Source organism: Weissella bombi, assembly GCF_900094835.1.
GTDB classification, from domain to species: Bacteria; Bacillota; Bacilli; order Lactobacillales; family Lactobacillaceae; genus Weissella; species Weissella bombi.
Map to the genome: position 1 here is coordinate 1 of NZ_FMAO01000009.1, position 57,671 is coordinate 57,671.

Annotated in this window: 56 protein-coding genes, 1 rRNA gene and 1 pseudogene (1 of these 58 running past the window's edge); 48 read left to right on the top strand and 10 right to left on the bottom strand. The window is 35.1% G+C overall.

Translation table 11 applies throughout. From position 1 onward, the window contains the following. The 9 genes from rrf to GA0061074_RS06545 all read left to right on the top strand — a co-directional run. Window positions 1-81, top strand: a 5S ribosomal RNA gene (gene rrf, locus GA0061074_RS09365); the annotation flags it as partial. A 299-nt stretch (window positions 82-380) separates the two neighbouring features. Continuing rightward, window positions 381-893, top strand: a complete 513-nt coding sequence (locus tag GA0061074_RS06510; RefSeq protein WP_092463021.1) for a DoxX family membrane protein — start codon at window positions 381-383, stop codon at window positions 891-893. A 224-nt stretch (window positions 894-1,117) separates the two neighbouring features. Next, on the top strand, window positions 1,118-3,121 hold the full coding sequence (gene metG / locus GA0061074_RS06515; protein WP_092463023.1) for a methionine--tRNA ligase: 2,004 nt from the start codon (window positions 1,118-1,120) through the stop codon (window positions 3,119-3,121). Window positions 3,122-3,206: 85 nt separating this feature from the next. Beyond that, window positions 3,207-5,153, top strand: a complete 1,947-nt coding sequence (locus tag GA0061074_RS06520; protein ID WP_092463026.1) for a cation:proton antiporter — start codon at window positions 3,207-3,209, stop codon at window positions 5,151-5,153. A 160-nt stretch (window positions 5,154-5,313) separates the two neighbouring features. Continuing rightward, the gene (locus GA0061074_RS06525) at window positions 5,314-6,135 is read left to right on the top strand and encodes a TatD family hydrolase (protein WP_092463028.1); all 822 of its coding nucleotides are present in this window, start codon (window positions 5,314-5,316) and stop codon (window positions 6,133-6,135) included. Beyond that, complete coding sequence (gene rnmV / locus GA0061074_RS06530; RefSeq protein WP_092463031.1) at window positions 6,125-6,685, top strand: ribonuclease M5; 561 nt, start codon at window positions 6,125-6,127, stop codon at window positions 6,683-6,685. The genes GA0061074_RS06525 and rnmV overlap by 11 nt, the downstream gene beginning before the upstream one ends. Further along, complete coding sequence (rsmA, locus tag GA0061074_RS06535) at window positions 6,682-7,578, top strand: 16S rRNA (adenine(1518)-N(6)/adenine(1519)-N(6))-dimethyltransferase RsmA (RefSeq protein WP_092463034.1); 897 nt, start codon at window positions 6,682-6,684, stop codon at window positions 7,576-7,578. Before rnmV ends, rsmA begins: the two co-directional genes overlap by 4 nt. A gap of 50 nt (window positions 7,579-7,628) precedes the next feature. Beyond that, entirely contained in the window at window positions 7,629-8,999 is a 1,371-nt protein-coding gene (locus tag GA0061074_RS06540) for a hemolysin family protein (RefSeq protein WP_092463037.1), read from the top strand. A gap of 183 nt (window positions 9,000-9,182) precedes the next feature. Next, window positions 9,183-10,547 carry a hemolysin family protein gene (locus tag GA0061074_RS06545; protein WP_092463040.1) on the top strand — a complete coding sequence of 455 codons (1,365 nt, stop codon included), beginning with the start codon at window positions 9,183-9,185 and terminating at the stop codon, window positions 10,545-10,547. A gap of 66 nt (window positions 10,548-10,613) precedes the next feature. Here GA0061074_RS06545 and GA0061074_RS06550 read toward each other — a convergent pair whose 3' ends face one another. Then, window positions 10,614-10,862: a Veg family protein gene (locus GA0061074_RS06550; protein ID WP_240005871.1), complete on the bottom strand. Its 249-nt coding sequence runs from the start codon at window positions 10,860-10,862 to the stop codon at window positions 10,614-10,616. A gap of 226 nt (window positions 10,863-11,088) precedes the next feature. On the opposite strand from GA0061074_RS06550, the gene GA0061074_RS06555 reads away from it, so the two are divergent. The 8 genes from GA0061074_RS06555 to GA0061074_RS06590 all read left to right on the top strand — a co-directional run bounded on the left by GA0061074_RS06555 (window position 11,089) and on the right by GA0061074_RS06590 (window position 19,379). Continuing rightward, window positions 11,089-11,562, top strand: coding sequence for a deaminase (locus tag GA0061074_RS06555; RefSeq protein ID WP_092463045.1), 474 nt, complete (start codon window positions 11,089-11,091; stop codon window positions 11,560-11,562). Window positions 11,563-11,584: 22 nt separating this feature from the next. Further along, entirely contained in the window at window positions 11,585-12,541 is a 957-nt protein-coding gene (locus GA0061074_RS06560; protein WP_092463047.1) for a thymidylate synthase, read from the top strand. 177 nt (window positions 12,542-12,718) lie between these two features. Further along, window positions 12,719-14,014 carry an LCP family protein gene (locus GA0061074_RS06565; protein ID WP_092463050.1) on the top strand — a complete coding sequence of 432 codons (1,296 nt, stop codon included), beginning with the start codon at window positions 12,719-12,721 and terminating at the stop codon, window positions 14,012-14,014. A gap of 292 nt (window positions 14,015-14,306) precedes the next feature. Beyond that, a complete protein-coding gene (locus GA0061074_RS06570) occupies window positions 14,307-15,239 on the top strand; it encodes a phosphate/phosphite/phosphonate ABC transporter substrate-binding protein (protein WP_092463052.1) in 933 nt (310 codons plus the stop codon). 117 nt (window positions 15,240-15,356) lie between these two features. After that, window positions 15,357-16,121 carry a phosphonate ABC transporter ATP-binding protein gene (gene phnC, locus GA0061074_RS06575; protein ID WP_092463053.1) on the top strand — a complete coding sequence of 255 codons (765 nt, stop codon included), beginning with the start codon at window positions 15,357-15,359 and terminating at the stop codon, window positions 16,119-16,121. Window positions 16,122-16,124: 3 nt separating this feature from the next. Further along, window positions 16,125-16,907: a phosphonate ABC transporter, permease protein PhnE gene (gene phnE, locus GA0061074_RS06580; RefSeq protein WP_092463055.1), complete on the top strand. Its 783-nt coding sequence runs from the start codon at window positions 16,125-16,127 to the stop codon at window positions 16,905-16,907. Then, complete coding sequence (gene phnE, locus GA0061074_RS06585) at window positions 16,907-17,701, top strand: phosphonate ABC transporter, permease protein PhnE (RefSeq protein ID WP_174855288.1); 795 nt, start codon at window positions 16,907-16,909, stop codon at window positions 17,699-17,701. Before phnE (GA0061074_RS06580) ends, phnE (GA0061074_RS06585) begins: the two co-directional genes overlap by 1 nt. A gap of 124 nt (window positions 17,702-17,825) precedes the next feature. Further along, entirely contained in the window at window positions 17,826-19,379 is a 1,554-nt protein-coding gene (locus GA0061074_RS06590; RefSeq protein ID WP_092463058.1) for a bifunctional metallophosphatase/5'-nucleotidase, read from the top strand. A 95-nt stretch (window positions 19,380-19,474) separates the two neighbouring features. On the opposite strand, the gene GA0061074_RS06595 is transcribed toward GA0061074_RS06590, so the two are convergent. Continuing rightward, on the bottom strand, window positions 19,475-19,768 hold the full coding sequence (locus GA0061074_RS06595) for a PspC domain-containing protein (protein ID WP_092463060.1): 294 nt from the start codon (window positions 19,766-19,768) through the stop codon (window positions 19,475-19,477). 116 nt (window positions 19,769-19,884) lie between these two features. On the opposite strand from GA0061074_RS06595, the gene GA0061074_RS06600 reads away from it, so the two are divergent. From GA0061074_RS06600 to GA0061074_RS06610, 3 genes are read left to right on the top strand one after another with little or no spacing between them, the layout of a single operon-like run. Next, complete coding sequence (locus GA0061074_RS06600) at window positions 19,885-20,208, top strand: PadR family transcriptional regulator (RefSeq protein WP_092463062.1); 324 nt, start codon at window positions 19,885-19,887, stop codon at window positions 20,206-20,208. Then, window positions 20,198-20,824: a DUF1700 domain-containing protein gene (locus GA0061074_RS06605; RefSeq protein ID WP_240005872.1), complete on the top strand. Its 627-nt coding sequence runs from the start codon at window positions 20,198-20,200 to the stop codon at window positions 20,822-20,824. Before GA0061074_RS06600 ends, GA0061074_RS06605 begins: the two co-directional genes overlap by 11 nt. Continuing rightward, window positions 20,817-21,755 (top strand): DUF4097 family beta strand repeat-containing protein, encoded by a 939-nt coding sequence (locus GA0061074_RS06610; RefSeq protein WP_092463066.1) that lies wholly within the window; start codon window positions 20,817-20,819, stop codon window positions 21,753-21,755. Before GA0061074_RS06605 ends, GA0061074_RS06610 begins: the two co-directional genes overlap by 8 nt. Before the next feature lie 263 nt (window positions 21,756-22,018). On the opposite strand, the gene GA0061074_RS06615 is transcribed toward GA0061074_RS06610, so the two are convergent. Beyond that, window positions 22,019-22,918: a YihY/virulence factor BrkB family protein gene (locus tag GA0061074_RS06615; RefSeq protein WP_092463068.1), complete on the bottom strand. Its 900-nt coding sequence runs from the start codon at window positions 22,916-22,918 to the stop codon at window positions 22,019-22,021. A 117-nt stretch (window positions 22,919-23,035) separates the two neighbouring features. On the opposite strand from GA0061074_RS06615, the gene GA0061074_RS06620 reads away from it, so the two are divergent. The 14 genes from GA0061074_RS06620 (at window position 23,036) to GA0061074_RS06680 (ending at window position 35,208) form a co-directional block, all read left to right on the top strand. After that, the gene (locus tag GA0061074_RS06620) at window positions 23,036-23,425 is read left to right on the top strand and encodes a LysM peptidoglycan-binding domain-containing protein (protein WP_092463070.1); all 390 of its coding nucleotides are present in this window, start codon (window positions 23,036-23,038) and stop codon (window positions 23,423-23,425) included. A 310-nt stretch (window positions 23,426-23,735) separates the two neighbouring features. Then, window positions 23,736-25,121: an MFS transporter gene (locus GA0061074_RS06625; protein ID WP_092463072.1), complete on the top strand. Its 1,386-nt coding sequence runs from the start codon at window positions 23,736-23,738 to the stop codon at window positions 25,119-25,121. 270 nt (window positions 25,122-25,391) lie between these two features. Further along, entirely contained in the window at window positions 25,392-26,408 is a 1,017-nt protein-coding gene (locus tag GA0061074_RS06630) for an ABC transporter ATP-binding protein (RefSeq protein WP_092463074.1), read from the top strand. After that, on the top strand, window positions 26,405-27,358 hold the full coding sequence (locus tag GA0061074_RS06635) for an ATP-binding cassette domain-containing protein (RefSeq protein WP_092463076.1): 954 nt from the start codon (window positions 26,405-26,407) through the stop codon (window positions 27,356-27,358). Before GA0061074_RS06630 ends, GA0061074_RS06635 begins: the two co-directional genes overlap by 4 nt. A gap of 16 nt (window positions 27,359-27,374) precedes the next feature. Then, window positions 27,375-28,331, top strand: a complete 957-nt coding sequence (locus GA0061074_RS06640) for an ABC transporter permease (protein WP_092463078.1) — start codon at window positions 27,375-27,377, stop codon at window positions 28,329-28,331. A gap of 15 nt (window positions 28,332-28,346) precedes the next feature. Next, the gene (locus tag GA0061074_RS06645) at window positions 28,347-29,291 is read left to right on the top strand and encodes an ABC transporter permease (protein ID WP_092463080.1); all 945 of its coding nucleotides are present in this window, start codon (window positions 28,347-28,349) and stop codon (window positions 29,289-29,291) included. Window positions 29,292-29,395: 104 nt separating this feature from the next. Beyond that, a complete protein-coding gene (locus tag GA0061074_RS06650; RefSeq protein WP_092463082.1) occupies window positions 29,396-31,204 on the top strand; it encodes an oligopeptide ABC transporter substrate-binding protein in 1,809 nt (602 codons plus the stop codon). A 216-nt stretch (window positions 31,205-31,420) separates the two neighbouring features. Continuing rightward, window positions 31,421-31,930, top strand: a complete 510-nt coding sequence (locus GA0061074_RS06655; RefSeq protein ID WP_092463084.1) for a hypothetical protein — start codon at window positions 31,421-31,423, stop codon at window positions 31,928-31,930. Between the two features lie 87 nt (window positions 31,931-32,017). Next, the gene (locus tag GA0061074_RS06660) at window positions 32,018-32,398 is read left to right on the top strand and encodes a hypothetical protein (RefSeq protein ID WP_137604568.1); all 381 of its coding nucleotides are present in this window, start codon (window positions 32,018-32,020) and stop codon (window positions 32,396-32,398) included. A 241-nt stretch (window positions 32,399-32,639) separates the two neighbouring features. Beyond that, the gene (locus GA0061074_RS06665; protein ID WP_092463088.1) at window positions 32,640-33,095 is read left to right on the top strand and encodes a LytTR family DNA-binding domain-containing protein; all 456 of its coding nucleotides are present in this window, start codon (window positions 32,640-32,642) and stop codon (window positions 33,093-33,095) included. Window positions 33,096-33,333: 238 nt separating this feature from the next. Beyond that, window positions 33,334-33,732: a DUF3021 family protein gene (locus GA0061074_RS06670; RefSeq protein WP_092463090.1), complete on the top strand. Its 399-nt coding sequence runs from the start codon at window positions 33,334-33,336 to the stop codon at window positions 33,730-33,732. Window positions 33,733-33,764: 32 nt separating this feature from the next. Beyond that, window positions 33,765-34,238, top strand: coding sequence for an HXXEE domain-containing protein (locus tag GA0061074_RS06675; RefSeq protein ID WP_092463092.1), 474 nt, complete (start codon window positions 33,765-33,767; stop codon window positions 34,236-34,238). A gap of 262 nt (window positions 34,239-34,500) precedes the next feature. Continuing rightward, window positions 34,501-34,677, top strand: coding sequence for a hypothetical protein (locus GA0061074_RS09110; RefSeq protein ID WP_159426660.1), 177 nt, complete (start codon window positions 34,501-34,503; stop codon window positions 34,675-34,677). A gap of 165 nt (window positions 34,678-34,842) precedes the next feature. Continuing rightward, complete coding sequence (locus GA0061074_RS06680; RefSeq protein WP_092463093.1) at window positions 34,843-35,208, top strand: hypothetical protein; 366 nt, start codon at window positions 34,843-34,845, stop codon at window positions 35,206-35,208. A 187-nt stretch (window positions 35,209-35,395) separates the two neighbouring features. Here the strand turns inward: GA0061074_RS06680 and GA0061074_RS06685 are convergent, their stop codons facing one another. After that, on the bottom strand, window positions 35,396-35,794 hold the full coding sequence (locus GA0061074_RS06685) for a VOC family protein (protein WP_092463095.1): 399 nt from the start codon (window positions 35,792-35,794) through the stop codon (window positions 35,396-35,398). A 249-nt stretch (window positions 35,795-36,043) separates the two neighbouring features. On the opposite strand from GA0061074_RS06685, the gene GA0061074_RS09115 reads away from it, so the two are divergent. The 4 genes from GA0061074_RS09115 (at window position 36,044) to GA0061074_RS06700 (ending at window position 38,746) form a co-directional block, all read left to right on the top strand. Then, window positions 36,044-36,199, top strand: a complete 156-nt coding sequence (locus tag GA0061074_RS09115; RefSeq protein ID WP_159426661.1) for a hypothetical protein — start codon at window positions 36,044-36,046, stop codon at window positions 36,197-36,199. 39 nt (window positions 36,200-36,238) lie between these two features. Then, window positions 36,239-36,679: a CPBP family intramembrane glutamic endopeptidase gene (locus GA0061074_RS06690; protein ID WP_092463097.1), complete on the top strand. Its 441-nt coding sequence runs from the start codon at window positions 36,239-36,241 to the stop codon at window positions 36,677-36,679. 240 nt (window positions 36,680-36,919) lie between these two features. Beyond that, complete coding sequence (gene rbsK, locus GA0061074_RS06695; RefSeq protein ID WP_092463099.1) at window positions 36,920-37,864, top strand: ribokinase; 945 nt, start codon at window positions 36,920-36,922, stop codon at window positions 37,862-37,864. Window positions 37,865-37,924: 60 nt separating this feature from the next. Continuing rightward, the gene (locus GA0061074_RS06700) at window positions 37,925-38,746 is read left to right on the top strand and encodes an HAD family hydrolase (protein ID WP_092463101.1); all 822 of its coding nucleotides are present in this window, start codon (window positions 37,925-37,927) and stop codon (window positions 38,744-38,746) included. Between the two features lie 69 nt (window positions 38,747-38,815). On the opposite strand, the gene GA0061074_RS06705 is transcribed toward GA0061074_RS06700, so the two are convergent. After that, window positions 38,816-39,733 carry a hypothetical protein gene (locus tag GA0061074_RS06705; protein ID WP_092463104.1) on the bottom strand — a complete coding sequence of 306 codons (918 nt, stop codon included), beginning with the start codon at window positions 39,731-39,733 and terminating at the stop codon, window positions 38,816-38,818. Window positions 39,734-40,190: 457 nt separating this feature from the next. On the opposite strand from GA0061074_RS06705, the gene GA0061074_RS06710 reads away from it, so the two are divergent. Together GA0061074_RS06710 and GA0061074_RS06715 are read left to right on the top strand one after the other, a co-directional pair. Further along, entirely contained in the window at window positions 40,191-40,640 is a 450-nt protein-coding gene (locus tag GA0061074_RS06710) for a DUF3290 family protein (protein WP_092463106.1), read from the top strand. 3 nt (window positions 40,641-40,643) lie between these two features. Then, complete coding sequence (locus tag GA0061074_RS06715) at window positions 40,644-41,282, top strand: DUF421 domain-containing protein (RefSeq protein WP_092463109.1); 639 nt, start codon at window positions 40,644-40,646, stop codon at window positions 41,280-41,282. A 54-nt stretch (window positions 41,283-41,336) separates the two neighbouring features. On the opposite strand, the gene GA0061074_RS06720 is transcribed toward GA0061074_RS06715, so the two are convergent. Next, window positions 41,337-42,308: an AEC family transporter gene (locus tag GA0061074_RS06720; protein ID WP_092463111.1), complete on the bottom strand. Its 972-nt coding sequence runs from the start codon at window positions 42,306-42,308 to the stop codon at window positions 41,337-41,339. A 186-nt stretch (window positions 42,309-42,494) separates the two neighbouring features. Here GA0061074_RS06720 and GA0061074_RS06725 point away from each other — a divergent pair, with 186 nt between their 5' ends. Beyond that, a complete protein-coding gene (locus GA0061074_RS06725) occupies window positions 42,495-42,917 on the top strand; it encodes a cytidine deaminase family protein (RefSeq protein ID WP_092463114.1) in 423 nt (140 codons plus the stop codon). Window positions 42,918-43,097: 180 nt separating this feature from the next. Here GA0061074_RS06725 and GA0061074_RS09370 read toward each other — a convergent pair. The 3 genes and pseudogenes from GA0061074_RS09370 to GA0061074_RS06740 form a co-directional block, all read right to left on the bottom strand. Further along, window positions 43,098-43,307 (bottom strand): annotated as a pseudogene (locus GA0061074_RS09370) (hypothetical protein); the annotation flags it as partial. A 53-nt stretch (window positions 43,308-43,360) separates the two neighbouring features. Continuing rightward, entirely contained in the window at window positions 43,361-45,157 is a 1,797-nt protein-coding gene (locus tag GA0061074_RS06735; protein WP_092463116.1) for a cysteine peptidase family C39 domain-containing protein, read from the bottom strand. Between the two features lie 143 nt (window positions 45,158-45,300). Next, entirely contained in the window at window positions 45,301-46,728 is a 1,428-nt protein-coding gene (locus GA0061074_RS06740) for an oligosaccharide flippase family protein (RefSeq protein ID WP_092463118.1), read from the bottom strand. Window positions 46,729-47,004: 276 nt separating this feature from the next. Here GA0061074_RS06740 and cbpA point away from each other — a divergent pair, with 276 nt between their 5' ends. Both cbpA and GA0061074_RS06750 read left to right on the top strand, forming a co-directional pair. Next, window positions 47,005-47,649, top strand: a complete 645-nt coding sequence (gene cbpA / locus GA0061074_RS06745) for a cyclic di-AMP binding protein CbpA (RefSeq protein ID WP_092463120.1) — start codon at window positions 47,005-47,007, stop codon at window positions 47,647-47,649. 51 nt (window positions 47,650-47,700) lie between these two features. Continuing rightward, on the top strand, window positions 47,701-48,426 hold the full coding sequence (locus tag GA0061074_RS06750) for a TatD family hydrolase (protein ID WP_092463122.1): 726 nt from the start codon (window positions 47,701-47,703) through the stop codon (window positions 48,424-48,426). Window positions 48,427-48,754: 328 nt separating this feature from the next. Here the strand turns inward: GA0061074_RS06750 and GA0061074_RS06755 are convergent, their stop codons facing one another. Further along, a complete protein-coding gene (locus tag GA0061074_RS06755; RefSeq protein ID WP_092463125.1) occupies window positions 48,755-49,357 on the bottom strand; it encodes a TetR/AcrR family transcriptional regulator in 603 nt (200 codons plus the stop codon). A gap of 136 nt (window positions 49,358-49,493) precedes the next feature. Between GA0061074_RS06755 and GA0061074_RS06760 the strand changes: the two genes are divergently transcribed. The 5 genes from GA0061074_RS06760 to mfd all read left to right on the top strand — a co-directional run. Next, a complete protein-coding gene (locus GA0061074_RS06760) occupies window positions 49,494-52,016 on the top strand; it encodes a YhgE/Pip domain-containing protein (RefSeq protein WP_092463127.1) in 2,523 nt (840 codons plus the stop codon). Window positions 52,017-52,139: 123 nt separating this feature from the next. After that, window positions 52,140-53,096 carry a TerC family protein gene (locus tag GA0061074_RS06765; protein ID WP_092463130.1) on the top strand — a complete coding sequence of 319 codons (957 nt, stop codon included), beginning with the start codon at window positions 52,140-52,142 and terminating at the stop codon, window positions 53,094-53,096. 222 nt (window positions 53,097-53,318) lie between these two features. Continuing rightward, on the top strand, window positions 53,319-54,899 hold the full coding sequence (locus tag GA0061074_RS06770; RefSeq protein ID WP_240005873.1) for an amidase family protein: 1,581 nt from the start codon (window positions 53,319-53,321) through the stop codon (window positions 54,897-54,899). A gap of 142 nt (window positions 54,900-55,041) precedes the next feature. Further along, complete coding sequence (gene pth / locus GA0061074_RS06775; RefSeq protein ID WP_092463132.1) at window positions 55,042-55,608, top strand: aminoacyl-tRNA hydrolase; 567 nt, start codon at window positions 55,042-55,044, stop codon at window positions 55,606-55,608. A gap of 17 nt (window positions 55,609-55,625) precedes the next feature. Next, on the top strand, window positions 55,626-57,671 hold the 5' portion of the coding sequence (mfd, locus tag GA0061074_RS06780) for a transcription-repair coupling factor (RefSeq protein ID WP_092463134.1). 1,455 nt of this gene lie beyond the right edge of the window; 2,046 of the gene's 3,501 nt are visible here — the first part of the coding sequence; its start codon is at window positions 55,626-55,628; its stop codon lies off the right edge, out of view.

Here is a 57,671-nt window from a genome sequence, read left to right on the forward strand (position 1 = left end):
ATACCGAACACAGTAGTTAAGCTCAGTAGCGCCAAAAGTAGTTGGAGGATCGCCTCCTGCGAGGATAGGACGTCGCGATGCAAATTTAGAAGACTCACAGTAAAATGTGAGTCTTTTTTTGTGTCCATTATAAATAAATTATTATGGCATGATAATGTTTATGACAGTAATAATACGTGTAGAAAAACGATCAATTGACACATAAAAAATTTTTGCTTAAATAAAAAATAAGCATAACGTAAATAAAACAAATTAAATAACATGTAAAAATATTTAAAAATGTAGATATTTCAATATTTATTCATCCTAAACATATAAGGTTATTTTAAGTAAGTTAATTTAGACTAAGCTCTATTCAATAAGAGATAGGAGAGGTTTATATGGTTAAATGGTTGAGAAATAGTCAAAGTAGTATGGTTGTATTAACATTGATTAGACTTTATGTGGGATATGTATGGTTAACAAGTGGATGGGGTAAGATTGCTTCTGGTAATTTTACCGCAGAAGGTATGATACAACAGGCAATCAAGTCACCTGTAACAGGCGCAACAGGTTCACCGGCTTATGGTTGGTTTACTAAGTTCTTGGAAAATATTGTACAACCTAACATGGGATTATTTGATTTTATGGTGCAATACGGTGAATTATTGATCGGTTTAGGATTAATCTTTGGAACGCTAACAACGTTAGCATCATTTTTTGGTTTAGGATTGAATTTTACATACTTATTAGCAGGAATGATTTCAACAAACCCTGTCCTAATTATTTTACAAATTTTGTTGCTAGTAGCAGGACTTAATGCTGGTAAAATTGGTGGTGACCGTTGGGTTATACCATTTATTCGTGAAAAAGTACCTTTTATGGGAAAAAGTAAAACTGCCGTTGAAAAATAAAAAAATATTATATAACAATTGATTTGTTATCTGATGACTGAAGAACCGTCAATCTACACCTTAAAATGGTTAGATTGACGGTTTTTAAACGTTTTCTCTTTAATTAATTTTAAGATTATCTGACAGTAGCCATTAAATCTTTGATATAATTGATTAACAGGCGTTAAATTAATGTAGCTAAAAATAACATCTTACTCATTCGTAAGGTGGGAGGTAGAATAAGAATGGCAGAAGAAAAGAAAAGTTTCTATATTACAACACCAATTTATTATCCATCTGGTAAGTTGCACATCGGTAATACGTATACAACTGTATTGGCTGATGCAGCAGCTCGTTACCACCGACTATTAAATGAAGATGTATATTTCTTAACGGGAACTGACGAGCACGGATTAAAAATTGAACAAAAAGCTGAAAAATTAAACATCTCACCAAAAGAATATGTTGATAAGATGGCTGCGGAGATTCAAACGCTATGGGCTGAATTGGATATCAGTAATGATGGTTTTGTTCGTACAACGGATGATTATCATGAAAAGGCAGTTCAAAAGATTTTCCAAAAGTTTTTGGACCAAGGTGATATCTACAAGGGACAATATGAAGGTTGGTATTCAGTTGATGACGAAGAATACTTCACTGAATCTCAATTGGCAGAAGTTTACCGTGATGAAGATGGTAACGTTACTGGTGGTAAGGCACCTTCAGGCCACGAAGTAGAGCTTGTTCAAGAGGAATCATATTTCTTTAAGATGAGTAAGTATGCTGACTGGTTGTTGGACTACTACAAGTCACATCCTAAGTTTATCCAACCATCAACTCGTATGAACGAGATGATTAAGAACTTTATTGAACCAGGACTTGAAGATTTGGCTGTAACACGTACTGCCTTTAACTGGGGTGTACCAGTAGCATCAGATCCAGATCACGTTGTTTATGTATGGATTGATGCGCTATCAAACTATATTACAAAGCTAGGTTATATGTCAGATGATACAACTTTGTTTGACAAGTTCTGGCCAGCTAACGTGCACTTGGTGGGTAAGGAAATTGTCCGTTTCCACACAATTTATTGGCCAATCATGTTGCATGCTTTGGGATTGCCAATGCCTGAGACAATTGTTGGTCACGGTTGGTTAACAATGCGTGATGGTAAGATGTCTAAGTCAAAGGGTAACGTTGTGTATCCAGATACTTTGGCTGAGCGTTACGGTATTGATGCCGTTCGTTACTACTTGTTACGTGCAATGCCATTTGGAAATGATGGTATTTTCACACCTGAAGACTTTGTTTCAAAACTAAATTATGATTTGGCAAACGACTTGGGTAACTTGTTAAACCGTACAGTTGCCATGATTAATAAGTATGAAGCTGGTGTTATTCCAGAATTGCATACTGGTCTGACTGAATTTGATCAAGATCTTGTTGAAACAGCAAAAGAAGTTATTGCTGATTACAACGATAATATGCAAGCATTGCGCACTGCAGATGCCTTGGCTAATGTATGGCAATTGATTTCACGTGCTAACAAGTATATTGATGAAACAACACCATGGACACTTGCTAAGGATGATAGCAAAGCTGAAGTATTGTCATCAGTAATGGCTCACTTAGCAGCTGCTTTGCGTGTTGTTGCAATCTTGCTACAACCAATTTTGACAAAAGCACCACAAAAGATTTTCAACCAATTAGGTTTGGATGATGCAAATGTTGATATCTTAGGATTAAGTTTTGAAGATATGCCAACTGGTGGTCACGTTGTGCCTAAGGGACAACCAATCTTCCCACGTGTTGATGTTGAGGCCGAAGTTGCTTATATTCGTGACAACATGACTGGTCAAGGTGGTAAGCAAACACGTTCAATGACGAAGCCAAAAGCACCAAAGACAATTACAACTAAGGATGAAATTGTTTTTGATGATTTTGAAAAGGTTGAATTACGTGTTGCTGAAATTAAAGAAGTTTCTGAAGTAGAAAAGTCTAATAAACTATTACGTTTTAAGTTAGATGACGGTTCTGCGGATGGACGTACAATTTTGTCAGGTATTAAGAAGTTCTATCCAGAATATACAGAATTAGTAGGTAAGAAAGTTGCTTATGTAGCTAACTTGAAGCCTCGTAAGATGATGGGTGAACTTTCTGAAGGAATGCTACTTTCAGCTGAAAAAGATGGTAAAGTGACTTTGTCAATTTTGCCAGATGAAATTGAAGCAGGTTCAGAATTAGGCTAAGTAGTTACTAATAAAATGACTAGAGGATTGAGGCAAACGTCTCAATCCTTTATTTGTAACAGAACGTACGAGAGGAGATTAAAGTTTGACAATTTTTTATGCACTAGCATTAGTGTGCATCACAATTATTATTGCTAATTTTTTGACACAGGCTTTTCCAAAAATACCACAAGCACTATGGCAAATCGTCGGTGGAATTCTTTTAGCTAGTTTACCGATTGTTAATCATTACGTGATTATGTTAGATCCGGAATGGTTTATGATGTTAGTTATTGCGCCATTGCTATTTTATGAAGGACAGCATACACAAGCTAAGTTAATTTCAAAGCATTTTAGGTCAATTATTGAGCTTGCTGGTATTTTAGCAGTGTTAACGGTTGTTATTTTAATGGTATTTGGTCACGTTGCAATTGGCTGGACATTACCATTTGCGTTGGCATTGGCGGCAATTGTTACGCCGACTGATGCAACAGCGTTAGAATCAGTAACTAACGGCTTAGATATGCCTAGGGATATCAAGCGTTCATTGAGTTTGGAATCATTATTCAATGATGCGACTGGATTAGTTATCTTAGAGTTAGCTGTTCTGTGGATGAATACAGGAACTTTTTCTTTTGTTCATGGATTTAGTGAATTTTTGGTGGTAGCACTAGGCGGTGTGTTAGCCGGTTTAATTGCTGGATTTTTGTTTATTTACATTCGGCAGCATTTATTAAAATCTGAATTTGATGATACCATCGCACATCTTTTAATGTACTTTTTAGCCCCAATTGCTGTATATGGATTGGCTGAAGATATTTTTGGCGTTTCTGGTATTATTGCCGTTGTTGTGATGGGTGTTATGTCAAACGTTGAACAACAACATACACAATTTATGGATCCAAAGCTAAATCGATTAACGTCACAATTAACAGAAATTGTGTCTCAAATATTAAATGGATTAGTGTTTGTTTTGTTAGGAACGTCACTCGTTCGTGTTGCCAAAGTTTATGTCTTACAGCCCGTTAGAGTTTGGGCAGCATTAGTTGGTATTGGTGTTGTATTATATATCGTAATGACATTCTTTAGGTATTTAGCCATGCGTTATAGTGACCGTTTTGGCAATAAGTCATATTCTAAACGTGATAGTTTTGTGTTCGCAATTGGTGGCGTTCATGGTGCGGTTACAATGTCGATGGCTTTTTCATTACCATTTACTTTAAGTAGTGGATCAGCGTTTACTGAACGTAACGATTTATTATTATTGGCATCTACTGTTATTATTATGAGTTTGTTAGTACCAGTTATCTTATTGCCTAATATTCTAAATCGATTGGCACCTTCTTATGATGAAGAAACGTATCAACAGGAACATACACGTATGGTAAATGCTGCGATAACCTATGTTAGTCATACAGATGTATCGCAACGAACAAAAACAACAGTTATGCGACAATTACAGGACCAATTAGGCTATGGTAATGAGCAGTTAAATGAAGGAAATCGTAAACGTGCTTATCGTATATTGTTTAAAATAACTGATCAGGCAATAACGGCTGCAATCGATGAAAATCGTATTAGTGATGATGCCTTGAAACTTTATAATCGTATGCAATCTTTGCAAAATGGGTTTGGTAAAATTGGTAGACAACGGATGAGAATTTGGCGTCGTTTAACGACTCATATATTTAGACGACGGGTCGCCAATTATAAAGAAAATCACCATAATAAGCCTCAGGCAGTCGAAGAAGTTATTACAATTATTAGTGATGCTGTTACAGTATATATGGAAAAATTGCCTAAAGGAAAAATTGCACCAAAAGATATGATTGCATTAAGACAGGCATATTATCGTCAACAAGCGATGTTGCGGAATCAAAAGTCTAATTCCGTTGCTGAGCAACAAACGTTGTTAGATGGTTTAAAGATAGAATTAGATTATATTGAAGATCAGCGTACAACAGGTGATATTGATGCTGGACTTTTAAAGGCTCTGTACGATGAAGTTATCAATGCACAGGCGGTTCTATTGGCAAATAGTAGTGATGATTAAGACTCATAAAAGGAAATATTAATGTTTTACACTAACGAGCATGTTATGCTTAATTAGTGATTGTATAAGCAATTTTTGGCTTTTTTTCAATCATTTGCTAGAATGATATAGACTAAAATTAAAAATAATTTAACCATACAAAAATAACTAAGGAGTAAACATGGCAATTTATAAATCTGGGCAACGTCGTGCTGACGGATATGATACCCACACACATTTGAATGATGATACATTTTGGCATGACGTGCCAGCTTATTTTGGTAGGGCAACCGAATTTGGCATTGTAGAAATGAACATTGTTGGGTATGACAGTCAATCAAACGAACGTGCCATTCAATTAGCCCATGAATTTGAAGGAATGCATGCTATTATTGGTTGGCAACCAGAAGATATTGCGGAAATGGATGATAACAAATTAGCAATTTTCCGTGAACAATTACAAGATGATGCAGTTATTGGTGTTGGTGAAACTGGTTTAGATTATTATTGGGATGATAATCCTGCTGCTGAAGTGCAGAAAAAAGCTTTTACACAACAATTAGAATTGGCTCATGAATTTAAATTACCAGTTACGGTTCACACACGTAGTGCAATGGCAGACACGTACGAAGCCTTAAAGAATGCGCATGTTGAAGACTTTGGTGGTGTGATGCACTCATTTACGGGAACACCTGAAGAAGCTAAGCAATTCCTTGATATGGGGATGTATATTTCATTTTCAGGAATCGCAACATTTAAGAATGCCAAGGATGTGCAGGAAACGGTGAAGTCAGTACCACTAGATCGTTTACTTGTTGAAACTGATGCACCTTATTTGGCACCAACACCAATGCGCGGTAAGCCAAATGAGCCAATGTATGTACATTACATTATTGAATATATTGCTGAATTATTGGGCAAATCATATGATGAAATGGCGGAAATCACGACGAATAATGCACGTAGATTATGGCATTTAGATCAAGCGACTGATGAAAATTAAAGAAGTAATTGTTGTAGAAGGACGTGCAGATACAGAAGCGTTACGGCATGCGGTTAATGCAGATACAATTGAAACAAATGGTTCCGCGCTTAGCGAGCAAACAATTGCAGCGATTAAACAAGCGGCAGCTACTCGTGGCGTAATCGTGTTTACAGATCCGGATTTTAATGGTGAGCGGTTACGGAAAATCATCAGTAACGTTGTGCCAAATGCTAAGCATGCTTTTTTAACGAAAGACGAAGCTGGGCGATTGATTAAACATCATAGTCTAGGAATTGAGTATGCAACACCTGCAGTGTTACGAACTGCTTTGCAAGATGTGTATACTGCTGAAACGACGGCAATCAGTTCTGATGTTACGATGGCAGATTTACGTCGCTTTGGGTTAGTTGCTGGACCGGATGCGGCTAAACGTCGGGAACATGTATCTGAAGCTATGAATTTAGGTTATGTAAATGGTAAACAATTAATGAATCGTTTAATAATGTTTGGCATTAAAAAACAGGATTTATTAGCGGTTTTAGATGAATTAAATGAGGAAAAAGAATGACAGATGTGCCAGATATTGCGACGCCAATGCGCACGCAAGCCATTATGAATAGTTTTGGCATTAATACAAAAAAGTCTTTAGGTCAAAATTTTTTGACGGATATTAATATATTGAAAAATATTGTTGCCGCTGGGGATGTGAAAGATACTGATAATGTTATCGAAATCGGACCAGGTATTGGAGCATTAACAGAACAATTGGCACGCTCAGCTAAAGAAGTTTTGGCATTTGAAATTGATGACCGTTTGATTCCAGTGTTGGATCATACAATGGCACCATATGACAATGTTACGATTGTTAATCAAGATATTTTGAAAGTTGATTTAGAATCTGAAATTAAAACGCATTTTAGTAACCCAGATGCACCATTAAAACTGGTTGCAAACTTACCATATTACATTACAACACCAATTCTTATGCAAGTTCTTCAATCAGATGTAAAGTTTGATAATATTGTTGTGATGATGCAAAAAGAAGTGGCAAGCCGTTTATCAGCTGAGGTTGGCACAAAAGATTATGGTTCACTAACATTGGCGGTGCAATATCGTATGAATGCTACGTTAGCATTTACGGTATCAAGAACAGCATTTGTACCAAATCCTAATGTAGATTCGGCAATTATTTCATTAACACCACGTGAACCATTGGCAGTATTACCACACAATGAGCAACAATTGTTTAACTTATTTAAAGTTGGTTTTACAATGCGTCGTAAAACGTTGTGGAATAATTTAATTACGGCATTTGGTAAAGATGATGATATGAAAGAAAAGTTAACTGCTGCTTTAGAAGATGCTGCAATTGAACCACGTATTCGAGCTGAAAAATTGTCACTTGAAGACTTTATTACGTTGCATAATGCATTAGTAAAATCCGGTGTGTACAGTAAGTAGCGCTATTTGCTATAATTATAATTAGAACTAATTTTGAAAGAAGGTATGTCATGGATTCCGGTCCGTCTATTATCACTAATTTGGTGATTATTATTGTTATTTTGTTGTTAGCTATTTTGTTTACTTTAACAGAGTATTCATTGGTTAAGGTGCGTCCAAGTTCATTGCGTGCGATGCAAGAGGCTCGTGAAAAGCCTTCTGCTAAAATCGGACACGCTCTGAACATGTTGGATCACTTATCAGAATATCTATCAACCGCACAAGTTGGTATTACATTAACATCATTGATCTTAGGTTGGTTAGGTGAAGATTTTATTGCAACAATGATTGTTAATGCTGAAATCTTACCACCTGCAATTGCACACAGTGTGGCATCAATTGCAGCCATTTTGATCTTTACGTTTATTCACGCGGTCTTTACTGATTTGGTGCCAAAGAATATTGCGATTGATCAACCGGTTAAAATGTTGTTGGCCATTGTTAGACCTGTAATGTTTTTCCACGTTATTTTATTCCCATTAATTTGGTTATTTGATCGTGCAGCTGCAATGTTTACAAAGTTGCTAGGATTTAATGCACATCCAGATGAAGATATTTATTCAGAAGCTGAAATTTTGTCTTTGTCAAAGGATGCTGCTGATGCAGGTGAATTGGATGAAGAAGACTTAACATTCATGAAACGTGCTTTTGCAATGAACGACAAAGAAGCTTTGGATATTATGATTGATCGTACACAATTAACGGTTGTGGATGTGACAGAAACAATTTCTGATGCTTTAAATGTATATTTGGAAGAAAAGTTTTCACGAATTCCAGTTGTTGCAGATAATGATAAGGATAAGATTTTAGGATATGTCTTTTCATATGACTTGGTCCGCCAGGGACGTATTAGTCCAGACGCATCAGTTAGAACTGTCTTGCGTAACTTGCCAGTTGTTTCTGAAACACAACCAATTACAGAAGTGTTGCAAGAAATGATTGAGCATCGTGCACCAATCGTTGTTGTTAAGGACGAATTTGGTGGTACGTCAGGTATTGTTACGGACAAGGACATTTACGAAGAACTATTCGGTTCTGTTCGTGATGAGATTGATGATGTTGCTGATGATTTGGTTGAAAAGATGGGCTCAGATGATGCAGGAAATATGCATTATCGTGTTTCTGGAAAAATGACGTTGTACGATTTTGAACGTTTCTTCAAGACAGAGCTTAGATCATTTGAACAATCAGAAAAGGTAACGTTGACGGGTTATGTGTTGGATGAGCATCCAGATTTCCATGTCGGTCAAGCTATCCGCATTGCTAACTTTGAAATTACGGCGCTTGATTTTAAGGACGCATATATCGAGAAGTTTGAAGTTGTTGCATTACCTGCATCAGAAATTGATCCAGCAGATGATGATAATAACGAAAAAGACTAATTATGCACTGTTGATGTAAGTTAACAATGCATAAAAGCTACTAAATTCGACATGAATTTGGTAGCTTTTTTATCAAGTACCTGACGACAATTGTCGAGGGGATGGATAAAGTATTTTATGCGAGATAAAGTTTAATATAATATGAATAATCGATGCCATTATATTTGAAAGTAGGAAATTAATTTGAGTGAAGGAAGATTAATCATATCAATTATTGTGATAATCTTGGTGCTAATGTTTGCAGCGTTATGTGTTTCTGCTGAATTTGCCTTAGTTAAGGTTAGAAGAAGTGCACTAGTAGAATTACAAGAAGCACGTGAACGACCATCACGCAAGATTGCAACAACGATCCACATGATTGATAATCTAAATGAGTATTTATCAACGACACAAGTTGGTATTACGGTTACTGGTTTGCTATTAGGTTGGATGGGTGAAGAAACAATTGCTCATTTGTTGTTAGCGGGTGGTATTTTAAAGGAAATGACAGGCCCTAGTTCAGCAGCAATTGCATCAGTGGTTGCGTTGATTCTATTGACTTATATTGAAGTTGTTTTAACAGAGTTGGTACCTAAAAATGTATCTATTGAATTCCCCGTTAAAGTCGCTTTGTTTGTTTCAGGACCACTACGTTTGTTCCACGTGTTGTTCTATCCATTCGTTTGGTTGCTAAATAAGTCTGCAACAGGATTTACTCACTTGTTAGGACTTCGTACTGCTTCTGAAGATAATGAAGTTTATTCAGAAGCTGAAATTTTAAGTTTGTCACGTAATGCAGCAAAATCTGGTCAATTGCAGGATGAAGATTATGTCTTTATGGAACGTGCATTTGAGATGAATGATAAAGTCGCTAATGACATTATGATTGATCGTACCCAGTTATTTGTGGTCGATGTTAGAAGCGATGTGAATGATGCATTGCACGCATATTTTGAAACAAAGCATTCACGTTTCCCGGTTGTTGCCGATGGTGATAAAGATAAAATCCTGGGTTACGTGTTTAATTACGATATTATGCGTCAGGCAGAAGTTGACCGTACAGTTCCTGTACGAAAGATTATTCGTAATATGCCAACGGTGCCTGAAAATATGCCTATCCAGGACGTTTTGAAGTTGATGATTTCAAAGCGTACACCAATGATTGTTGTTAAGGATGAATATGGTGGTACATCTGGTATCGTTACGGATAAAGATATTTATGAGGAACTATTCGGATCGGTTCGTGATGAGGTTGATTGGGTAGTTGATGATTTGGTTGAAAAACTGGGAACAGATGATCAACAACAGATGCATTATAAAATTTCTGGAAAAATGACGGTTTATGACTTTGAACGTTATTTCAAGACAGATATTAAAGCGTTTGATAAGTCAGATATGGTTACCTTGACCGGATTTATCTTGGAACAATTCCCAGATATTAAGGGTGGTGAAACAGTTGAATTAGACAACTTCGCTATTAAGCCACTTGATTTTAAAGATGCATATATTAACGAGTTTGAAGTTGTTCGTTTAAATAAATCATCAGAACAAGATAAAACAGAAGAATAAAAAAATAAAGCGTTCGTTATAATGAATTAATCATTATAGCGAACGCTTTATTTTTATGTTAACGAATTAATTGAAATCAAGTTCAATATTTTCTGTTAAAACATCAGTGTAACTAAATGAGGCACGATCAAATTCGTGTCCATCTTGTTCTAGGTCAAGGACGAAAACTGAACGGAAGGTGTTTCGTACAACGGCTTGGTGTTCAATGGTGCGGTGACGACTTTCATGGGTAGTCAAAGTAACTGGTTCACCGATGTGTTCATCTAATTGTTGCTTAATTTCTGCTAATGCTGCAGGCATAAGAACTCCTCTCATGGGGCACCCCCATAGCCAACGACAAATGGAATCGTTGCATAAATACATTATCTATATAAAGATAAACTTAGTTATCTTTAATTATAACATAATTGTTTTTTTAAATCAAACTCATTTATGAGTGCAACAAAATATTTGATGAGTTATAAAATATCAGGTCTTTTATTTAATACTTATCCTTGTTAATATTAGGGACAACAAAAAGATATAAAAGAGGGACAAGATAATGGATGATGAACGCATTACTTGGGATAAATACTTTATGTTACAGGCAATTATGTTAGCGGCACGTAGTACTTGTACACGGCTCCACGTTGGTGCTGTCGTGGTAAAAGACGGGCGCATTATTGCCAGTGGATATAACGGTTCTGTATCCGGAACCCCACATTGTACAGAAGTTGGCGATTTAATTGTTGATGGACATTGTATTCGTGCCGTGCATGCGGAGCAGAATGCTTTAATGCAACTAGCAAAAATGGGAATAAGTGCTGACGGTGCGCAGGTTTTCGTAACAGATTTTCCTTGTGTGCATTGTACAAAATTATTGTTGCAAGCAGGCGTTACAAAAATAAATTATTTACGTAATTATCATAATAATGATTTTGTATCGGAATTATTACATGCAAAAAATGTCGTAATTGAACAGGTAAAAGTTGACCGTACAGATTTAGATAAAATTGATTTTCAAGCTTATTTATAGAAAGGTTAGTAAGGTACTCAGTATGAGTAAAAATGAACAAGGATACTTAGATTTAGCGCAAGATATATTAGACAATGGTGCTGTAAAAAATGATCGCACGGGAACCGGAACAAAATCTGTTTTTGGCCGCCAATTGCGGTTTGATATGAGTGAAGGTTTTCCACTACTAACGACTAAGCGTGTACCATTTGGCTTAATTAAAAGTGAGCTATTGTGGTTTCTTAAAGGAGATACCAACATTCGATTTTTACTAGAACATAAAAATCATATTTGGGATGAGTGGGCATTTAAAAATTGGGTGTCATCACCTGATTATGATGGACCAGATATGACTGACTTTGGTCGTCGATCATTAATTGATGAAAATTTTAAAAAACAATATGATGAACAACATGCTTTATTTGTTGATCGTATTTTAAATGATGATACGTTTGCAGCAAAATATGGTGAATTAGGGGATGTTTATGGTGCACAGTGGCGCCATTGGCGTCGTGTGCAAGGCGGCTTTATTGATCAGATTCATGATGTGATTGAACAGATTAAGTCTAATCCTGATTCACGTCGTTTAATTGTCACAGCTTGGAATCCTGAAGATGTTCCAACGCAAGCATTACCACCGTGCCATACACTATTTCAATTTTATGTTGCGGATGGTAAATTGAGCTTACAGCTTTACCAACGTTCAGCAGATGTATTTTTAGGAGTGCCATTTAATATTGCCTCATATGCTTTGTTATTACATATGGTAGCAGCTCAAACTGGCTTGGAACCAGGTGAATTTGTGCATACTTTTGGTGATACCCATATTTACTCAAATCATATTGAGCAAGTTCAAACACAATTACAACGTGATATGAAAGAATTACCAACAATTACGTTAAATCCTGCAGTCGAAGATATTGCATCATACACGATGTCAGATATTAAATTAAATGGGTATGAACCTCACCCAAGTATCAAGGCACCAGTGGCTGTTTAATAATTAAAATGGCGTCAAATAATGGTTAACTATATATTGTCTGACTGAAAAATATGGTAACATAATAAGGTTACTATAAGTTTATTCAAAGAAACTTTTTATAGACTTGCTAAGTAAATTTTCGTAAAAGAAAATACAATATATTATTAATCTTTATAGTTCAGAGAGGAGATGCTCATGGATAATGAGCCACAAACTCGATCAGGTCGACGACGTCAGGCTGAAAAGGAATTGAAAATACGCAAAAGACGTGAAGGCGGTCCACGTGATAAGAATTCTCAATCAAACGGGAAACGTCCACGTAAGCGTAGGATTCGCGGGGCAATCCTATTTGTTATTGCCATTATTGTCTTAATTGTAGGAATGCTATTTGGTGTTGCCTATAATAAAACTAAAAATGCAATTGATGGTTCTTTTCAAGAGACCGGCTTAACTAAAGAACGTAACGTTTCTAAAGTTATTAAGCAAGGTAAGCCATTCTCAATTTTGTTATTGGGAACGGATACGGGTGAATTAGACCGAAAGTATAAAGGTCGTACTGATTCTTTGATGTTGGTTACAGTAAATCCAAAGAAAGAAAAAGTAACGATTATGTCCTTGCCGCGTGATTCGGTAATTGCGCCAGTTGGTTATGAAGAAGAATTCCCACAGAAATTGAATTCAGCCTATGAGTATGGATCGGCTAAAACAACGATTCAAACGATTCAAAAATGGTTAAATGTGCCAATTGACTATTATGCATTGGTCAACATGGGTGGATTAGAAAAGGTGATTGATCAAATAGGTGGTGTTAAAATTAAGTCACCACTAACGTTCGGTTATAATCCTTATACTGCGCATAATAATGGTGAATTTATTTATAACTTTACCAAAGGTTCATCAACGTACACCTTTAATCAAAGGGGACAAGTAAAGACGTATAAAAAGATGGATGGTCAAGCAGCTTTGGCATTTTCTCGTATGCGTTATGATGATCCACAAGGAGACTATGGTCGTCAACAACGTCAACGTTTAGTGCTACAAGCCATTGTTGATCAAGCAAAGAGTAATCCAAGTAAGTTAATTAATCAAAAGTTTTTGAATACTTTGTCTGATTCAACGCAAACAGACTTAACGTTTGGTGATATGTTAACCGTTGCGTCGCATTATCTAAGTGCTGCTAAAACAATTAAACAAGATCATGCCCAAGGAAATGAAGTTAATCTAACATCAGGTTCTTCTGAGCTTATTTCACAATCTGAAAAGCAACGTGTTACGAACGTTTTGCGTAAATCACTTGGATTGAAGCATAAGAAGACCGGTACACTTTATGGTGGTAAGGTTTCTAACGCAACGTTATCAATGAACGGATTACCAACACAAAATAGTGTGGAATCTGCAGATGGCGAGGAAACTAGTACGTATGATGATACGTACGGTACCCAAACCACAGATGACACGTATGGCACTACTGATACGTACGGTGGTTACTAAAAATAGAAAACGTTAACCAGTATGATTAATAAAAATATCTGAATAACTACGTTAATGAAGTCGCTAAATTCTAATTGAATTTAGCGACTTTTTTGTACCGTTTGAATGAAAAAATACAGTATACTAAATAAAATACGAACTTTTGTATAAAATATGTCTTTTTTTAAAACGTTTAACTATATTATGTGAACATTTTATTTTATTGACGTTTCGATTGTTCGCTGTTATCATTTTAAGTGACCTTTAAGAGTTCGTAAGTGTATATGACTAAATTTTAAGGAGTACAAGGGTAATGTTTAAAAAAGTTGTAGCGGGAGCCACTGTAGCAATGTTGGCCACAACGATTGTTTCAGCTGTGCCAGCAGTAACTGCGGATGCAGCATCAAAGAAAGTTGATTTGAAAGAATTAAACGTACAATTCGTACCATCATCTCAAGCAGATACCATTCAAGCGAAGGCTAAGCCATTGGAAAAGTTGTTGAAGAAGCAACTAGGAATTCCAGTACACGTTACAATTTCAACTGATTACAATACAGTTGTTGAAGCAATGGGATCAGGTAAGGTTGATATGGGATTCTTACCACCTGACCCTTACGTACAAGCACATAAGCAATACGGTGCAAAAGTTATCTTACAATCACAACGTTATGGTATTAACGATAAGAAGAACGATGGTTCTGATACTGATAAGTTAGTTGATTACTACCGTGCTTTGGTATTAGTTAAGAAGGATTCAGGGATTAAGAACGCTAAGGATTTGAAGGGTAAGAAGATTGCCGTTCAAAACCCAACTTCTGATGCTGGATACATTTTCCCGGTTGTTGACTTAAACAAGAAGGGCATGAACGTTGTTAAGAACTCTGATCTAGTGACTGTTAAGGGTCACGATCAAGGTGCTATCTCAGTATTGAATGGTGATACTGATGCTGCCTTTATCTTTGATGATGCTCGTAATTTAGTTAAGAAGGATAATCCAGATGCATTTAAGGATACACGTGTTCTAGAATACACAGCTAAGATTCCTAACGATACGATTACATTACGTAAGGGCATTTCAAAGGCTGATACAAAGACTATTCAAAATGCAATGCTTAAGGTTTCAAAGACGGATAAGGGTAAGAAGATTATGAAGGATGTTTATAGCTGGGCTGGTGTAACCAAGTCAAAGGATTCAAACTTCGATACTGTTCGTAAGTACCAAAAGCAAGTAGAAGATATCAAGTAAGTGTAATTAAAAATTAATAACCTTTTAAAGTGAGGCTTGGTGTCAATAGGTATACCAAGGCTCGCTTTAGTACATATTTTTAAGAATAGACAGATACAGAAGGTGGGATAGTAAAACATGGGTAACGGTTTAGGAACTATCAAGGTTAATGATGTTTCAAAGATTTATCCAAATGGTACGATTGGATTAGATCATATTAATCTTGATATTAAATCAGGTGAATTCGTAGTCATCGTTGGATTGTCAGGTGCTGGTAAGAGTACGTTATTACGTGCGATTAATCGTCTTCATGATGTGAGTGAAGGTGAAATATTACTGGATGATGTCGATATTACGAAATCAAAAGGAAAAGCTTTACGACAACAAAGACGCAATATTGCGATGATTTTCCAAAATTTTAATTTGGTTAAACGAGCAACGGTTGCCCGTAATGTTTTGTCTGGTCGAGTTGGTTATTATTCAACTTTTAGAAGCACTTTTGGCCTTTTCTCTAAGGAGGATAAGGAAAAAGCAGCTGCTAATTTAGATCGTGTTAATATGTTGGACAAGTACTATACTCGTGCAGATGAATTGTCAGGTGGACAACAACAACGTGTGGCAATTGCACGAGCAATGATGCAATCACCAAATGTTGTATTGGCTGACGAACCAATCGCATCACTTGATCCTAAAACAACTAAGATGGTTATGGATGATTTACAACATTTAAATGATTTGGGGATGACAGTTGTTGTTAATTTGCACAGTGTTGAATTAGCAATGTCATACGCAACTCGTATTATTGGTCTACGTGCAGGTAAGTTGGTTTACGATAAGCCAATTGAACAAGTAAGTGAGCATGACTTTGATGAAATTTATGCTGAATCTGGAGATGGGGAGTAGGATATGAACGCAACTTTACCTGAACGCCAATTCAGTGAAAAGTGGCATGTTAAGGGCAGCTTGGCTGTTCTCCTATTTGTCTTAATTTTTATTGGATCTGGTTATAATACTGGGGTATCAACTAGTTTTAGTTGGGATCAATTTTGGCAGTTATTAATTCGAATGATGCATCCAGATTGGGCGTATGTTTCATCGATTATTACGCCAATTGCTGAAACAATTCAGATGGCACTAGTTGGAACTTTATTAGGAACAATTATTGCAATACCATTTAGTTTGCTAGCCGCACGTAACATTGTAAAAAACACTTATTTACGAGGAATTATTCGGTTCTTCCTAAATTTGGTACGTGCTTTGCCTGATTTGTTGTTAGCAGCTGTCTTCGTTGCCATCGTCGGAATTGGCCCAATGGCCGGAGTTGGTGCACTAACAATCTTTAGTTTTGGAATGATTTCTAAGTTATTCTATGAAGCGATTGAAACAATTGATGAAGGACCAATTGAAGCATTAACAGCTGTTGGTGCTAATGGTATTCAAAAAATTGTGTTCGCAGTTATTCCACAAGTTATGAATCAATTTTTGAGTTTCTTCCTATATACATTGGAAATCAATGTCCGTGCTTCAACAGTGCTAGGTTATTTGGGTGCTGGTGGTGTTGGTTTGTATTTGGATCAAACGTTGTCATTATTCCGTTACGATCGAACGGCTATTGTTATTCTAGCAATTTTGGTTGTGGTTATCGTTGTTGACGGTATTTCTAATCGACTACGGGAGGCGTTGGCATAATGCAAAAAATTCAACGAAATTCGTGGCAAAAATATGGTCCGTATATTATTACGCTAGTCGTCGTCTTAATTTTTGTTTGGGCTTTTACGGGTATTCCGTTATCGACAGTTAAACCACAAGCGATGCAGGTAACAAAATCAATTATTAATGGTTTGTTTCATCCAGAGTGGTCATATGTTTACACTGGGGATGGTGAAGATTTGGTTAGTGCCTTAATTGAGACGCTAGCTATTGCCTTCTTAGGAACGTTTATTTCAGCGATTTTGACGTTACCCTTTGCCTTTTTGGCTGCACGCACTAAGAAGGGATTCTTTACACCACGTTCAACATTAGGTAAATTAATCTTAACCATCATTCGTGTCTTCCCTGAAATTGTGTTGGCAATCATGTTCATTAAAGCGGTTGGTCCTGGGGCCTACGCCGGTGTTTTGGCCGTATCAATTCATTCAATTGGTATGCTTGGAAAGTTGTTCTCAGAAGCAATTGAAAACATTGATCGTGGACCGAATGAAGCAATCGTTGCAGCAGGTGGGTCAACATTAGATGGGTTAACGTTGGCAACAATTCCAGCAGTTTTGCCAGAATTTATGAATTATACGTTGTACCGTTTTGAAATCGCTGTGCGTTCAGCTGCAATTTTGGGAATTGTTGGTGCTGGTGGTATTGGTGCACCACTAATCTTTGCATTGCAAACGCGTCAATGGCCGAAGGTTGGTATTATTCTATTGGGTATTATCGTAATGGTTACAGTAATTGATTTCTTATCTGGACAATTGCGTAAGCGTTTAGTTTAGTCATAATACTTATTAATAGGACTAACTATTTGAAACACACGAAAAAGGTCGAAGTCAGTTCCATAAACTTGGAAGGCTTCGACCTTTTTGTTATTAATTATAAAAATGTCATAAGGAGAATCACATGCAAGTTTCAATTTTATCAACGTCAGATGTTCACGGATATATAAGAGCTGATGATTTTCGTCGTCCTTTGTTAAATAATCAATTAGGGTTTACCAGAGCAGCGACAGTGATTGCAGCGCAACAAAAACAAATTACGGATTCAGGAAATGTTGTTGTTACCATTGAAAATGGTGATTTTATTCAAGGATCGCCATTAACTAATTACATTCAAAAAATTGTACCTGAGCAAACAGACATGTACCAAAAATTAACTGATGCCGTATCATATGATGTTAGAATTTTAGGAAATCATGAATTTAATTTTGGCCGTGAATATATTGAAAAGGTGTTTTCTGATACTGATAATTTGTTAAATGCTAATATTTTGGATACACAAACACAAGAACCATTTGTTGGGCAACCATATAAGATTATTGAACGTAAGGGTGTCAAAATTGGTGTTATTGGATTAACTACGCAATTTATTCCACATTGGGAACAACTATCACATATTGCTAATTTAATTTTTAAAGATCCTGTAGCGGTGGCTGAACGATATATCGAAAAATTACGACCACAAGTGGATATTTTGATTTTGGCGTATCATGGTGGTTTTGCAGAAGATTTGCAAACAGGAGAACCATTAGAAAAGTTAACCTCAGAAAATCAAGGTTATCAATTGCTGCAACTACCAGGAGTTGATGCACTTGTAACAGGCCACCAACACCGTGAGATTGCTGATGTGGTTGATGGTGTACCAACAACACAACCAGGTTATCGAGGTAATTATGTTGGCTTAATGACGTTAACATTGGATGATTCAAATAAAAGAGTGAGTGCGACTGCTCAAATTTTACCAACTGGTGAAAGTGCTGAACGTTCAGACATTGTATCGTTGATTGACCCATTACAAAAGCAGGTTAATGATTGGCTAGATACCCCGGTTGGACACGTGGGTGATAATATGCAAATTACAGATCATTTTGCTGCTCGTTTGCATAATCATCCATTCATTGAGTTAGTTAATCAAGTACAAATGGCAGCAACGGATACACAAATTTCTAATACGGCATTGTTTAACAATGAAGTGCGCGGACTTACAGATGCAGTTACACAACGTGACATTATGACAAACTATATTTTTCCAAATACATTAGTGGTTGAAGCATTAACGGGACAAGATATTAAAGATGCGCTTGAGGTAAATGCACGGTACTTTAAATTAGATGATCAAGGTGAAGTGATATTGAATCCTTTGTTTACGATGCCTAAAGTACAACATTATAATTACGATATTTGGAGCGGTATTGATTACACATTTGATTTGACACAACCGATGGGTCAACGTGTAATCGCAATTAAAAAAGATGGGCAACCATTAGATTTGGCGAAGACATATGAAGTGACGATGAATAATTATCGTGCGGGAGGGGCTGGTAATTTCCCAATGTTTTCAATGGATAAAGCAGTTCGTGAAGTGCAACGTGAGACGGCTGATTTAATTGGTGAGTATATTATGAATCATCCACATGTGCATATCGAGCAACCAACTAATTTAACAATTATTAAATAGATCATGAAGTGTAGTTAAAAGGGCCATAATCCATCATTAAATTGATAGATTATGGCCCTTTTTGAATTTCAATGTATGCCGACAAGACTTTACTTTTAAAGTTCGTCGTCTTCTTTATCATCATCAGGTGTTACATCACGACGTTGACCACTTGATTTTTCATCAAACTGGTAAGTAGTGTGGTGTGTTTCTCTTGGTGCATCAGGCATAATAATAGCGGCAACAATGTATAAAATTATAAAAAGTGGGAAGACACCTGAAAAAACGGTGGCAGCAACGAACAATAGACGAACTAATGTGGTGTCTAAATCTAAATAGTCTGAAATACCACCTAATACACCACCTAGCACACGATTATTTGACTTGGTTAGTTTATTTTTCTTTGACATGATGTTACTCACTTTCATTTTTATTACAGGAAAGTTAAAACGCTTTACAGACCAGTTTTCATTCCCTATACTTGTATTATATTATACGTCTTATAGTATTGTAAAGGAAGATGATTATGGCAATGCAATTATCAAGTGATTTAATGGATGGTTTGGTATTAGCGTTACTTTCTAAGGAAGATTTATATGGTTATTCATTAACGAAGCAAGTCCAAGAACGGTTTGCTGTTTCTGAATCAACAATGTACCCAGTGTTACGGCGCCTAAAAAAACGGGATTGGGTGACAACATATGATGAGCCCTTTGAAGGACGCAATCGAAGATATTACAAAATATCAAATCTAGGGTATCAAGAAATGGCGCGTATTCAAGAAGAATGGCGTTATTTCAGTAGTAAGGTAAATGAGATTATGTTAGCAGGAGATACTGATGGAAAATAGTATTTATTTTGCGCAGGTCAAAAATTATTTACAACAATTAACACCAAGTGAACAAGAGGATGTGATTCAGTTTTACCAGGAATACGCTGTCGACGCTGAGTTATCAGGAACGCGCTTAATTTCAGAACTGGGTACGCCAAAACAGTTGGCAGGACGCATTTTGGTTGATTACTCATTGCGTAATGCAGAAGATGAAGAATTACCACATGATGATAGTCGGCAAGGCCATCAAAATTGGTTTAAACAAGAATTAAAATTGATTAGTACCGTTTTAGAAGGGTTATTATCCTCAATTGTGTGGTTGCCCGCAATGTTGCTGATTTTAGTGTGTCTTTTTGCAACCATCATTATTGCAGTAGTCGTTGTTGTTGTATTAATTTACTATTTATTGACTGGTGTTTTTCAAATCATTGGTGGCTTGGCTGTATTACCTCATAATTGGGCTACAGGATTGTACCAGGGTGGTATTGGATTAATTATTGTTGGGCTTCAATTTGTTATTTGGCCAATTGGTGCAGCGCTTATCCGCATGGTTTTCCAATTATTAATGCGCTTTGTTAAATATATAGGTCGTAAGTTTTCACATAAAAATAGTGAGGTGACACATCATGCGTAAAGAATTTCGCTATGTATTAACTGGTTTTATTGTGATTTCTTTTGGCGTTATTATTATGTTGGTTGGATTGGCACATGGTGGTCAAAATAAATTAGGCTGGCATAATGGCCATTTTGAAGTATCGCAAATTAAATCAATTCACCATGTTGTTAAACCCGTGAAAAAACTTGATGTTGAGACAGCTGGTGTGCCAGTTACACTTGAAACAGGAAAACAGAAAAAGATTGAAATAAAAGGTCGCATCACAAATCCTGATTTTTTGCATGTTATTCGTGATGGTAAGCAATTGAAAATCCGTTATATACCTAGTCAAGAAAAAGGATATGAGGTTGGCTTTAATAAGCGTGAACCTGAAAAAATTATTATCAGTGTTCCTGAACAGATGCGTTTGGATGAATATCAGCAATCAGCAATTTATGGTGCAATGAATATTTCAAATGTTAATGCTAAGCATGTGACTTTGACGGCAACTAATGCTGATGTAAAAATGGATCATGTAGACATGACAAACTTCTCTACATCAGCGCATGACGCAGATATTGCATTGAATAATATTAATTCGCAACAAACAACACTTAACGTGAACGACAGTCGTTTAAAAACGAATGATTCTCAGGTGGGGCGTTTGATGTTGTCTGCAGATGAAAGTATCACGAAGTTACAACAAACGGTAATTAACAAGAGTGCAGTTCAGGTAACTAACGGAAACTTGAAACTAGTTAACACACAAATGCAAAACCAAAATGTTATAACAGTCATGGACGGTTCTCTAAAGGCAAGCGGATTATCAGATATTAATCTACAAATGCAGGCAACGTCTGGTAAAATCAAGGTCGCCGGTGAAAACTATGGTGATAGTTATGCTAATGATTTAGTAACCAATAACCAATTAAATGTTGCTGTGTCAGGTGGTAACATTATTATTAAATAATAAAACGAAAAGCACTAGCGATGTGGGGTCGCTAGTGCTTTTGTATGTCATTAGACGTTAGTCGTGATGACATTTAATCATAAATAAAAGTAAGGTTCTATCTACGATTATATTTTAAGGAGTAGGTTGTAGGTTAGTTAGGCCTACATGCTAAGTATTTAAACTTAGTGTTATGAGTTTATTGTACATATAGTCAGAGAAACATGCTTTCTCGTAACACTTAATAATATAACGCATTAATTCCCAAAACACAACATTTTATTTTATTTTTTTCCTGAATTTCGGAAAAATAGTTTAATCATGTACCAGTTGCTGGCGCGATCACTAATGTGTGGCGGAAACAGTTCTTGTAAAATAGCGGTAATTATTGTACCGATTAATGATGCTAACGCAATGAAATTAATCCATAGTAATAAGATAATAGCTGAACTCAATGCTTGGTAAAATGAAAAAGCACGAGCAGCTATATTAATGTACCATCCAAAGGCTTTAGCCAACCAAATAACTAATGTAATTTGAACAATTGTACCAACAATGTTCCAAATAAAGCGAGGTCTTTTAATTGGTAAAAATGTATTAAATAAGAAAGCACCAATGAATAAACCGATAATGACAATTAGACGTTTGGCGGATTCAATTTTATACATAATCTGGCTACTGATTGGTAGGGCGTCTAAAACGTTTGTACCGACTGAAGCGATAATTAATAGGATACCAATGATTAGTAAGATAATAATTAACCAAAACATTGAGATAAAGCGATTAAAAATGGCAACATTATTTGGTTGGACATTGTAAATTCCGTTTTGAGCAACACGAATTGCTGAAACAACACGAGATAATGACCAAAGTGTAATAATAATTGAAATCGAGATGGCACCAACGCCATTTTGGCTCAAAACCGATCGGATGATTGGATCAAGGAAAGTAAAGACAGATTCAGGTACAGCTGTTTGGACATAGTTTAATGCTGTATCAATTGTTAGACCTAGATAGGGTAATATTGTACTTAGGATAACAATGCCAGGAAATAGGGATAATAAGCCGAAATAGGCAATTGATGAACTGGCAGTAATGACATCAACACGCGAAACAACGTTAATAATGGTTGTAACGAATTTATTATTCAGAAAATTTTTAAAAAGCAGTTTCACGATGTTCATTCTCCTGATAAAATTAACAATAATTACCTAATTTTATCAAATATTAGGATAAGTGGCGTACAATTAATTACAAAACTGAGATATAGATAAATAAAAAGGGAAAAGTGGGATTATAAAATGAAAACAAAAAAACCTCCTCGTATTAAATATTGGCTCATAATTTTAATAGGCTATGTTGCCATTTTTTTGATTGGTTTTTTTATACCAGTAGCTTATAATACATTGACTCATAGAGACAATCAAGTTGCCACTACTACTAGTTCTTCATCAAGTAGTCAGGAAAGTAAGCAAAAAAGTGAGTCGGTAACAACAAAGAAAGCGACAACGAGTGCAAAAACAGCTAAAAGTCACTCAAAAAAAGCAACTTCTAAAGTTCAAGTGGAAGCGGGTCAAACTGGTTATGCATTGGCAACTAAGTATGGCTTGAGTGTCGATGAATTGCAAGAGCTTAATCCAAATGTTGATTTGAATAACTTAAGCGAAGGCGAAACACTAAAAATTAAATAGTTGGGGTGAAAGAGGGCGAGACAAAAGTCGTTTTGAAGCCGGGGTGTAACGTGATTTGTGCAATTTTTGGCCGTAGCAAAGCGAAGGACAGGGATTGTATAAATTCCGTTACATTGAGGCTTCAGACTTTTGGAACGCGTTTATACTATAAAGATTACAGGCTTATAATTAATACATTTTTAACGAAATGACGTTGGGATATTTATTGTCTCAACGTCATTTACTATTTTGTAATGAAAAAGATACTTACACATATTCAATAAATGTGCTTAAATAAAAATCAGGCACTTTTTAAGATTTAGGAGGAGTTATGCAAGAAGAGAAAGTTTCACCCAAAGTTATTTGGTCAATTGTGGCCACTGCTATTTTGGGATTTTCAGGTATTTTAACAGAAACGTCAATGAATGTGACGTTTCCGGAATTAATTCAACAATTCCATCAACCAATGGGGACAGTACAGTGGTTAACAACTGCTTATCTATTAGTCGTTGCATTGATGATGTTGACGTCAGCTCACTTTAATTCAATTTTGAGCAAACGTTGGACATATTTGATTGGCTGGATTGCGTTTGTTGTTGGTGATGTTATTGCTATGGTAGCACCTAATTTCTGGTTACTATTGTTTGGACGTTTAATTATGGCCGTTGGTACAGGATTTGCACTACCATTAGTGTTTAACATTATCTTTACGAGTGTTCCAATGTCACAACTTGGTAAGTTTATGGGATTTGGAACATTGATTATTTCTTTGGCACCGGCATTAGGACCTGTATATGGAGGTGTGGTAGCCTACACTTTGGGTTGGCGTGCTATTTTCATGATTATTTTACCAGTAGCACTTATTTCATTATTAATTGGTTGGTTTAATCTTGATAAGCAAGTACCAAAGACAGCAAATAAGTTTGCACTAGGACAGTTTGTGTTAATTGGTGCATCACTAACATCAGCATTGTTGGCATTGGGTCAACTAGAATCAGGTAAGATTACTGTAACGATTATTAGCTTGTTTGTCGTTGCAATCGTGGCAATGACTGCATTTATTATGGTTGCTAAGAAGTCACAACATCAATTAATTGATTTAACTATTTTCCGTAGTAAAGCGCTTGTTATGGCGTTGTTGATTTATGCAACATCACAAGCAATTAATTTGGCTGTTAACTTTGCATTGCCACAGTACACACAACTAACATTGGGCGCTACAACAATGGTTGCTGGTTTCATCTTGATGCCAGGTTCATTATTAGGTTCAGCCGTTGCACCGGTTTACGGGGCAATGTATGATCGTAAGGGTGCTAACCAACCATTAGCTTGGGGTACTATTGCATTTTTGGCAGTTATGATTGTCTTTTCATTCATGGCACCAAATATTATGACTATTGGTTTGACGGTTGTTTACGCTTTGTTCACGTTAGCACGAAACTTGACATTTAGTGTGTCAATGACTGCTGGAGTTGCTGAAGTTCAGCCACAACAGTCAGGTGATGTTAACGCTGTGTTCAACACGATGCAACAATTTATTGGTGCGGTTGGAACAACAGTTGCTGCCTTGTTTATCCAAACAACAGGTACAACTAAAGCTGCTATTGCATCACAAACAGCGACTGGTTTTGGTCACTTAATTGTATTTAGTACAGTTATTGTTGCCATCAGTTTGATCTGGTTAGTTGTCTTTATGAAGACTAAGACGGCTAAGTAAAAAAATATAAAGGCTATTGCTTCAATTAATTAGTTGAGGTGATAGCTTTTTTGTTAAATATAAAAAAATAAAGGCCGGTGAAATCCGTATGATTGATTTCACCGGCCTTTATTTTAGCTAAAAAACGAACAATAAACCGTTAAATGAGTTTAAAATTAGAAAAATATTAAAATATTCCTTGAATTAAAAAGACCGTTACATTATAATATTAAAAAATTATGATAGATTTAAGAATAAGATGATAGCTACGAAAAAGTCGAGGTGAACTAAGTGGAAGACGGACAAGAATTATTGGAACTAAATGATATTTCAACGTCTTTTAAGATTGACGGGCAGTATTATGACGCGATATCACATATTAATTTAACTGTGAAGAGAGATGGAATTTTAGCAATTGTTGGTGAATCAGGATGCGGGAAAAGTACATTAGCCACAACTATTATGGGGTTACATGATACAGATACAACTCGTATTAGTGGACAAGCGTTATTTGATGGACAAGATTTATTAAAATTAGATGATAAAAGCATGAACGATATTCGAGGCGCCAAAATTGGGATGATTTTTCAAGATCCGCTATCGGCACTTAACCCATTAAAACGCATCGCAGATCAGATTAGTGAGGGATTGGATTATCATACGACCATGACATCTGATGAAAAACATGCTCGAGTGATGGAGTTGTTGTCTCAAGTAGGTATTGTGAATCCTGAACGAACAGCACGGCAATTTCCGCATGAGCTATCAGGTGGAATGAGGCAACGTGTGATTATCGCAATTGCCATTGCATGTAAACCAGATATTATCATCGCTGATGAACCAACTACGGCATTAGATGTAACCATTCAAGCACAAATTTTAGATGTATTACGTGGTATTCAAGCTGAGAATCATGCAGGAATTATTTTGATTACGCATGATTTGGGAGTTGTTGCTGAGACGGCCGATGAAGTTGCAGTTATGTATGCTGGTGAAGTTGTTGAACGTGGTACGACCGAACAAGTATTTAATAACCCACAACATCCGTATACCCGCTCATTATTGCGTTCAGTGCCACAGGGGAATCAAGATGTGACACATGATGATCTTTATGTGATTGAGGGAAGTGTCCCCTCAATAGAGCGTATGCCACAAACGGGTGATCGTTTTGCACCACGGATTCCGTGGATTCCAGCCGAAGCGCATGAAGAAAATCCAAGTATGCATGAAGTTGCACCGGGACATCAGGTTAGGTGTACGTGTTATCAACAATTTTATTTTAAAAGCTTGGAGGAAACGAATAAATGAGTTTAGTTGAAATTAAAGATTTAAAAGTTCATTACCCGATTCGTTCAGGTTTTTTGAATCGGGTAACTGATAAAGTTAAAGCGGTTGATGGTATTAATTTGAACATTGAAGCCGGTGAAACATACGGATTGGTAGGCGAATCTGGCTCAGGAAAATCAACTACTGGTAAATCAGTAGTGGGATTAGAAAAAATCACCTCGGGTTCAATTAAGTATAAAGGTGTTGATATTACTAATGTGAGTGCTCGTCGTAATGTTAATTATAATCAGAGCGTACAAATGATTTTTCAAGACTCATTGTCTAGTTTGAATCCACGTAAAAGAGTGTTGGACATTATAGCAGAACCGTTACGAAATTTTCAGCATTTATCAACCGAAGAAGAAAAAATTCGAGTGCTGCAGTTGCTAGAAATAGTTGGCTTAAGTCCGGAGTCATTGTATAAATACCCACACCAATTTTCAGGAGGTCAACGACAACGTATTGGGATTGCACGGGCCGTTGCTACAAACCCAGAATTGATTATTGCTGATGAACCAGTTTCTGCTTTGGACTTGTCTGTTCAAGCACAAGTACTGAATTTCATGAAGAAGATTCAACGTGAATTTGGTATTTCATATTTGTTCATATCACATGATTTAGGTGTTGTTCGGCATATGTGTCAGAACATTGCCATTATGAATAAGGGGCGTTTGGTTGAAGTCGGTACTCGTGAAGATATTTATGACAATCCATTACACATTTATACCAAACGTTTGTTAGCAGCAATTCCTGAAGTGGATGTTTCTAAAAGGCAGGAACGGCAACAACAACGTAAGCAAATTGAAAAAATGTATAACGAGCAAGCTGATCAATATTATGACGAAGAGGGGTTAGCTTATCCGTTAGTACAGGTGTCACCAACGCACTTTGTGGCATTGCCTAAAGAACAGATTATTGATCAATTAAAGTGAAAGGGGGACACAGTTAATGTGGAAAACAATTCTACGACGAATCTTAATTATGATTCCAGAAATTATTTTATTAAGTATTTTAGTTTTTCTTTTGGCTAAAGCCATGCCAGGTGATCCCTTTACAGGATCAATCAATCCACGTTCAAGTGCAACGCAAATTGAACATTTAAAACAGTTGAATGGGCTTTATGATCCATGGTATCAACAATATTGGAATTGGGTAGTGCATCTATTCCATGGTGATTTGGGACAAAGTTATCAGTATCATGAACCCGTGACGAACTTGATTGGCGATCGTGCTATTAATACGCTATGGTTATCGGCATTTACGATGATTTTGACATACGTGATTGCATTGCCATTAGGTCTTTATGCAGGAAAACATGATGGTAAATTACCAGATACGGTTATTCGAATTTATACCTACGTGACGTACTGTATTCCGTTCTTCGTTATCTTAGTAATTGGTTTGTGGATATTCGGTTATGTACTAAATTGGTTCCCAACAACCGGGTCGGTATCACCGACAGCTACGGGGATGTGGATGATTGGTTCACGATTCTTACACGTACTACTACCGGGATTGTTAGGTGCGTTGTTTGGGACCGTCAATGTTGTACAGTATATGCGTTCTGAAGTTATTGATGCGAAAAATTCAGATTATGTACGTACGGCACGTTCAAAAGGAGTACCACAAAAAGCAATTTATAAGCATCATATTTTCAGAAATTCATTATTACCGATTGCTGCTTTTGGTGGTTATTCAATTACAGGATTATTGAACGGTTCGATTTTTACTGAAACCATTTTTTCATATCCAGGAATGGGAATGTTATTTATTGATTCCATTAGTTATCGAGATTACACAGTAATTACGGCGTTAGTCTTGCTGTTTGGTATTCTAAACCTTTTGGGTACGTTACTATCAGATATTATTCTTAGTGTTGTTGATCCGCGCATTCGTGTTAATTAAGAAGGGGGCATAAAAATGGTAATGAATACAAAATCAACCGAAATGTCGCCTGAAGAATTAGCGACATTGACGGAGCAAGCAAAACAAGAAGCTGCACCGTCAGCAACTAAAATTTTATGGCAAGAGATTAAGGCGGATCGACCGGCTTTGATTTCTCTAATCATCGTAGTAGCAGCAATTCTGTTTGTGATGATTACGCCTTTGTTTATTAATACTAGCAAAATGATGTCTACAGATATCTTAGCGTATTTAACGCCCCCATTACATGACCACTTTTTGTTAGGTGCTGATGCAAATGGACGATCGATTGCCATGCAATTAATTGTTGGATCTCGAAATTCAATCGGGATTGCCATTGGGTTAACCATTATTTCTTCAACGATTGGAATTGCTTGGGGGTTAATTTCAGGTTATTTCGGTGGTTATGTTGATTGGGGGATGCAACGTGTCTATGATTTCATGATGATGTTGCCGATGACAATGATGATAATCGTTTTGGTTACAATTATTGATAACTATAATTCAGTTACTTTAACGTTAATTTTTTCATTGTTTTATTGGATGGGAACATCTCGTCTAATTCGATCACGAACGTTGTCAGAAACAAAGAAAGATTATGTGGCTGCGTCAATTACTTCGGGAACCAAGCCATTAAAGATTATTTTTAGGGAAATCATGCCCAACATTTCATCATTAATTATTGTAGATACGACACTTTCATTCGCTGAGAACATCGGTGTTGAAACTGGACTATCATATTTGGGATTTGGTTTACCACCCCAGACACCATCTTTAGGAACATTAATTGCTAATGCAAATGATCCTAATAACATTACACAATATTGGTGGACTTGGTTACCCGCTGCTATTGAGATTATTATTTTATGTTTAGCGATTAGTTATATTGGTCAAGTTGTTAGTCGTGCAGCAAACGCGTCACAACGTCGAGCAGGCAAATAATTATCAGACAAGAGTATTAAGGGTGGTGATGGGCTTTCAAAAACATAATATATTGTCATCATATTGGAATTTTTTCATGAATAAAAAGGGAATGAGGATAGCGTATGAATAAGGCAAGTAAAAAATGGGCAGTTTCATCAGCAGCGGCTTTAGCAGTTATGTCGATTGCTGCTGTAAGTATCGATAGTGGTAATGATGTCGCAGCGGCTGAAACAAAGCGTGCTAAGTTGTCAGATACGTATAAAAATAACGCTAAGACTGATAATAAAGCAAATAATAAAAGTACTTTAAAGGTTGCTGAACCAAATGACTCACCTTTTAAGGGGATTACTGAGCCTATTTTGGCTGATAATCAAGAGGATAGTAACGTATTTAGCCCAGGTGGTTCTGGTAATTTGTTTAATATTGATAAGAATTACAAAATTATTGATGGTGGGTTAGCTAACCAAAAACTGGATCGTGATAATAATACGGTCACGATTACAATTCGTGACAATGCTAAGTGGTCAGATGGGAAGCCGGTAACTGCACGTGATGTTGAGTATGCATATGAAATTATTGCGCACCCTAAGTCAACATCGTCACAATACTCATCAGATTTTGAACGTATTGCTGGAATGAAAGATTTCCATGATGGCAAAGCAGATACTATTTCAGGATTTACATATCCAGATGGTGAGGATGGTAAGAAAGTTGTCATCCAATATAATGCACTATCACCAAGTATGAAATATTCAGGTAATTCATTTATCTGGGGAACGGTAGCGCCTTATCACCTTTATAAGGGCGTACCAATTGATAAGCTAGCAGGTTCTGATCAAGTACGTAAAAACCCAGTGTTTGTCGGTCCATATAAATTGGATAAGGTTGTTGAGGGAGAGTCAACTTCATGGTCACCTAATAAGTACTATTGGGGTAAGCAACCTAAGATTAAGCATGTAACGATTAATGTCGTATCATCTAATAGTATTGATAAAGCAATTCAAACAAGTAAATATGACTTTACGTCACCAGCAGGTGTTATGCGTGGTACAAGTTATAAGAACTTAAAGAAGCTAAAAAACTATAAGATAGTTGGTCAACCAGACCTAGGTTATAACTACTTTGGATTCAATGTCGGTGAATACGACACTGATAAAAAGGTTAACGTTATGGATCCTAAGTCAAAGATGAGAAATAAGAACTTACGTCAGGCTATGATGTATGCCGTAAATGAAGACGCGATTAATGATAAGTTCGGTAATGGCGTTAAGTGGCGTGCTAAAACATTGATTCCACCAATTTTCGGAAAGTATGCTGACAAGTCAGCTAAGGGATTCCCATATAATCCTAAGAAGGCTGAAAAACTTTTGGATGACGCTGGCTATAAGAAAGATGGTAAGTGGCGTACACAACCAAATGGTAAGAAATTAGTTATCCATTTTGGTGCTATGCAGGGATCTTCAACGAGTCATGCAACATACCAAGATTATTTGCAACGTTGGCGTAAAATTGGTTTGAACGTTAAGATGGCAACTGGTAAGGAAATGGAAATGAATAGTTTTTATGACACACTACAAAAACCAAAGCAAAATAAGATTGATATCTTCAGTGCTGCTTGGAGTGTATCGTCTGAACCAACACCAAGTCAATTGTATGGTGCTGATGCGCCATTTAACATGGGTCACTTTGTGACGAGGAAGAATACACAGTTGATCAATGATATGAATAATGACAAGGCATGGAATGATTCATATCGTACTGAGAAATTCAAGGAATGGCAAAAGTACATGAATGATCAAGCAGCCTATGTGGCAACTGATAACAGTTATCGATGGGGTCCAGTTAATAAGCGAGTTAAAGGCTTTGATATTGGCGCTGCTAATAATGAATTCTGGAGCAACTTGTCATTGACGTCATCGAAGATAAAGTAAGTTAAATATTATGTATAAATTGAAGTATATGTAAATAACTGGTCGGAAAGAATTTGGTGTTGAACCTAATTCTTTCCGACCAGTTTTGTGTTGATGCGTTTGTTGTTGATAATTAAGGGTAGTAAATTGTAATGTATTTTTCAGTCCGAAAATTATTCTGTGATACTATTAAAACAATATAACGTAATTGTATTTGATAAATAGGGAGTATATATCGTGGGTGATAGGGCTAAATTAATATTGTGGGGAATGGTTGGTACAGTTTTGTTTGGGGCGGTAGTTTTTACCGTAACCATATATTATGGTTCACAACAAAGAAATGATAAAGTAGTTTCTGCTAAAAAAGAATATGCAACTAAGTCAATTAAAGATGAAAATTCTGAACATTCAGTAATGTCTTCATCTAGTATTGCAGTGGATAGTACAGAAGCATTGGATACTGAACAAGGACCACAAATTACACCTATAACTTTTGAGGAGGGGATGGGCTTGATTGATAAGGTTGGAGGTGAAATCATTGGTGAAGACGCAAAAGTTATTGCTTCAGATGGTCCTTCTATTACCATTGGTGGTGGTGTCGGTGCTAAAGGCTATGACAAAATAACATTTACGCCAGATGAAGCCGGTAATGTAACTATTCACTATGAATTTGGAACTTTAGAGGGTGGTAGTTATAGCTCAATAGCTTCTTATATGCCTGAAAAGGATTATGTAACTACTCGTTAATTGATATTCTGTTACTGTTCAGAATGGTTAAATTGAGGTATTGAGATGATATTAAAACAAAGATATAAATTATGGTTGATATTACCAATGTTGTTATTAGGATTGAGTACCAGTAGTTCACTAGTTTTTGCAGATGATAATCAACAAAATAATTTTGATACAACGGAATTCTATATGGGGGCACCAGACAAACAGAAGATTATATTGTTGGGAAGTACAAGTTATTTAAGTAACCCAAGAAATTCTGACTATATGGATGCTAAAAAAAGTGGTAGTTTGTATTTCACTACTACAGTTGGTCATATGCGACAAGTTTTAAGAAAAGCAGGCATTAATCTACATCAAGTACAAAATCCGGTACAAAATGGGGCGAGAGTTTATCAAATTGGTATGTTACAAGATTTAGAAATTATGAAAGGTAATACGCAATTACCAATTTATATCGTTAAATCTATGATGATAAGATAATAAACGATATTAAAGTTAAAATGAAATTACCATGTTCAAGGCATAGATATCAATAATATTTGTTCTAAAGTTCACGGAAATTTAACCGCTAACGGTAGTCTTTACTACGCGTTATGCGGTTTTTTTATACAAAAAAGTGTGTAGCACAATGTATTACTTTCATGGATTATATTTCCACTGGACTTGATTATTAAATTTTATTACTATAATAGCCAAAAAACGAATAAAGGGGAAATCCGTTATGCGCATTAAAATTATGAGATTAGATAAGAAGTCACCAAAAGAAGATGAAGTATTATTTCATGTTCATGAAGTAACCTCCACAATTGATGAAGCCATAAATGTGCTTAAGAACAACTCTAAATCGCTTATAGCTACATTAATAAATAGTGAACGTGAGGAAAAAATTAGCTTTCATAATATTATTTATGTTGAATATCTTGAAAGACAGGTTTTTTTATACACAAAAAATAAAACATATCTCTTGCGTAAATCTCTGGTTAACTTTAAGCAGAAAAGTCCTAATTATTTAGTACAGATTTCAAAGAACACGTTGGTTAATATTTATTATGTAACAGCTTTTACTTCACATATAAACGGTAATTTGACACTTCAATTGACGTCACATGAGAAGTTAATCGTAAGTAGAAGATACGTAGTGGAATTGAGAAAAGTTCTTAAATCTATAATTGAATAATCCTTTTGTGTTTGATTTTATACCGCATGTGTCTAGTTTCCTTTGTGGGTTGGTTTTTAGTTGCTACAATACGAAATAAGCTTAAGGAAAAGGTAGCTAATAACTGTATAAAACGTGGATATACTGCAAAAGTAATCTGATTAATTTTGAGCTTACATTATTTATGTCATATTGGTTGATCAGTAGTTGCTAGCTATTTGCTTGGATTTAATAAAAATTGTGAGGTGAATTAATAAATATGAACTATTTCAGAATAATTTTTAACGGTCTGGGGATAGGATCGGTCATTTATTTGGGACTGATTTTAGTTCAAGGTCAAGCAACCGTTGTTTCGGCTAAAGATGTTTTGTTTCTTTTTAGCATTTCTTTTTGTATTGCAATTGGAACTATTGTATTTAAAGTAGAAGGACTAAGTTATCTGAGCGCATTAGTATTACATTATTTGGGTGTCATAATACTAATTATTTTGATGAATCTTATTTTTGGAGTGAATGATAGTCTTATTCATTTGATTATAGCTACCACTATCATTTACATAATTTCTTACACTGTGACCATGATTAAATTCTTTTTAGTATCGAGGAAATTTAACCGTGATTTAGAAAAACTTAAAAATAAGAAACATTCACAAATATAATAATTTAAATATGGAATTGGGGAGAAGACGACATGGATATTATGAAATTATTGGCGATATTAGCACCATTGTCTTATTTGTTACACTGTATTGAGGAATTCTTATTTCCGGGAGGTTTTATTACTTGGTATCATAGTTGGCGACCCTCTTTGGAAAAGCAGCAACCAAGTTATTATTGGAAAGTTAATATAATTGCATTTACAATCGTGACAATCACAAGTTTCTTTGCTTTATTTACTAAGGAAAATATTTCCGCTTTAGTAATATCAACTAGTTTTTTAGCATGTAATACTATTCTCACACATGTTATAGGTGCAATTAAAACACGAATGTATTCTCCAGGGATGATCACGGGTATCATTTTATATCTACCTATTTGCATAATGTGCTATATTACAGCTTATTCAGCACATTTAATAAGTATAAAGAATCTTTCTATATACGTTATTATTGCCCCTTTATATGAGTTATGGAATTGGTATAAGCAAAGAAAGTTAGCTATCTAAATAATTTTTAATTACTCAGAACCTGTTTCCGATATGCAATCGGGGGCAGGTTTTTTGCTTTTTAACAGATAAAATAATTTACATATAGGTGTGAATTGCCTCAATACTTTTTTATGTAATATAGCAATAAAATTTAAAAACATAAACTAATTATTTTACGGACACTTTTCGTCTTTGTTATAGTGAATGTATAGTCTTATGTTTTTATTTATAATCAAGTGATGAATCATCAATTGTTTTTAATAAAAAAGGAGATAATAATATGAAAAAGAGTTTCTGGTTTAGAACAGTATCAATTCTATTTTTATTGTCCATTTTAATAGGTGTATGGTATTTTAATGTGCCATATAGCGACATTATTGTCCCTATATTGATGCTAGGAAGTGTTGGCGTAGCATTTATAGGCAGTTCTATAGATAAAAAAGAAAAACAGATATAAAAATTATAGTTGAATAGCTTAATTGATTTAGACGGTAAATTGTTGGAATTATTTTGACGATTTATTGCCTATTTTGATTTATATGTGTCGACTATTACAGTAGTTAAGCTAATTGTTATTTTAGTTATAAAGGTTGGATTTAATTGGTATATGGGAGGTATCATTATGAAAAAATTAAATGAACTGTTAAAACAAAAACCGCTATATACCTTATTTGTTATTGCAATTGTAGTAGGAATGATCAAGGTATGTACTAATATTATTCAACACCATCCTGTGTATGAAGAACTTGATAGTATTATTTATATATTTGGCATTTATTTTATTTGTTGGATAATTGTAAAAACAATACATAATACTTATATTCGATTTGGTGTGGCAGCTTTTATAAGTTTTATTTACTTAAGTGTACAAATGTTTTTTGATGGTAGTTATGTAAATTACACCTCTTTTATTGTTATTGGCGTGGTAGCCATTTTAATAGCTGCAATAATGATGGTTGTTATACATGTACTTGATAGTTGGGCATGAGAACGAGTAGTCTTGTTTGCTGATATTAATTGATTAAAGGCAATGATAATGACTTAATGCTTGAAAAGATTAGACAACAAAGAATGATTTTTTTCATTATGACTGTGTAAAGTAATAGAGGGTACATGATTCTGTTGAGTCTCATGTACCCTTTTAGCTTAATGGCCTTTATAATAGCGGGCTAATTTTATTGTTTACAAACGATCTCAACTTTTATGCGGTCAGGGTCTTCAATATATAGAGCATAACTTTCTGCTCCACCGGCGTGCGGATATAGATTAGCGTACAATTCATTATAGTTGGAAGCAAGAAGCTGTGAACGTATCTTATCAACTTGCTTGGTTGTTAATACAAGAAAAGCTAAGTGATTTAGGCCCACTCTTGTACGGTTGTATTCAGGTATTGTTTTATTAGATTGAACAAAAACAAGGTATGTTTCGTCTAATTTATAACTGATACCGTTTGGCCATTCTTGATAGATTTTATAATTTAAATTTTCTAAAAGTAACGTATCCCAAAATAAACGTGTATTTTTTAAATTACTGACGTATATCTCAATATGGTTTATCTGACCTGTTTTACTCATTAAGTGTCTTTCCTTTATAATTTTTATTTATTGCTTTTATTAAGTGTAATTTTACTTCTTTTCCCTTTGAAGTGAAATTACTTTTTAGTTTGACAAATAGTGACGGTTTAATAAAAAGATGATCTTGTTGTAAATTCTTTTGAAAATACAATAAAAAATGTAATCTTTGTAAATTGATACGACCGATGGGGGGATGAATCAATATGATAAGATATAGCCATCTATTTATCTGTTTAAGGAGTGAAGAAAATGAAAAAAATTATAGCGATATTATTATTTTTTATAATGATAGTTGCTATTCAAATACCTACATTAGGAGAAGTAATTTGGAATAATGAAAATAGTGGCAGTATTAATTATTTAAATCATTTTTTATTAGTTTTGGCTCGTTTTTTATTTTATTAGCCATTTTATGGCTTATTTATAAAAGTTTAGGTGGCAAAGTTGAATCTCTTGCATTGGTCCGTTAAAAATGTGGGTATAGCAATATTAGGCGCGTTAATATCTCAAATAATACAGTACATAGTTTCTTATATGGCACAACAAAATACTTCTGATCCCGATATACTAAAAGCGCTTTATTCGAATTTAGCACTTATAACTCTTATAACCCTTTTGGTTTTATCTCCAATATTGGAAGAATTTTTATTTCAAGGTATATTACAGGCGGAAATTTTGGAAAATCTACCTCCTATTTTTTCAGTGGTATTAACGGCTGCAATTTTTGCGATTATACATGGATTTGGCTTTAATGTCGGTACGTTAGCTTTGTTCGTTTCAGGATTAGCCTATGCAATTGTATTTTGGTATACGAAAGATCTAAAGATGACCATCTTATGTCACGGATTATCTAATTTAATAGTGGTAGTATTACTGATATTATAAAATTGTTTACTTACAAATAAGGTGAATGATAATTACATTCTTTCTAGTAATGAAAAAATCTGCTAACTAAATATGAAAATATCAAATAAACACTACGTATGTTAATTTTTGGTAAATTCACATCAAGTAAAACGTTTTACCTAAACGTTTACACAATTTAATAATACCGATATAATGGGGATTATTAAGATTTACCTTGAGAGATAATACTGAATTATTGATAATATACGGAGAAAAATAATGACAAAAAAAATAACCGTGTTGGGTTCAACCAATATTGATCGTGTTGTATCAGTACCAAGATTTGCCCAAAGTGGTGAAACATTGCATACAGATAGTCATTTAACGAATGCAATGGGTGGTAAAGGTTTAAATCAAGGTGTTGCAGTCGCACGTTCAGGTGTACAAACTAATATGATTACTAAGGTGGGGCGTGAATTTAACATCGCTGAAAATATGGCAGTTAAAAACTTGCTGACAGATCATGTTATGTTTTCAGAAAAGGGAGAAACAGGTCAAGCATATATCACGGTTTCTGAAGAAACAGGTGATAATATGATTTATATTTATGGTGGTGCAAATGCTGACTTAACAGTAGCGGATGTTAATGAACATAAAGATGCAATTATTGAATCTGATTTTGTTGTTGCACAGTTGGAAATTCCGATTGCCTCAGTTATCGCAGCATTTAAAATTGCGCATGAAAATGGCGTTAAGACAATTCTTAATCCTGCACCAATGCCTGAAACAGGTGGGTTACCTGAAGAATTGTTGGAGTTGACAGACGTTATTGCGCCTAATGAACATGAGACTTTCCTATTAACGGATGTTCCTATAACCGATGAGGAATCATTATTACGTAACGCTGTTTATTATTTCCAACGGGGCATTGATACTGTGATTATCACATTGGGGTCACAGGGTGCCTTTTATATGCGTGATAATGGTGAAACGAAACTTGTCCCTATTTTTAAAACAAAAACAGTTGATACAACTGCGGCTGGTGATACATTTATTGGGGCGATGGCAACGCGCCTAAATAAAGATTTGAGCAACTTAGAAGATGCTATGGTGTATGGATCAGCGGCATCGTCAGTTACTGTTTCAAGGCCGGGGGCGCAACCAAGTATTCCATTTGAAAATGAGGTACTTGCTATTTTAATTGCACAAGATCGCATGATTTAATAATATGAACGGGTGATAATAATTGGGATATATGCTGAATCATTAAGAGGGGAATGTATAATGATTAAACAAATATTTTTAGATATGGATGGCACGTTGTTGGATGATCAGGGAGATGTTACCCAACAAACGATTGATACTATTAGGGATGCGAATATACCAGTAACCTTGGTTTCAGCACGAGCACCACAAGAAATGACAGTGGCAATTGACCAATTAGCGTTGGATGCACCACAAGTTGCTTTCAATGGTGGTTTAATTTATCAGTGGCATGATGAGAAGATGCATGTTTTACGTGCTAATACAATCGCTAGAGGTGTTAATGAGCAATTAATGCGGTGGTTGTTAGACAACTATGCTGGTATGAGTTTAAGTTATTATACCCAAGACGATTGGGTAGTTTCTGAGATGTCACCAGAAATAAGTCGTGAGATTGAATTCACGGGAGTAATACCACGTGTGTTAGATATGACAGATTTTACTACTGATGTGCAAAATGGTGTTTTTAAAATCATGTTGATCGATTTAACCGGTGAATTATTGGATGATATTCAAGCGGCCATTTTAGCTCTAAATTTGCCGGGAATCAATGTGCAACAGTCAGATAAGGAACATTTAGAAATAACGAGTCGTGTGGCCGAAAAAGCTTTCGGGGTTGCGTATATTGTTGAACAAGAAGATTTAAACAAGTCTGAAACGGCGGCGTTTGGGGATGGTCAGAATGATTTGTCGATGTTTGATGAAGTTGGTTTAGCCGTTGCCATGGGGAATGCGCCACTTAATGTGCGTCAGGCAGGCGATTTTGTAACAAAGACGAATCAGGAAAATGGCGTTGCATATGGAATCAAGCAAATTTTATTGCAACAAGCCGATAATAAATAAATTTTTTGATATATAAAAGAAGCAGGAAGTAACCGATTATTGGTTATTTCCTGCTTTTCTAAACTATATTTAGATATCAAGGCTTGATGATGCACTAGAACTTGCATTATCGTATTGTGATTTGTAGTAGTCAGCCATCTTGTCTTGAAGGATGCTAGATAATTCTGATTCTGACTTAATCTTATTAGCTGCTGGCATTTTAACGCGTAGTTTATCATCACGCTTAGTATTGAGGTTGAATGTAACCCGACCTAACTGACCATCTTCCTTACCAGAGAAGTTCATCTTTAGTAAGTGACCACTTTTACCAGTAGTGATACCAAACTTTAAACCGTTAATATCATCAAGGGATGATTTGAATTCTTTCCATTCTGATTTTGGAATATCCTTACCAGACTTTGTTTTAGATATTTTGGTCATTAAACGTTTCATGTCAGCTTTATTCAAGTTGACTTTATAACCATCAGAAACTTTCTCAAATTTCTTACCATCTAAGTCTTTGAACCATTCAGTAAGGGTACTAGTATCAGACTTAACCTTACCAGGCTTAAGCTTAGATGTTTCATATGAAGAAGTATCAGAAGCGCTTAACCAATATGGGTCAAGTGATTTTGAAATTTTGGCAGCCGCACCACTATATTTAAGTGCTTGCAAAGTATTTGTCACATAGCTAGCTGATAAATAAGCATGATTGTTATTAGCTTTGATGTGCATCTTTTGGGTCTGCTTATCAGTCACATTCATTACTAAGTCCATATTATTTTTATGCTTTGCATCAAATTTCATTTTACCGCTAATGCTTTTAGCAGACATATCATCACCACTGACTTTTACCCGGAAATCAGCAATGTTGTCTTTACTTTCCGTCATTTTAGTTAGACTAGAATTGAATTGTCGTTTTGGTGTGTGTAGTGCCATATATGTACCACCACCAGCTACGGCTACAACGACAACAGCCGTTGTACCAATTACGATAGATTTTTTCATAATTTACCCCCTCTTAATCACTCTCCCCCATTCGATAGAATATGGCATTTATTAAAATTTCATATTCTAATTATATTATAACAAAAACAAAATATAAGCGTACAAAAAGGTGATTTATGTTTAAATTGTAACTAAAATAAATTAAAGTAATTGACTTAACAGGCATATAATGGTTTTTATAGCATGAGTAATTATCATGAGAGCGAGACAAAAGTCGTTTTGAAGCCGGTGTGTAACGTGCTTGTCGTAATTTTTGGCCGTAGCAAGGCGAAGGACAAGGATTTCGGCAATTGCGTTACATTGAGGCTTCAGACTGTTGGAACGCGTTTATGCTATAAAACTTACGGGCTTATAATTAATACATTTTGAATTAAGAAGGTTGGAACGATTTCTTTTGTCCCAATCTATTCATAGTAATCATTTTCATGTGTCTTTTAAAAAATCAGAGGTTAACATCATGACATTTTATACATATCAGTATTTACTGGATCATCAGGCGCAATTTCCATACTTACGCTTAGCTATTATTGTTTTTTTAGCAATCATGTTTATTGGTTTATTAGTGCGGTACTTTTCTAACAAGGGTGACATTAAGTATAAAGATTTAGCGGTAATCGTTGGTACGTTAATCGTCTTGGCACTGGCAATTCAATTTAATGATTATACTAATTTTCAAACAACTAGTAAGCAGAGTGGTCAGCAAGTATCTTTAGTAGAAGATATTGCTAAGAAATTAGATGTAAAGCCACAAAAATTAAGTGTTAATAATTTGCAAGAAGGTAATGGAGATATTTTAATTCATAGTTCTAAAGGTAATTATCGCGTTATTTTTAATAGTGATAATTCTGAATATGTTTTGGAAAAAATAGCTTTAACAAAAGAGACAATTAAAGTGGAGGATAAGTAAATCATGTTTTCATATTCAGATGTGTTTTTGAAACTGATTATTGGGTTCGTTTTTATTACATTATTAATTAAATTTAGTGGTAAGGGTAGTTTGGCACCAACTTCACCTTTGGATCAATTACAGAATTACGTTTTAGGTGGTATTATTGGAGGAATTTTATATAACCAGTCAATCTCAATTGCTCAATATGTTGTTGTCTTGTCAATTTGGGCTTTGCTAATGTTAACCACTCGTTATTTAAAAATTCATAATCATGTTGTTGGTAAATTTATTGATGGTGAACCAATGACGGTTATTTATAATGGTAAATTATTAGTAAAAACTTGTTTGCAAGCTAATTTATCGGCCAAAGAAATTGATTTTAAATTGCGTTCAGCAGGTGTTCTAGACATTACCACGGTAAAACGTGCCATCTTGGAACAAAATGGTAGTATAACAATTTTAGGTAAATACGATGAAGACGTACGTTTCCCTGTTATTGTTGATGGGAATATTGATATGGATGTCTTATCAGTTATGAATAAAGATGAGGAATGGCTCCAGCAAGAGTTAGAGAAACAAGGCGTAGAAAATGTGAAAGATGTTTATATGGCACGTTATCGTCATGATAAATGGGATATCGCAACTTACAATACGAAATAAAAAAACCTCCAAGACTAACAGTTAAGTGTTAATCTTGGAGGTTTTTTGTAACTATTAAACAAGTAGCATAATAATAACTACGGCAAATGGAAAAATAAAGATACTTTCCGTTAAAATACGTGTTGAAAAGTCAACGTCCATGTCATTTTGTTCAGCTAACATTGGTAGAACAGTTAACATTGGTGTTATTGATTGAATCATCAATGTCTTAACTAATAAGTCAGGTAGTGTAAATAGACCAGTTAATTGGTTAATCCATAGGACAACCGCCATCATAAGGGGTGTAATCACGAATTTTCCTATCTGAGCAAAAATATCAACTTTTTCCATTTTAAGATGCGATAATTGTGTTTTTGCAAGTTGTAAACCAATAAAAATAAGTGAAAGTGGCGTTACAACGTTTGCAACATAATTAAGCCCTTGGTATAAAAAGCCATTAACGGGTAGTTTGATATTAATGAAAAAGAAGATAATTCCGATAACAAATCCCCACATAGGTGGTGTTAGGAGATTAAGTGTACGACGCCATAATGGTAATTTAACAGTGTCAGTTGTTTGAGGGCCATCTTTATAAATTAATTTAACACCAACTGCCCAAGTGGTAATCGTATTAGCTACGAAGTAGGCTAAAAAGTAAGGTAAACTTTTGCTACCAAATAAAGCGAGGTTTAATGGTAGACCAACGAATAAGGTATTCGCATTAACAAATCCGTTTAAAAAGATACTACGACGATCTTTATTAAGGTGTAGTAAATGACCAACTGGGATTGCGATTAAGAAGCAAAGACCAATGGCAATCAATGATAAAATAACACCAATCAATAGGATGTGAAAGTTTTGTCTGTTGATGTATTTTTGTGCCGAAATAAAAACCGATACAGGTAGTGCGACATTAACAACAATGGTTGATAGGTCGTTGATAAAATGGTCGCTAACAGCTTTAGACTTACCAATAATAATACCGATAATAATGATAGTGATAATAATAAGAACACTATTTAATGAAATAAGAAAGGTTGGTAGCATAAAAAACTCCTAAAATAAATTGATGAATTAATGACTATGTCAATTAATAGCAATCAAATTCATTCTACACTTATATAATCTTAAATGCGATGCCATTTAAGAGTTGATACGATAAATTTGCAATGGCATATGTAATCAGTATTATATGGTTTATAAAAATAAATTTAGAAGTAGTGGGGAATTAAGATGAATATTTGGCAAACATTATATGAAAAAGCAAAAGTACAATATGATCCAAAAGACGTTACACCATTTATTTATGCGCATAATGTTGTTTGTGCATTAGAAGCAGAAAATGGCGATATTTATACAGGATTTTGTGTGGAAAGTTGTTCAGGCGTTTGCAATTTGTGTGCAGAACGAGTAGCGGCTTTGAACATGTATGTTAATAGTGGGCAAACGCATATTAAGAGAATGATTGCCTTTCGCGATTCGGCGCCTAGTGGTGGTGGTTCGGGGATGCCTTGTGGTGCTTGCCAAGACTTTTTATTGCAATTAGATCAAAAAAATAAGGCAACTGAAATCATGATTGACTATGGTAATCTAGAAACGACGACTTTAGGTGAATTAATGCCTAATTGGTGGGGGAATGAACGGTATAGTGAATGAATAATAATTGATTAAGGTTACACCTGGTCGTCTTGAGGCATCCTAAAATTATTCAACAATTTGAACAACTATAAAAAATGGTCGAGTAGCAGTTTTGTTACTCGACCATTTTGCGTGTGTTTTAAGCGTGGGATGTTTGACTGTTTATATAAAAATACCCGAAAGTTAAAAATTAACTTACTATTTTAAATTTAATTTTTTAGTAACAACATTATCTAAAAATTTATCATGTGTAATTATAATAATAAGTTTATTTTCTGTAAGTAATGTATTAAGTATAATTTTGAGGCCGTTTTTGCTTTTTTGGTCTAAATGCGATGTTGGTTCATCTAAAAGATATACTGAAGATTCATGAAGTAACGCACGTAAAAGTAAAATTTTTTGTTTTTGTCCCTCAGATACATTAGTACCAGTAGTTGTTAAATTAAAAGAATCTTTTAAATCTAAGTGTAAGAGTTTTTTAAATTGATAGTATTTTTTTCCTGTGTATTAATTGATTTGGAATTTTCAATAAATATATTAAATAAAATGTTGTTTTTAAGTGTATCCTCATAAACATGCATTTCGGAAGAATACATAGAGGTGACAGCTCTTAAATAATTTTGGCTAGTATATCCAGTATTATGAGTATCTGCAATAAAAATATTATTATAATTAGTAGTTTCTAAACCAGCTAGTATTCTAAAAAGTGTAGATTTACCTGTTCCAGTATCTCCAGTTAGTAAGTTGATTTCTTTATTCGTGAATATATGATTCGGGTATGCTATTTTTCTGTTCTTTGTTTGACATATATGGGAAAAACATTTTATTTTTATATTTTTTATTGTAAATGATTTGTTAGTTATATTATTTGAAGCAGGTTTATTAAAAATTTGAGTATTTAGATTTACGTAATTGATAGCCGCTTTACTTTGAGCAAAGTTTATATAATTGTTTACAATTCGAGTTGTACTTGAAATGATAATGAAAAGCAGGTATATTCCCGTTTCTATGTTAACAAGATTATTAGTAGTATAAAAAATACATAATCCGGCTAAAGATAATAATAGAATATTTATAGTTATTTGTATTAACACTTGCAATTTTATTTGCAATGTTGAATATTGTTTAGTAGATTTAAAAAAATTATCAATTTTTAATTGAAACCATTTGTTAGCTTCTTGCTTTTTGTTAAATGTATTGATATCAAAACTTGATTGTATTAAATTTATGAAACAATTAGAGTAACTATTTCCTATATGCATGTTTTCTAAAAAAGTATTACAAATTTTATTTGATTGAGAAATTACTATAAAAGTTATAATGAGTATCCATGCAAATAGAAATATTGTTAATATAGGACTATACAACAGTAGAAAGAATAAAAGAAATAGTAAATAGAAGCATTCTAATTTTAAGAATAACTTGTCCACAGAACCATGGACGGCCATTATGATGTTCCAAAAATATGTAGAGCTTTTTTCTATTTCTTTATTTGCATATATATCAGCTAATTTATGGTTTAAAAAATTTTTAATTAATTCTTGTTGGATAGCGTTAATTAGATTTATTTTTATGTTGTTTAATTTATGAATAGACAGTTGAAAAATAATTGTTAGGAAAATAGTTAAAATGATTAATTGAAAATAAACTATTTTATCTTGTATATTAGTAATAGCTGAAGAAATAATATGTGTTAAAAAAATAGGAATAAAAGATACATTAATTACAGAAATAATTAAGAAAGCTTTGGAAAAGTAAGATAATTGTTTAATTTTCTTTTTCAAAAAAAATGTTGAGTCAATTTGATTTGTAATATTGGCTTTTGAAAACATTTTAAAAATGTTAATATCTTTGTGAATAATGATTACTTGACCTAAAAACATTTTAAAAAAATCAGATTTTGTGATTTTGGTGATTGTTGTATTGCAAGGATTTGAAATGACCAAATAGTGTTTGAATACTTTATGAATGACTATATAGTGTGGAATATTATTCTCTAATACACGAGCAATGCAAGGCATTTTTATAGATGATAATTCTTCATTAGATTCAATTAAAAAACAATCACTATTTAGATAATGTTTTTTAAGAATATTTTGAAGATCTAGCATTGATAGTTCTTTAGAGATATCAATATTTAGAGAATCGATAATAAAACGAAAATTATTAGCATTTACATTATGACTTTTAAGGATAGTTATAATTACAGCTACACCACAATCATAATCACTGTTTTGCATAGTATGAGGTTTTTTCATGAAGATTCCTTAAGTTAAAAAAACAGTATATTAAGAATATATTGTATAGCAATAGACAAACCATCCTCCAGATTTTTTGCAAATCTTATGAATATGTTTTTTTCCACCATAAAGTTTCGATGATTCAAATTGTGTTAATTTTTTCATAAGCACTCCTTAAAAAATGATTTTATAATTGTTAATATTTTTTTGTAGAAAAAAATTCCGACAGATAATATATATACAACACTACCAATTAGAATTTCTAAAAGTAAATTACCAGAACTCAAAGGTAACTGGTGATTTATGAACAAAACTATTCCATACATTAAAATAGCAGATATCAAGAATTTTAGACTTCTTGAAAATATTTGTTTTATATTGAAATGCTTTTTAATAATATAGAACTGAACCACGGTGACAGATAATTCAGCAGCTATGGTTGCATATACAACACCAATTTCTTGAAATAACTTAATACATGGATAGTTTAGTAATAAATTGATGCAAGCGCCAATTACTACAGAGTAAAAATATGGTTTTATATTTTTAGTTGGTATTAAAAATTGGACGCCGATGATATGACTCCAACTAATCAAGATAATTAAAAGTGCTTCTAATTCAATGTAGGTTGATATGCCAGAAAATTTATTGGAAAAAAACCATAATGAGAAATCTTTTGATAAAGCTAATATGCCAGCGACTAATGGAAAACATAAAAAATTGGTAATGAGAAAACTATTTACAATTAATTTTTTAAGTGTTTCAAATTGTTTTGTAGCATATAATTTATTTATTCTCGGAATAAAAACTGTACCAGAAGCAGTAATGAAAGTTATTAAAATTCTTATTAATCGATCAGCGTTTTCAAAGTAGGCAACAGCAGTCATACTAGAAAATATACCCAAGTAAGTCTTATTAATAGTGGCATATAAAGTAATGATTAATTCAGGTAGAAGTAAAAGAGCTGCTGGTTTGATATGCTTTTTAAAATGCCAATAATGTTTTGTTGGTTTAGCAATTTCTTTGTGTAGATTTGTATAGAAAGTTAAATTACTAATTAAAGTAGAACAAGATAAGATACAGATGTACAATAGTAAATCTGATTGATTTTTTATAAGAATAAAAATACTAAGAATAGTGGCGATACGCATGATAAGATTACGTATCGTGATTAATTTAAAGTTTTCAATACCTTGATAGTACCAGGAAATGTCCAAGGCCAGTGCAATAATTTGAATAGATTGGGCTAAATAGAAGATAAAGTAAGTTGTCTGAGTTAAAAATAAAAAGACTATAAAAATTATAAAGGTAAATATAGAGACAATTATTCGAAAGAAATAAAGTTCCCAAAATAATTGAGTTTGTAATAATTTGTTTTTTTTAGAAGTAGTAATTAGCTGACAACCGTAAGTGACACCAATAGTAGCGATTAAGATAAAATATTGGGTATTTGTTGCAGTGTAAGAATGAATACCAAGTTCATGAGGGCCTAAAGTTCGGGCTATATAAGGCATTGTTAATAGAGGGACAAATAAATTAAAAATGTGATACAAAACGTTCCAAAAATAGTTATACACTAAAGATGTCATATAATTTAACCAAGCTTTTTGAGAAATTATCTGTTAAAAAATATAGCATGATTCTTTCAGGAAGGATTTGCTGTAAATTAATCGTACTAAAATTGTAATTAAACGTCATTGAGTGTAAAGCCTTATAGAAATGCTAAATACTAAATAATATTAATAAATCGGCTAATTTTCTCATTTTAAGGTAAAATTTAGATTACGACTTCCAGAAAATAGTGCAGTATAACAGGTTTTGTGGTATTATAATTAAATTAGAAACTAAGGATAGGAGTTGTCTAAATGTTAGCGACTTTAGTTAAGTCTCGAGACCTATTAACAACGCTCAGTGAAAATGCAACACTTCAAGATGCATTAGATGTCTTTGATAGCTCTAACTTCCGAGCTATTCCTATTTTAGACGAAAGCGGACAATTGTTTCGCGGTGCCATTTATAAATTGCACATTTACCAGCATTTAATTCAAGGTGGAGATTTGAATGCACCGGTGACGAGCTACATGCGTAATATGACCAAATTCGTGCGTGTGGAATCAACTTTTTACGAAGCATTTTTTACATTAAAAGATTTACCATTTATTTCAGTTCTTGATAACGATAATCATTTTATCGGTATCTTAACACACGCGCGTATGATGAGATTACTAGCTGATTCTTGGACGACAGATGGCGGTCGTTATAGTTTAACGCTGGTATCTGAAGGTGAGCGGGGTACGTTAGAAAAAGCAACCCATATTATTTCTCGATATACCACCATTTCATCAGCAATGACTTTAAATCCTGATAAAAACCCACGAACAACTCGCTTGTTGTTCACATTACCACGTACGGTGAGTGAAGGTTCTTTGTCAAAAATCATTAAGATATTATCTCGTAAGGGTTATCATTTAGAGTCATTAGAAGATTTATCACAATCATCATATATGTAAGGTATTCAAAAGCGACCAACTATTTGGATCGCTTTTTTGTTAGGAGATTAAATGATGTTAATTGATATGCATAGTCATAGTGATGGTAGTGCTGAATTTATTGCAGAACAAAATAAAGCACATGTTGCTAGTGTTTTGAATGCAACAACGAGTGAAGAATTCCAATTTAATCAGCGTTATATTGGTGAGCAGCAGTTACTTAGTTATGGTGTTCATCCATGGGAATCACAACGACAAATTATTAATCATGAGTTATTAATGCGTGCACCAATTATTGGTGAAATTGGCTTGGATACGGAATGGACAGATGTGCCTTTAACTATTCAACGGCCTGTTTTTTCGGCACAATTACGGACTGCGCAACAATTAAATAAACCAGTTGTTTTGCATACCAAAGGGTGTGAAGCAGAAATTTTGGATACTTTAAAAGCGTATCCGCAATTAACGACTTTAGTACACTGGTATTCGGCAGCAGAATATCAAGATGAATACTTAAAACGGCCAAATAGTTATTTTTCAATTGGTCCTGATGTGTTGACTGATTCGGTTGTACAGGAGTTTGCTAAAAAAGTACCAGCAACGCAATTATTTATTGAATCAGATGGGTTAGAAAGTTTTGTCTGGGTTTTAAAAAGATCGGTTGATGTTAGTGAGTATCAGTCGTTGCTAGAAGTGGTTTATCAAAAAGTAGCGCAACTACGAAATGTTTCTGTAGAACAACTAGAATTACAAGTGCAGAGTAATTGGCAACAATTTCTAACTAGTCTATCAAAATAATACGAAAAGCCGTCAATCGTTCGATTGACGGCTTTTAATGGTTTTTTGGGTGATTTTTTCACACTCTTTAACGTGTTCAAAAAATCTGAACCTTAAATGTAACGCTATTTAGATCAGTCACGTCCTGCGCGTTGCTCCGGACATAACCGATCTAAACAACGTTACAACCGGGTTCAAACCAATTTTTTTCACACTCTTTTAAACGTGCTCAAAAAATCTGAATCCTTAATATAACGCTAGTTAAACTAATCACGCCCTACGCTGCGCTTCGGTCGCAATCAACTTAACCAACGTTATACTCGGATTCAAAACGATTTTTTTCACACTCCTAATTAAACGCAATTAAATCATGCGGTGCCATAAAACGACTACGCATTAAAATATTGGCTAGTTCGTCAGGATCTTCAGGATTATCTTTATCAATCCAATGACGGACGATGTTTAGAATGCTATTAATCGCAATCTCTTTGGTGTAATCAATTGGAATATCGTTAGTAAAGTGCCCATTATTTTTGATTAGTTGTGCCGTGAAAAGGTCATCAACCACATTTTTAATTTGTGAAAAGAATTGTGAATCGCCATTATTTGAGAATAATGCATGCATGGTTGCACGTTCACTATCAACATATTCTAAAGCTTGGCTAAAAACGCGATATGTTGCACCAGAACGATCGGCACTAGAAGCATTACTCAATGGTTCTTTTAGATTGTCCTTTAATGCTGCTGAGATGTTCATAATTAGTTCATCTTCAATTTTAGCTAATAATTCATACTTATCGGTATAGTGCACATAAAAAGTCCCCCGGCTTACACCAGCATCACGTGTGATATCAGATACCGTGATATTACTGAAGCCTTTGTCTTCAATGAGTTTGATAAAGGATTGTTTGATATTTTGTTTTGTACGTGCGTTACGATCAGCTTGTTTCATAATTCCTACCCCATTTATTGAACAACGTGTTCAAAATTGTACATTGTACTAATGCCCTATTAGCATTAATATAGTCCTCAGAGAAAAAATATTCAACAAGTTGTTCAATAATTTGTTGTAGGAGGAGAGAAAAACAATGTTGAAATCAGAGTGGCAATGGCTAAAAGCACATAAATTTTATATGTTAGTTCTTTTTGTTTTACTATTTGTACCATCAATTTATGCTGTCACTTTCCTAGGTTCATTGTGGAATCCTTATGGTGAGGTAAGCAAATTACCAGTAGCGGTAGTTAATAAGGATCAGTCAGTGACTTACGCAGGAAAGAAATTAACGGTAGGTCATGACTTAAAAACGGAATTACAAAAGTCTGATGCGATGAATTTTAAATTTCCATCGGCATCAGCAGCCGAAAAGGGCTTGGATGATGGTAAATACTATACCGTTATTACAATTCCAAAGAATTTTTCACGTAATGCAACGACATTGCTAGACAAGCAACCAAAACAAATGAAGTTGCAATACGAAACGAGTTCTGGTCATAGTTTTATTGCAGGTAAGTTATCCGAATCAGGTGCTGAACGAATTGGTACGCAAATTTCAGGTAAGGTTACGAAAATTTATACCAAGACTTTGTTTAAAGAAATGCAAAAAGCCGGTAAGGGGATGGACGAAGCCGGCGCTGCCAATAAAAAGTTAGCTGATGGTGCTAATACGTTAAAAGATGGTAGTGATCAAGTGACAACCAATCTTAATAAGCTAGCAGCTAGTTCATTAACCTTTCAAGATGGTGCTAAAACATTAACGCAAGGCGTTGGTCAGTATACATCAGCGGTTAGTCAAGCAAGTACTGGTAGCAAACAACTTGCGTCTGGTTTGAATCAAATGAATCAACAGGCACCAACTTTGATTAATGGTATTGGTCAATTACAACAAGGAACAAAGCAATACACAGCTGCAGTTGGTCAAGCCGCTCAAGGTAGTCAAACACTATCAACCGGACTAAATCAATTAAATCAACAAGTCCCAACACTGCAGACTGGTGTGACAAAGTTAAATGATGGTTTGGCAAAATTAAATAAGCAGATGGTTGATAATGATGTTAAGGGTAATTTGGCAAAAGTTCAAAAAGAATTGACTTCGTTGTCATCTGTAATTGATGATACACAGGCTGCTTTACCAAACGATCAAACAATTAATAGTCAATTTAGCACATTACAATCGGATTTGAAGGCGTTAGAGCAAGCAAATGCAGCAGATCAAGGTACGCTAACAAATAATGTGAATGCAGCCATGAATGATGCGGGTATTGATTTAACGGCCGAGCAAAAACAAAAATTTGTACAGTCATTGGCAAGCAAACAAAGTAATACGCAGACTGCTAAGGTCTTAGCTACGATGACACAGCATGCAACGGCATTACAAGGTAGTGTCGGTCAATTAGTACAAGCTGTTCAAAAGAATCAGGGCACATTAACGTCACTAAATAAGACGTTACAAAATACAGATGTAAAAACAATTAATACGCAACTAACAGCATTGCAACAAGTGCCCGATGCAGTTGCACAATTATCATCAGGCTCACAACAGTTAAATGATAAGTTGCCAACGTTAAAGAGTGCCGTTAATACATTGGCTACTGGTGGTCAAACATTAAATACGGGGCTACAAACGTTGCAGGGCAAATCAGCTACATTAAATACCAGTGTGGCAACATTGCAGTCTGGTGCGCAAACATTAAGTGGTGGTGTTGGCCAACTAGCTAGTGGTGCTACACAATTGAATGGTGGACTTCAGACCTTAAATGGTATGAGTGGTCAACTAAACAGTGGTGCTAGTCAATTAAGTGGCGGTGCCGGTCAAATTAGCGATGGTTCAGGAAAGCTAGCAAGTGCTGCGCAACAGATGGGGCCAGCTTTGTCGAAGATGAACACAGGAAATCAGACATTAGCAGCTAAGTTAGCAGATGCCGGTAAGCAAGCTGGTCAGCTTAAGAGTACTAAGGGAACGCTAAAGCAAATGGCTACGCCAGCTAAGTTAGCACATACTGAAAAAGATAAGGTACCTAATAATGGTACTGGTATGATTCCATACATGTTCTCAGTTGGTATGTTTGTTGGTATGATGGCATTGAATTTGATGCTCGATATGGTAACACCACGAACAAAAATATCATCGTTGGGTGCTTGGTTTGGCTCAAAGATGTTTATTCTATTCGGACTTGCTACATTAGCTCCAATGGTGTTGTATGCACTAAGTGACTGGGTATTAGGCATGGATCCAATTAATCCGGGAAAAACATTCTTGGTAATGCTATTAACAAGTTATATGGACGCAGCTTTGGTAACGGCTATCTACATGTGGTTTGGTCGTGCTGGCGCATTCGTTTCAATGGTATTGTTGGTTGTTCAATTGAGTGTGGCCGCCGGAACGTATCCAATTGAATTATCAAATAAGTTTTATGAGTGGTTACACCCATTGGTACCAATGTCATATTCAGTAAATGGTTTACGTGAAACAATTATGATTGGTGGACCTATTAACACAGAGTTAACAGTTATCATTAGTGTTGGCATTGTTTCTCTATTAGCCATGTTTATCTATTTTGTTATCCGTCGTCGTAGTTTTACTACAATGGATGATCCGGTAATGAATGCATAAAGAAATAAAGAATCTGAAACAAATCAATGTTTCAGGTTCTTTTTTGTTATAAAATGTAAAATAGAATGATTAATGGTTAGAAATTAATACTTTACTACAAAGGATATAAAGGAAGCGTATTAAATGGAAGTTAATATATGGGTTTGGATTGGCTTTTTCGCATTTGTGATTGCGATGCTTATATTGGATCTGGGTGTTTTTAACAAAAAGGGAGAAGTACCAACCTTTAAAAAATCATTGTTACAAACGGCAGCGTGGGTTGTGCTAGCATTTATCTTTGCCGGTGGTATTTGGTACTTTGAAGGTAGTGGTCATGCCATTGATTTTGTCACCGGTTACTTGTTGGAAGAATCATTGAGTATGGATAACTTGTTTATTTTTATCCTAGTATTTGGCTTCTTCGGTATTGAAGCACGTTATCAACATCGTGTATTGTTCTGGGGAATCTTTGGTGCAATTGTGATGCGTGTCCTCTTTATTTTAGGTGGGGCAGCATTGTTGCACAAATTCGAATGGTTGATGTATTTGTTTGGTATCTTTTTGGTTTATACCGGTGTAAAGATGCTGTTCAATAAAAATGAAGATCAGAATCTAGATGATAGTAAGATTATTCAAACATTGCGGAAGTTTTTGCCGGTTAAAGATGATGTAAGCAAACCACATTTTATTATAAAAGAAAATGGTAAGCACTATGTCACACCATTTTTAATTGCTTTAATTTTTATTGAGTTATCAGATATCTTATTTGCTGTTGATTCAATTCCGGCTGTATTGGCAGTGACGCAAGATACATTTATTGTAACTACTTCTAATATCTTTGCGGTTTTGGGATTACGTTCATTGTTCTTTGCACTATCTAAGTTGCTACCAATGTTCCGTTACATTAAATATGCTTTGGCCGTTATCTTAGCCTTTATCGGTGCCAAAATGTTAATTAATGAGGGTGGTAAAATGTTTGATTGGCAATTCGCAATCTCAAACGTTGCCTCATTAGTTGTTATTATTGGTTTGTTGGCGATTGCAATTATTGCATCGATTGCTAAAACTCGTTGGGAAGACGAACATAGTAATGTGAAATAAATAAAATGACCTTATTCCATTTATTTTTTGGAATGAGGCCATTTTTTATATTGGTATTTAGATTGTTTCATTAGCAGTACAGGTGCGTTTACAAAAATAATTATAGGTGGCGTAGAATTAATGTATAGATGTCGTGTGACTGGGCGTCTTCGTTAATATCAGTATGTGGGATACTGGTAATTTTTTATTTCAATGGTCGTTTTAGTTCTTGGGGGACGTAAAATGAAGCGTAAAAAAATTCTCAAATTTGCAGTACTTGGGATGGTATTAGGTGTTGGTTCAGGGTTAGTGATACAAAACCAACAAGTACATGCCAAAACGGATGTGTTACAACATAAAAAGGTTAAAAGTAATGGTGTTGATGATGCTGTTTATCGACAAGCTTCTGCGAGTGAATTAGCGCAGATGGTGCGTGATGGTAAAGTTACTAGTCAGCAATTAATTAAGCATGCGGTGTCACAAATTAAAGCTGAAAACCCACAATTAAATGCGGTTATTAGTTTACGTGAGTCGGCTGCATTAAAAGAATCAGCAGCAATGAAGGATACGGGGCAACCTTTCTATGGTGTACCAATTTTAATTAAAGGTCTTGGTCAGCAATTAGATGGTGAGTCTAATACCAGGGGATTAAAAGATCTTAAGGATAATAAAGCAACTGAAACAAGTGACTATGTTAAGAAGTTACAATCAATGGGATTTGTAATTATTGGTCAAACTAATTTTCCGGAATTGGGATTGGTAAATATCACGGATTCAAAGTTGAACGGCGTTGCCCATAATCCTTGGCGGCTATCTCGTAATACAGGTGGTTCTTCAGGAGGCGCAGTAGCCAGTGTTGCGGCTGATTTTGTGCCAATGGCAACTGGTAATGATGCGGGTGGATCACTTAGAATTCCAGCATCATTTACGGGTGTAATCGGACTAAAGCCAACACAAGGGGCAATTACAGGAGATAGTACAGTTCCTTCAACAGTTAACTTTGCTGATGCTCGGAAAATTTCAGATTTACAAACTTATTTTAAAGGCATGCAGAGTTCAGAGCATCCAGAATTGATTAAAGATGCACCAGCTGATTTGAAACAGCTAAAGATTGCTTATTCAACGAAATCACCAGTAGGAACAAAGGTTAGCAAAGATGCTGTTAAGGCAGTTCAACAATCAGTAAAGTTTTTGAGGGCACAAGGTTATACTGTCGTAAAGAAAGATGCACCAGTTGACGGTAAGAAGCTTATGAAGATGTATTATACAGAATCAACACCAACTGGTACGGATGCAAATAAGATGATCAAGGAAAAAACTGGTAAAAACATGCAATTTAAGGATGTTTCACCAATGACATGGGCCTTGTATCAAGCGGATAAGAAACAGACTAAACAAAGTGAAAAATTTGTGACAACTGAAATGACCAAAGTTAGTCAACAAATGACTGATTTTCATAAGACTTATCCCATCTATTTGACACCAACAACGGCGACACCAGCACCTAAAAACAATGATCCAGCTTATTTGCCTAAATATGTTAAGCAATTAAAGCATATCCAGAATTTGAATCATAAAGAGCAAATTCAATTAATTTATGATGCCTGGCTTCATGGTTTATCAAAAACACCGTTTACGCAGTTAGCAAATGTTTCAGGAGAACCGGCACTTAGCTTACCAACGTATGTGACAAAGCAAGGTTTGCCATTAGGCGTTCAGTTTGAAGCTGATAAGGGACAGGATCAATTGTTGTTACAATTAGGAAAAGAGTTCCAAGATCATGATCAATTGCATTTTTTGGATAGCTATCAAGCGGGGAAGTAAACACTTGGGCTGTTAAAATGGTGTGATTTGGTTTAAAATCTATAGTCATTAAGTAAAAAGTAAATAGCGTATTTGGGTGGGGGCTAATTAGTCTCGACCCATTTCGTGCGTTAATAAGAAATTAGAAATGAGGCACAAAATAATGAAGATGATTGTTGGTTTGGGCAATATTGGTAAGGAATACGATAAAACACGTCATAACATTGGTTTTATGACAGTTGACGCATTAGCTGATAAGTACCAAGCAATGTTTAAGCAAGATGGTCAACGTCACGCTTTTGTGGCGGATGTGCGCATTAATAATGAAAAAGTGTTGTTAGTAAAACCAACGACTTATATGAATGATTCTGGGGATGCAGTACGTCCATTGGTTGATTACTATAAGTTAGATTTGGCTGATTTATTGGTTGTACAAGATGATATGGATATGGATCTTGGACGACTACGTTTACGCCAGAAGGGATCTGCTGGTGGGCACAACGGCATTAAAAGTATTGCCAGTCAATTAGGAACACAAAAGTTTAATCGTTTGAAGTTCGGAATTGGTCATCCAGCACATGTTCACCAAGCAGTAGTTGATTATGTATTGGGACATTTCGGTAAGGATGAGCAACCTGATTTATTAGCAGGATTAGACAAAGCTGTTGAAATTTTTGAAGGATTCGCTGATGGTGAAGAAATGCCAATGTTAATGAATCGATTTAATTAAAAGGATAAATAAGCGTTATGGAATTAACGGAATTTTTACAACAGGATAAGGACTTACAGCAATTAGCAACTGGGTTAACGCAAGGCGGTCGTCATTTGATGACGGGTATTTCCGGAACAGCACGGACCGTCTATTTAGCTGCGCTACAAAAGCAAACGCGTCAGCCAATGGTGATTGTGTCAGATAGTCAATTTCATGCTGATCAATTGACTGAAGATTTACAAGCGCTATTAGGTGATGAACATGTGCAGGTATTTCCGGCAGAAGAAAGTTTAGCTGCAGAATTAGCTGTTACATCATTAGACACGCGCCTAGCACGTGTAAAAGCTATGACAATGCTGTTAAATGATCCACAAGCTGTCATTGTGACAGGCATTGCTGGTGCGCAACGCTATTTGCCACCAGTCGAATCATTTAAAAATGCCCAATTGACGATTGATTTTGATCATGAATATGAACTAAAGCAATTAGAAACGCAATTACACCAAATGGGCTATCATCGTAACAGCACAGTTGAGCAACCAGGTGAATTTGCTATCCGTGGTTCAATCGTGGATATTTATCCATTAAATCTTGGTAATCCAGTTCGGTTAGACTTTTTTGATACGCAACTAGATTCGATGCGGTCTTTCGACGCGGAGACACAACGTAGTATCGATAATTTAGATAGTTTAACTATTTTACCGGCAACGGATTTAATTATTAGTGATGAAGAACGAGAGCAAGCTAAGACGCGTCTTGAGCTAGCGATGACTAAGTATCGTGATTCATTGGAAGGGGCAGATAAGCGTCATTTAACGGAAGCAATGACACCATTGCTAAATACTTTAGCTGATGGTCAATTGTTGCCGGATATTCGTGCTTATCTACACATTCTGTATCCAGATGCAGTTAGCTTGTTTGACTATCTACCAGCAAACGGGATTGCAGTATTTGATGATTATCCACGCGCAGTGGAAAATGCGGCTCAAATGCAGTTAGACGATACTAACTGGTGGGCAGATAAATTATCTAAACAACAGGCATTACCGGTTGAAAATTTTGGGTGGACTTTAACTGATCAAGCACGTGATGTGCAGCAGACAAGTTTGGTATTATCACCACTACAGCGAGGAATTGGTCAGTTACGACAAACAAGTTTAACGAATGTGACAGTCCGCCCAACGCAACAATTTTTTGGACAAATGCCACTGTTAAAAGGTGAAGTTGATCGTTGGCAAAAGCAAAACATGACCATTGTTTTCCTAACTAATTCGGCTGATCGCCAAGTTAAACTGGTTCAGACGTTAAATGATTTTGGCATAAAAATTAATCAAGTGTCAGCTGATGGTCTAACAACTGGACGAACACAATTAACGACTTTGCCATTGAGTGCTGGTTTCGAATTGCCAATGCAAAAGTTGGTTGTATTAACAGAAAAAGAGCTGTTCCAACAAGTTCGTAAGCGAGCTCCAAGACGACAGACGTTATCAAATGCAGAACGTATTAAAAGTTACAACGAATTAAAGCCGGGTGACTATGTCGTGCATGTTAATCATGGTATTGGAATCTATGAAGGTATGCAGACGATTGAAAATCGTGGTGTTAAGCAAGATTACATTACGATTGGTTATCAAAAAGATGCAAAGCTGTTTATTCCTGTTACACAATTAGATTTGGTACAAAAGTATGTTGGTGCTGCTGAAAAGGCCCCTAAGATTAATAAAATGGGTGGTACCGAATGGCAGCGAGCAAAGGCTAAAGTTGCTAAAAAGGTTGAGGATATTGCTGATGATCTTTTGGCGCTATATGCCGAACGTGAAATTAAAAAGGGTTATGCTTTTGCACCAGATGACGATGCAATGCGTAATTTTGAAGAGGCTTTTCCTTACCCTGAAACACCAGATCAGATTCGGTCTATCAAAGAGATTAAAGCTGATATGGAAAAAGTACGCCCAATGGATCGTCTGTTAGTTGGGGATGTCGGTTTTGGAAAAACTGAAGTTGCAATGCGGGCAGCTTTTAAAGCGGCTCACGAGGGTAAACAAGTTGCGATGTTAGTACCAACGACAATTTTGGCACAA

Bases quoted from the DNA above. Each gene is read 5' to 3' on its own strand.
- GA0061074_RS06740 (WP_092463118.1), bottom strand. From the start codon at position 46,728: ATGACATCTTTAGTGTATAACTATTTTTGGAACGTTTTGTATCACATT.
- GA0061074_RS06675 (WP_092463092.1), top strand. From the start codon at position 33,765: ATGGATATTATGAAATTATTGGCGATATTAGCACCATTGTCTTATTTG.
- GA0061074_RS06590 (WP_092463058.1), top strand. From the start codon at position 17,826: ATGCAAGTTTCAATTTTATCAACGTCAGATGTTCACGGATATATAAGA.
- GA0061074_RS06610 (WP_092463066.1), top strand. From the start codon at position 20,817: ATGCGTAAAGAATTTCGCTATGTATTAACTGGTTTTATTGTGATTTCT.
- GA0061074_RS06510 (WP_092463021.1), top strand. From the start codon at position 381: ATGGTTAAATGGTTGAGAAATAGTCAAAGTAGTATGGTTGTATTAACA.
- GA0061074_RS06680 (WP_092463093.1), top strand. From the start codon at position 34,843: ATGAAAAAATTAAATGAACTGTTAAAACAAAAACCGCTATATACCTTA.
- phnC (WP_092463053.1), top strand. From the start codon at position 15,357: ATGGGTAACGGTTTAGGAACTATCAAGGTTAATGATGTTTCAAAGATT.
- GA0061074_RS06570 (WP_092463052.1), top strand. From the start codon at position 14,307: ATGTTTAAAAAAGTTGTAGCGGGAGCCACTGTAGCAATGTTGGCCACA.
- GA0061074_RS06670 (WP_092463090.1), top strand. From the start codon at position 33,334: ATGAACTATTTCAGAATAATTTTTAACGGTCTGGGGATAGGATCGGTC.
- rbsK (WP_092463099.1), top strand. From the start codon at position 36,920: ATGACAAAAAAAATAACCGTGTTGGGTTCAACCAATATTGATCGTGTT.
- GA0061074_RS06525 (WP_092463028.1), top strand. From the start codon at position 5,314: ATGGCAATTTATAAATCTGGGCAACGTCGTGCTGACGGATATGATACC.
- metG (WP_092463023.1), top strand. From the start codon at position 1,118: ATGGCAGAAGAAAAGAAAAGTTTCTATATTACAACACCAATTTATTAT.
- cbpA (WP_092463120.1), top strand. From the start codon at position 47,005: ATGTTAGCGACTTTAGTTAAGTCTCGAGACCTATTAACAACGCTCAGT.
- GA0061074_RS09115 (WP_159426661.1), top strand. From the start codon at position 36,044: ATGAAAAAAATTATAGCGATATTATTATTTTTTATAATGATAGTTGCT.
- GA0061074_RS06770 (WP_240005873.1), top strand. From the start codon at position 53,319: ATGAAGCGTAAAAAAATTCTCAAATTTGCAGTACTTGGGATGGTATTA.
- GA0061074_RS06710 (WP_092463106.1), top strand. From the start codon at position 40,191: ATGACATTTTATACATATCAGTATTTACTGGATCATCAGGCGCAATTT.
- GA0061074_RS06635 (WP_092463076.1), top strand. From the start codon at position 26,405: ATGAGTTTAGTTGAAATTAAAGATTTAAAAGTTCATTACCCGATTCGT.
- GA0061074_RS06645 (WP_092463080.1), top strand. From the start codon at position 28,347: ATGGTAATGAATACAAAATCAACCGAAATGTCGCCTGAAGAATTAGCG.
- GA0061074_RS06650 (WP_092463082.1), top strand. From the start codon at position 29,396: ATGAATAAGGCAAGTAAAAAATGGGCAGTTTCATCAGCAGCGGCTTTA.
- GA0061074_RS06760 (WP_092463127.1), top strand. From the start codon at position 49,494: ATGTTGAAATCAGAGTGGCAATGGCTAAAAGCACATAAATTTTATATG.
- GA0061074_RS06595 (WP_092463060.1), bottom strand. From the start codon at position 19,768: ATGTCAAAGAAAAATAAACTAACCAAGTCAAATAATCGTGTGCTAGGT.
- pth (WP_092463132.1), top strand. From the start codon at position 55,042: ATGAAGATGATTGTTGGTTTGGGCAATATTGGTAAGGAATACGATAAA.
- GA0061074_RS06600 (WP_092463062.1), top strand. From the start codon at position 19,885: ATGGCAATGCAATTATCAAGTGATTTAATGGATGGTTTGGTATTAGCG.
- GA0061074_RS06725 (WP_092463114.1), top strand. From the start codon at position 42,495: ATGAATATTTGGCAAACATTATATGAAAAAGCAAAAGTACAATATGAT.
- phnE (WP_092463055.1), top strand. From the start codon at position 16,125: ATGAACGCAACTTTACCTGAACGCCAATTCAGTGAAAAGTGGCATGTT.
- GA0061074_RS06555 (WP_092463045.1), top strand. From the start codon at position 11,089: ATGGATGATGAACGCATTACTTGGGATAAATACTTTATGTTACAGGCA.
- GA0061074_RS06615 (WP_092463068.1), bottom strand. From the start codon at position 22,918: ATGAACATCGTGAAACTGCTTTTTAAAAATTTTCTGAATAATAAATTC.
- GA0061074_RS06660 (WP_137604568.1), top strand. From the start codon at position 32,018: ATGTTGTTATTAGGATTGAGTACCAGTAGTTCACTAGTTTTTGCAGAT.
- GA0061074_RS06720 (WP_092463111.1), bottom strand. From the start codon at position 42,308: ATGCTACCAACCTTTCTTATTTCATTAAATAGTGTTCTTATTATTATC.
- GA0061074_RS06715 (WP_092463109.1), top strand. From the start codon at position 40,644: ATGTTTTCATATTCAGATGTGTTTTTGAAACTGATTATTGGGTTCGTT.
- GA0061074_RS06565 (WP_092463050.1), top strand. From the start codon at position 12,719: ATGGATAATGAGCCACAAACTCGATCAGGTCGACGACGTCAGGCTGAA.
- GA0061074_RS06735 (WP_092463116.1), bottom strand. From the start codon at position 45,157: ATGAAAAAACCTCATACTATGCAAAACAGTGATTATGATTGTGGTGTA.
- GA0061074_RS09110 (WP_159426660.1), top strand. From the start codon at position 34,501: ATGAAAAAGAGTTTCTGGTTTAGAACAGTATCAATTCTATTTTTATTG.
- GA0061074_RS06550 (WP_240005871.1), bottom strand. From the start codon at position 10,862: ATGAGAGGAGTTCTTATGCCTGCAGCATTAGCAGAAATTAAGCAACAA.
- GA0061074_RS06640 (WP_092463078.1), top strand. From the start codon at position 27,375: ATGTGGAAAACAATTCTACGACGAATCTTAATTATGATTCCAGAAATT.
- GA0061074_RS06765 (WP_092463130.1), top strand. From the start codon at position 52,140: ATGGAAGTTAATATATGGGTTTGGATTGGCTTTTTCGCATTTGTGATT.
- phnE (WP_174855288.1), top strand. From the start codon at position 16,907: ATGCAAAAAATTCAACGAAATTCGTGGCAAAAATATGGTCCGTATATT.
- GA0061074_RS06755 (WP_092463125.1), bottom strand. From the start codon at position 49,357: ATGAAACAAGCTGATCGTAACGCACGTACAAAACAAAATATCAAACAA.
- GA0061074_RS06620 (WP_092463070.1), top strand. From the start codon at position 23,036: ATGAAAACAAAAAAACCTCCTCGTATTAAATATTGGCTCATAATTTTA.
- GA0061074_RS06705 (WP_092463104.1), bottom strand. From the start codon at position 39,733: ATGAAAAAATCTATCGTAATTGGTACAACGGCTGTTGTCGTTGTAGCC.
- GA0061074_RS06750 (WP_092463122.1), top strand. From the start codon at position 47,701: ATGATGTTAATTGATATGCATAGTCATAGTGATGGTAGTGCTGAATTT.
- GA0061074_RS06700 (WP_092463101.1), top strand. From the start codon at position 37,925: ATGATTAAACAAATATTTTTAGATATGGATGGCACGTTGTTGGATGAT.
- GA0061074_RS06625 (WP_092463072.1), top strand. From the start codon at position 23,736: ATGCAAGAAGAGAAAGTTTCACCCAAAGTTATTTGGTCAATTGTGGCC.
- GA0061074_RS06560 (WP_092463047.1), top strand. From the start codon at position 11,585: ATGAGTAAAAATGAACAAGGATACTTAGATTTAGCGCAAGATATATTA.
- GA0061074_RS06685 (WP_092463095.1), bottom strand. From the start codon at position 35,794: ATGAGTAAAACAGGTCAGATAAACCATATTGAGATATACGTCAGTAAT.
- rsmA (WP_092463034.1), top strand. From the start codon at position 6,682: ATGACAGATGTGCCAGATATTGCGACGCCAATGCGCACGCAAGCCATT.
- GA0061074_RS06540 (WP_092463037.1), top strand. From the start codon at position 7,629: ATGGATTCCGGTCCGTCTATTATCACTAATTTGGTGATTATTATTGTT.
- rnmV (WP_092463031.1), top strand. From the start codon at position 6,125: ATGAAAATTAAAGAAGTAATTGTTGTAGAAGGACGTGCAGATACAGAA.
- GA0061074_RS06605 (WP_240005872.1), top strand. From the start codon at position 20,198: ATGGAAAATAGTATTTATTTTGCGCAGGTCAAAAATTATTTACAACAA.
- GA0061074_RS06665 (WP_092463088.1), top strand. From the start codon at position 32,640: ATGCGCATTAAAATTATGAGATTAGATAAGAAGTCACCAAAAGAAGAT.